Genomic DNA, 57671 nt, shown 5'->3' with positions numbered 1-57671 from the left:
ACTCTTTTAAGGAGTACTAACCTCGCATCATATACATGATCAGCTGTACCACCGCCAGCAACATACACAGAGGCAGTATCCAGCGGCTGAGAGAACTGACTTCCTCCTCTGCATGAGGCTTGCCAAAGCGCTCCAGCAACGGCACTGCAATCATCAGCGCCAGAAACAGACCACCCAATATCCATAATAACGTCATGGTTTCACCTCGTTGCCGGTCAACAGCCAACCCGCATTTAACATAGCTTTTACGTTTTCACCCCGCTCGCTACTGTTGCCTCACGAGGTCGTTGGCTACACTGCAGAAATATCAATATGGAACAAGGAAAGCAAGCCAATGAAACCCATGATAACCCTATCTGCCGTGCTTATCCTCAGCACCGCCCTGGCCGGTTGCAGTCAGGAGCAAGAGAACACCTCTTCCAGCGCCTCCAGCGGCACTGATGAAGCCAAATCCATGCTAGAGCAGACACGGGATAATGCTCAAAACATGGTGCAAGACGCCACAGACAAGGCCAAGGCCATGGCCGCAGATGCCAGAAGTCAGGCTGAAGCAGCAGCATCCAAAGCCGTTGACCAAGCCCAGGAGATGGCCGCAGACGCCGGGGACGCCGCTGAGGAATTGAGCGAGCGCGCCAAAAGCGAAATTGGCGATGCCGTGGAAGCCACGGAAAGCGAAGTGGAATCACAAATGGACAAGGCCAAGGATGCACTTGGCGATTTTGGCAAATAAAACACACCCTATGGCACGGCTTCAGTGAATTGACGTTGCCCGTGCCAATGCCATACCAATCGCTACCCCGGCCTGAGGCAGAGGCAGCAGCGCCACAAAGAATGGCCACTGGATGTCTCAAGCGTGGACGCCATAAGGCTATTGAGGGGCGCTGGTGTCGACTACCCGCCAGGGAGGAAAACGGCGATTCTCCCCCGCCCAATAGAGTTTGATCTTGTTGCCGTCTGGATCCTTAAGCACCGCTTCACGCCACAAATAACTCATATCCTTCGGCATCTGCTCAAACTCGACGCCCTTTGCAACCAATCGGTCAACCCAGTCATCAAGATGCTCTTCCTCGAAGTAAATGACCGTACCGCTGTTGAACGACGCTTCACTCAGAGACAGTGAAAAGGTAGCCGCGCCCCCGTCCGGGCATTCAAACCGCGCATAATGAGGGGTGTCGACGATCAACGTGAAACCGAGGTGCCGATAAAACTCGACGGCGCGCCGCATATCGGTAACCGGCAATGTGACTTGGTTGAGATTCATCCCAAACTCCTTGAACTGAAATGCACTTGCGCGCCTCAGAGTGCGTTCAGTACGTGCAGTTCACAACTGAGGCGTTTGTCTCCATTCAGACTGTTGGCAATAAAGCAGGTCTGTTCGGCCTTTTCAACCAATCGGCGAGCCTTTTCTGGCTGGGCAGTATCAGGGATGGTCAGAACCACCTCGGAGAGAATCTCGGTAAATCGGTTCAACCCATCCACCCTATCGAGAGTGCCACGGGTTCGGCATTCGATGTTGACCCAAGCCAGACTGGAGGTACGGGCGATGGCTTTAAAGGAGAGAATCAGACAGCTGGAGAGTGATGCCATCAGCAACTCCTCCGGCGACCACTGATTGCCCGGACCATCGAATTGGACCGGGGGCGCCAATTCTATCTTCGGCAGGTCACCGGTGCCGCCTATGGGGCCGCTCTCCGGTGTGGCGGAAAAAGAGACTTGATAGTGATGTGGCATGGGTTCCATAGCGCTTCTCCCCGGGGCGTTGTCTTACACTGGATAATACTTCCAGATTAAAACACCCCGGTACCCATGCCCTGCTGATTTGAATCAACAAAGTTGATTCGATTGTTTTAGATCGACTACCCCAAACGCTAGGTGAAGGTTGTTGATCAGACGCCGGTATCCGCCAGGTTACCCTTTTCTTCCAACCAGGTCTTGCGATCCGCCGCGCGCTTTTTACCCAGCAGCATATCCAGAATCTGGTTGGTGTCATCACCTGGCTCCACCTGCAGCTGCACCAGGCGGCGGGTGTCCGGATCCATAGTGGTTTCGCGCAACTGCATAGGATTCATTTCACCCAAACCCTTAAAGCGTTGCACACCCACCTTACCCTTTTTCTTCTCCGCTTTGATACGGTCAAGTACGCCTTCTTTTTCTGCCTCATCAAGCGCGTAAAAAACTTCTTTGCCGACATCAATTCGATAAAGCGGCGGCATGGCCACGTACACATGGCCGGCCATCACCATGGGACGGAAATGACGAACAAACAGTGCACAAATCAGCGTGGCAATATGCAGGCCATCCGAATCCGCATCCGCCAGAATACAGATTTTGTGATAACGCAGGTTTTCCAGATTATCACTTCCGGGGTCCACCCCCAGAGCAACCGAAATATCGTGAATTTCCTGAGAACTGAGCACCTCACCACTCTCCACTTCCCAGCTGTTGAGAATCTTACCGCGCAACGGCAGGATTGCCTGGAATTCACGATCGCGAGCCTGTTTGGCCGACCCGCCCGCAGAGTCCCCTTCCACCAGGAACAGTTCACCGCGCTCCGGTTCGCCCGACGAACAGTCGGCCAATTTACCCGGCAGTGCGGGCCCTTGGGTGACTTTTTTACGGGCGACTTTTTTGCTGGAGCGAACCCGCTTTTGGGCGTTGCTGATGCAGAACTCAGCCAGCTTGTCGCCCTCTTCCGTGTGCTGATTGAGCCACAAGCTGAAAGCGTCCTTGGCCACGCCCGAGACAAATGCTGCCGCTTCGCGGGAAGACAGGCGCTCTTTGGTTTGACCGGAGAATTGCGGATCGGCCAGTTTGGACGACAGCACATAACAACAGTTGGCCCAAATATCGTCCGGTGCCAGTTTGACGCCTCGGGGCAACAGATTGCGGAATTCGCAATACTCGCGCAAGGCCTCCAACAATCCGGTACGCAATCCGTTAACGTGAGTACCACCCTGCGCTGTGGGGATCAGGTTTACGTAACTTTCCTGGGTTAGCTCACCACCTTCCGGCAGCCATTGAACCGCCCAATCAGCCGCCTCGGTTTCACCGGCAAAGGATCCGATAAACGGGGTGGCAGGCAGACTTTCCCACCCATTGGTGGCCGCGCTAAGATAATCCTTAAGACCATCCTCGTAGTACCACTCGTCAGTTTCGCCGCTGAGCTCATCGCGAAATACAACCTTTAAACCGGGGCACAACACGGCCTTGGCTCGCAGCACATGCCGCAACCGGGAAACGGAAAACTTATGAGAGTCAAAGTACTGCGGGTCGGGCAGAAAACGAACGCTGGTACCGGTAGTGCGTTTGCCGCAGCTATCAATCACCTGCAGGTCACTGGCTTTGTCGCCGTCCCGAAAGCCGATGCGATGCACCTTGCCATCCCGGCGGATAGTTACCTCCAAGGCCTTGGACAGTGCATTCACCACAGACACGCCGACACCGTGCAAACCGCCTGAAAACTGGTAATTATCGTTAGAGAATTTTCCCCCTGCGTGCAGTGTGGACAGGATAACCTCTACGCCTGGCCGTCCCTGTTCGGGATGAATATCCACCGGCATACCCCGGCCGTCATCGCTACAGGTCAGTGACTGATCCTTGTGCAAGACCACCTCAATGTTTCTGGCGTGGCCCGCCAGGGCTTCATCGACACTGTTGTCGATCACTTCCTGAGCCAGGTGGTTGGGGCGGGTGGTCTCGGTATACATACCGGGACGCTTTTTGACCGGGTCCAGGCCCGTGAGTACTTCAATATCTTCTGCGGTATAGTTCGCCATACTGACTATCTTTTATACAACCTGGTAAAACGTGCTTATTATTGAACGAGGCGCCTGTTGTAACACAATAAACGCCCCGCGGGCACCCCATGAGCGGGGAATCAGGAGAAGAGAAACTCAATGATATCCGGCAGGTGCGATTGGTAGCCCTGAAATCCATGATCACCGCCTTCTTCAATGGTCTGGCGGCAGCCGGCAAAACGCTCTGCGGCATGGCGATAATCCAGCGTCTCATCTCCGGTTTGCGCTAGTAAGTAGTAGCGATCCAGGTGCTTGAGTTGCTGTGGATAAACCCGACGAAACTGCTCACCATGCTCCGCGGTCATAACGTAGACATCATCGTTGTGGTAGTTGCGTTGGGGCTCCCCGGCGACACGGTCAACCAGCGCGAACGGGCGCACCGAGGGATTGATCAACACAGCTCGGCAGTTGTCATAATTTTCCACCAGCCAGGTGGACCAGAATCCCCCCAATGAGCTGCCTATCAGCCCCACCTGCTCGCCATCAAGCTCTGCCATTATCTCTCTGAGCTGGCGCTCTGTCTCCAGGGGATAGGGGCTTAGGTAGGGGCACAGGTAACGGATTTCAGGGTGATGAGCGGGCAGCCACTGTTCTGTCAGCAGCGCCTTGTGCGACTGAGGGGAACTGAGAAAGCCGTGAATATATAGCAGAGTGGGCATGATTAACCTGTCAGCACGTAAAGGCCTGAAGTTTAATAACCCGAAGAAGCAAAGTCGATGCCGTAGGCTTTTTCCGCGATTCTCTCAACGCCGGTTTCAATCCGGCCATCCGGGTACAAATCAAACCAGCGATAGCCCGGCATAGTGTCGTCCAGGGCGAAGTCGACCATCCTGGGTTTGAACTGAATGCAGGTGGAAGGGGTCGCCCACAGTGGCACTTCGCCTCTGAGCCCCTCAAATGCCTGATGCACATGCCCCCAAACCAGGCCCTTTACCTGATCGTGGCGATCGATGATTTCCAACAGGGCCTCCGAGCTGCGAATCACATATTGATCAATCCAGGTACAACCCACTGGCACCGGCTGATGATGCACAAACACCAGTGCCGGTTTGGCGCAGCCTTGCAGACAGTCTTCCAGCCTTTGCAGTTCTTCGGGGGTAATATCGCCATGTTCGTGGCCGGGAACACTGGAATCGAGCAGGATCAGCTGCCAGTGTTCCAGTTCAATGTACTCCCGTTGAACGCGGTCAGAGGGAAAGCGGCGCATGACGGTATCGAGATCGTGGTTACCGGAGAGCCAGGCCAGGGGCAAAGGATAGTATTGTTGCATATAGCCCAGAAAGCGCTCGTAGGCATCTATATGGGCGTTACTGGTGATATCCCCGGTAGCAATCACATAGTCAGCCTTCTGCTCTCGCTGCTTGAGCCTCGACAGCACATCCAGCAGGCTCTCATCGGTATCCATACCCAATAACTGCTCCCCGGGGCGAGGGCCCAGGTGACAATCCGTTATCTGGATCAACCGCAATGGCTGAGAGGCTTTTTCTGAGTTAATGCTCTGCACTGTAAAAATCCGTCTTGCCGCCGTCACTACATCCGTTTGCGCCCTCTGGGCCAGATCCAACCGGGACCAGATCCTAATCAGGGCCAATTCCAAAACAGGGCTAAATATAGCCTGATTGCCTTTTAAAGTCCTGTAATACCAGCTTAACAGAACCCCCCTAACGACTTAAACCAGTCCGTTGGGGCCAATCGGCAGAAATCAGAACTCCGCCAATTCCCGCACCTGACCATTGGCGAGGCTATGAATCAGCCAGTCGCTCAGAAACTGATTGAACTGGGCCTTCTCGTCCTTCTGGTACATGTTGCGATTCGGATAATCATATCTGGGTTTGACCCGCTGGTGCTCGCGCCAGGCGATGACCTCGGCCATACGGGCATCATGGTAGAGCCTCACCTCTAACTTTGGCGAGCTGCCCCACTTTTCCAGTGCATCGCTCTGGCTCACTTCCAACATGGTGGTGTAACGGGCACGCTCCGTCACCTTCAAGCGTATATCCCAGGCCGAGCCACCAGATTGCACCTGATATTGCCAGTTATCCCGTTCATCCAGTTTTGGCATCAGTTTCAACAGCCGGGCGTAGTTGGCTTCGCAACAAGCCATCTGCTCCACCAGATTCACCTTATAGCGCCTCTGGTCTGCCGTTTTGCTGTGATTTCTGTCCGTATTCATTCTGATCTCGTGACACCAAAAAATCTGTTAACCGCGTCTCGGTTTGGCACTTTGCTCATTGAAATTTATCACCGAGGTGATACGGGCCAAAGCCCCTTCAAACCCGGGCTTCTGCAAAGTCTAGCCCATTGTCAGGCTGATTACGCCCTCGAAGCCGACTCACATCGTTTAAGCTGGGGCAGTTGTCGCCTGACACAACCGCGGGCGATTCATCTGCAGCCATTGCAGAGCAATCAATGTGGCCGCATTGTTGAAACGACCGCCATAAAGATGCTCAAACACCGCCGAAGCGGGCATCACCAACAGGCGAATATCCTCGCCCTCGTGATCCAGCCCACTGACAATACCGTCTTTGCCTTCTAGATCCACCAAAGCACAGTAAACGTGGAGTCGTTCATCGCATCCGCCAGGGCTGGCCAAATACTGGCATATGTACTCCAGCGACTGGGGTTGCAGGCCGGTCTCCTCCTGCATCTCGCGCCGCATCACATCGTCGCGCTCCTCGCCAGCCTCGATCATGCCGGCAACCACCTCCAAACACCAGGGCCCATTGGGGTCATCCAGCGCTCCCGGACGCGCCTGCTCCACCAGCCCTATCAGATCCCGCTGCGGATCATAGAGAACGGCTCCAACGGCCTCCCCCCGGTAAAGCACCTCGCGGCTCACCCTGCCACTCCAGCCGCCCTGGTAGCAACGGTGGCGGTAGTGGAGGCGTTCCATTCTAAAGAAACCCTGGTGCAGCTGTTCGCGCTCCAGCATTTCCAAATCGTCGCGGCCGAAAGCTGGCCTGAGAAAATCCTGAGTGTCGTGCATATCAGACTGTGTAAACTCTTTGTCGAATCTAGCGGGATGGCGGCATGCGCTGCAAAACCTGTCGCCACTGTGGGTTGTCCGGCTCCAGCTCTGCCAACCGCTGGGCATAATCCCGCGCCAGCGTCCATTGTCCCTGAGTCTGGGTGAGATTCAAGAGTGACAACAGCAGATTGCGGTGATTGGGCTGGTACTTCAAAGCCTGTTGCCACTGCACCAAAGCCTCCGTCGGTTGCTGCAAACGCTGCAGAATCAGCCCATAGAGATAACCGTAATGAGCGTTTTCAGGTTCCAGCTGTGCCGCCTTGCCAAGTGATTCGCGGGCGGCAGGATAATTTTGTTGTCGCACCTGAAGTAACCCCAGGGAATGGTGCAACGCTGCCACCTCCGGCAGCCGCTTCAGCCCTGCTACCAAGGTCTGCTCTGCCGCCGTTTCATCTTTTTGCTGTCGGTACCAGTCAGCCAGATTCAAGTAGGCACCGAGATGACTGTCATTGAAGGCCAGTGCCTGTTCATAGGCGGCTCTGGCCTTTTCGGGATGGCCCGTGGCCATTTGGTATAGACCGAGATTCATCTGTCCGTTGGGCGTATCCAGGTGCATCTGCAGCACCTGCCAATATTCCTGCAGCAGCAGCTGATGCTGCCTCTTGTCATTCTCGCTGAGTATGGCCGTGTCGATATCCAGAAGCTGACGCGCCAATTCCAGCCGCACTTGCTTGCTGGAGTCGCTTAATAGCGGTTTTAGTTCCTGCCAGCGCTGCTCTGGTGGCAGAGCAGCCAGTAGTCCAATGGCAGCCGTGCGCACCATCGCATCGCTATGGTTTAGTTGGGTTTGTGCCACCAGCAGACTGCGTTGATCCAGGTATCCACTCAGAGCATCAACCGCGGAAGCTTGCACCAGGGCCGGTATGCTATTGGACATCGCCAGTTTCATCAGTCGAGACTGCGCATCGGCGCTGCCACTGAGGGCCGGCACAAGATCGTCACTGAAGTGCCAGGCGCTGGTGCTTTTGTCTGATCCCTTGGTGTCTTTCAACCAGTGGCCAACCGCATCGGCCGCCCACTCAGCAGGCTTGTCATTATGACATTGAGTGCAGGCGTTGGGCGTGCCGTAGCGGACGCTGAGATCTGGCCTGGGTATTCGGAGGCTGTGATCGCGACGGGGATCCACCACCATGTAGGTGGTTTCCGGCATGTGGCAATTGGCACAGCTGGCGCCGTCCGAACCGACTGGGTGATGGTGATGATCCGGTGTGTCAAACCGCTGCGGGCTATGGCATTGGGCACAAACGCCATTGCCCGGCGCTCTCAATTCAAGGCTGTGGGGCTCGTGGCAGTTGCTGCACACCACCCCCTGCTGGTGCATCTTGCTCTGCAGAAATGAGCCTAGAACATAAACTTCATCGAGTATCTGACCATCGGCGTGATAGAGCGGCGCCTGTAACAGCTGCAAATTGTGTTTCTGATGGAATTCGCCGTCCTCATCCTGATCGGCCATCAGTGAGCGGCGGGCGTGGCAACTGCCGCATACCGACAGCTGGGGATGTTGCTGTTGCAATTGTTGCTGCAACTGCGTTGCCTGCGGGTTTATGGCCGTGGTCAGGCCCTGTTGATATAGCCAGTTACCCACGGGCTCCAAGGTGCGACTGAACCCCGTGCTGTTCTCCGCCAGTTGCCCGTTTTGAGCAAGCTTTAGATGTTCGCTGGCGGGACCGTGGCAGGCCTCGCAGCTTACATTAATCTCCGACCAACGAGTCTCGTAGCTGTTGGAGGCAGCATTGTAATTGCGCTCCAGATTGGTGGAGTGGCACTCAGCACAGCGACTGTTCCAGGTAAAGTAACTGCCGGTCCAATGCAGCGGATCATCGAAAGGTATCGCCTCATGCGGAAAAAGGTGAAACCAGCGCTGCCCGCCTTCAGCCTTGGGCCGCGAGTCCCAGCTGACACTCAGAGCCTGCAGCCGACCGTCACCAACCGGCAAAAGATATTGCTGCAAAGGATAAAAACCAAACGTGTAGGCGACTTCAAACGTTTGGGGCTCACCCTGAGCATTGTTGGTGGTCACCAGAAAACGATCCCCGTCCCGATGCAGACGGGTCATCTCACCGTAGTGCTCAAAGCTCACATCGTTAAAGTCCCCCAATACGGTGTTATCCGAGGCCGGCTGCATGGCCCAGTCGTGATGAGAGCCCTTCCACAGCTGGTATTCGCTATCGTGACAGCCTTTGCAGCTGCTATTACCGACGAAGGCAGGCGCGGCTGCAAACAGTTGACTTGACAGACACAGGCCTGCAAGCAACCACAAAAAGGCGGCGATTGGTTGAGAGGGCAATAACAACTTCACTGTTAACTGGGGTCCCGCAAAATGAGTGATAGGGTGGTATATGTCCACATCCGCCATTATGCCTCAAAGGCCAGGTTCGATGGTGGATTTACTCAAGTTCGCGACGCCCACACCAGGATCACTATAGAAACCGGCGTAATTGAAACCAGGGTAGTGGGTCAAGCGGGATTGAGCGGCTTCAGGTAGTCAGACCGTTTTTCGGACTTCGACTTTTGTTCGACTCCGGCCAATCGCAATCTGCGCGCATCCAGTTCTCTTGCCAACCGTACGGCGATTTGTTTCTGCAGCAAGCGACTGTCGTCAACAGCAGCGCACACTTCTGCCCAGTCTTGCAACCATTGTTGGGTCTGCACGTCTTCGGCCTCGCAACAGCGAACCCAGGCGTAGTAACGGGTTATGATCGCTTGAGGATTGCGCTTTCTCAGCGCGAGGCGCAGTATCCAATAATGGTAAGGTTCTGATGCCTTCCGCTTTAACCAAAGCCGTCGCCCCACCCGGGCAAGCTGCAATACCAGCCACAATAGGGCGCTCAGTGCCATCAGTACCAGCGCTCCCAAGAGCAGTATGGGTCTCAGCCAACCAAACTCTATGCCGGTGCCCACCGCTTCAGATGCGGCAAGAACTGCTGGCAGGACCTGGAGTTGAAGCGAGGGCACCTGAGCGGTCTCCCAATCCCGTTGCCGGCGATTCCACCACGTCAAGGTTAATTCAGGCAACTGTTGTACGCCCTCGCGCAGGAGCTGATATTGATAAACCTCCGTGCGCTTGCCGATAAGTTGACCGCGATCATTCTGATCGTCAATGCGAACCTCTACCAACGCTGATTGAACACCATCAGCCTGTGACATAGACAACGCAGGTATCAGCATCCCCGGCGTACCCTCAGCGGCAATGACCACACGGCGCTGCACCAAGTCACCAAGCCGCCAGGTTTCACCTTGCGCGCCCTGCAACTGCTGCGAAACAGAGACTTCGTCAGCCACAAAAGGCGGGGCCGGAGACGACTTGCCAACCAATGGTAATGGCAAAACCTGCAATAACATCGGCAACGAACGAAGCTTATGCATGGATGGCCCGTCTTCTCCCGCCACCCACACCTCAAGTTCAAGCCCGGGAATGACAAACTGACCGGAACGCTGTGGGTACAATAGATATTCCCGTCGCTGTACCGCATACATAACCCCGTTAACACGCTCGGAGAAATTGGTGGCAAAAGAAGAGCTCTGCAGACTGATTACATCGCGCAATTGCAGTCCGGGAAAACGCGGGGCACGGCTGAACCAGGTCTGCGTCAAGACATCCACCGCCAGAACCACCGGTTCCCCCACATGGGGTTGCCAGTGCTCACCGGTGGCATAGCCCTCTGCGTCAATCCATTGGGTTCGCACCCTCGGTTCTGCAGTGCTGGCCGCCAATGCCCACTCGCAACCGCAAATCAGAAAAATCGACATCCAAGTGATCCGTCGCCACATCATCGGGATGGCTCCGATTGAGTCTGATAATAGAACTTCAATCGCAGGAAGTCCGACGGGGTCGACTGCAGGCGACGCATCCACAGGGCCTGTATCTCCTGTGAAGACATATCGTGTCTTTCTTGCTGTTGGGTTTCCGTCGCCTGCTGCATACGCTCACTGTCTGCGCGATCGAAGACCACTTGATCGGCCTCCAGCTGCGCCACCGTGTCGCCGCTGAAATCGGTGACCGCCTCCGGTTCTTCCGCCAAGGCACGCACCAGCTCCAGGTTGTGCTGCGCCGCTGACCAATCCGGACGCTGCTGCAACGCCAACCAAAAATTATCGGCGGCCTGTCGATACCGTTTCTGATGAGCCAGTGCGTTGCCCTGATTAAACAACGCACGGGCACCACTCTGGCGACTCCAGAGGATTTCAGCCGGCTCGAATTGGCCATCGGCGTAAAGCGCCGCCGCCTTCCAGTTGCGATCGATAAAGCGCTGGGCAGCAAGTTTGTAGTCGCCCCGCTCAAAGTAATACTGCCCCTGTTGATCACGACTCATCCACAGATCCTGCCACAACGGCTGGTCTGAGTGGATCAACCAGGCACAGAACTGTAGTGCGTAAACCGCCGCTAACCCCAGAATAAAACCTTGGGAAAAAAAGCGTTTCTGAGCTACCACGGCAACACCATTCCGCGCCGAAACCATAACAACATCAACCCCATTAACGGCCACAGCAGGTAGTAGCCACAATCTCGCCACTGAGCTTGCTCCGTCTCATCCAGACGATTTTGCCAGCGGTGGCGAATACCATTAAGAAGTTGCTCCAGGTCGCCGTTGTCCAGGGTAATGCCGGTTGTAGCGACTTGAGTTGATGGGTTCAAGGTATCAACTCCCAATGGCGTCACCAGCAGCATCTGCACATCCAGCAGCTCAGGGACTGAAACCGAAGTCACCTGATCGCTGACGAGTAATACACTGCCGCCCCCGTCGCCAAGTAAATCCGCTGACAGCGTTAGAGCCAGGTCAGTGCGATTTCCCGGTTCGGGAAGAATCTCCGGATGCAGTGATCGCAAATACAAGTCAACCACATCGTGATCTTCCGTCAACGGCAGAACCGTATGGGCGCTGCCGCCATATACGACCAATGCAACGGGCGCACCGGGGCGCCGCCTAAGCAAGTCGGACAATTTGTGCTTGGCGTGAGCCAGGCGACTGGGCCGAAGATCCCGTTGCAACATCGACTCGCTCAAGTGCAGGGCAATCACCAGAGGGGCTTGATTTTCACTCAACGGCGACGGCTGGCGTTGCCAGCTGGGCCCGGCCAGCGCCAGGACCCAGATCAACATCATAACTGTCGCCAGCCGCCTGGGGGTCAGGCGCGCCTCTTCTGCGGGTCTTAACAGCAAAGCCTCCAAGAGCGTCGGATCGATGTGCTCGCGCCAGTCGGATTGCACGGCACGACGCTCCAGCGCACGCTTGATATACCAGGCCAGAGGCATGGCCAATAACCACCAGGGTCTCAGAAAATGAAAGGCCTGTAGCGCTTCCAGCAAATCGCCATGAAACTCAACCACTGGCAGACTCCTTTTTCGATCCACGCTTTGCAATGCCCGTTCCGCTCGACCACCACGCCATGGTGAATTGCAGTATCAACTGCAGGCACAACGCCAAGCCCAGTGGCCAGTGAAACAAAGAAAAACGCGGCCGGAAGTACTCAGCGTCAACCTTTTCGGGTTCCAATCGATCCAGATGTGCGTAAATCTTTTGCAGTTCGGCACCATCTTCCGCACGAAAGAAAACACCTCCCGTGGTCTGGCTGATTTCGGCCAGAGACTCCACATCAACCCGTTGATCGCCATCGGCCGTCAGCTTTCCGATGGCGATGGTATGAATCACGATACCGGCATCTGCGGCCACGCGCGCCGCATCGAGAGGCGGTACCCGACTACCTGAGTCATTGCCGTCGGTAAGCAGGATCAGAACTTTGCTGGCAGGCTTACGCCCTTGAAGAAGTCGTTTCTCCTCGGCAGCAGTGAAGTGGTTAACGGCAAGGCCCACGGCGTCCCCGAGCATGGTTTTCGGTCCCGCCATGCCGGTCTGTAATTCCCGCAGCAGCTGCAGATACAAATCATGATCGAGCGTAAAAGGCACTTGCAGATAGGGTGCCGAACCAAACACAATCAAACCAACACGATCATGGCGACGTTGTGCCACAAACGTTGAAACCACCTCCCGCACCCCGTCAAAGCGACTGAGAGGGGTACCAGTGTCAACAGCGAAATCCTCCGTCTCCATCGACGCCGAAAGATCGAGCGCCAGCATCAAATCGCGGGTCGGTTGTTGTTTGACAATGGGATCGCCCAGCCACACAGGATTGGCGAGGGCGGTGACCACGGCAATCCAGCTCACCGCGAGGGTCAGCCGTTGATAGATATTGCGACGCAGGATCAAGGCACCCCGCCCGGGGCGATTGCCAGACAATCTGACCAGCAAATGAAACAAAGGCACCCGCAGCGCAGCTCTCGGCGTGTGGTAGGCAGCGCTGAGCCATTTGACCAACAAGGGCGCTGGCAGCAACAGAAAAGCCCAGGGCAATTCGAACAGAATCACCGGTCCGCCTCATACATGGCATCGTGAGTCTCAATCCAATAGGCGATCCAATCAAACAATTGCTGCTTTTGATTTTCTCCGACTTCCCGCAATTGTTGTTCACTGCAGTAAGCGAGGTTCTGCAATATGTCGGGTATGGATCTGTCGGTACTGCGCTCTAGAAAATCCAACCACTCTCTGCCGGAGAGAGTAACCACCCGTCGGCGCGGGTAGACACAGAGGGCCACTTGCCGTACCAGCTCCGGAAGTTGCGCCAGGCATTGAGTTTGCCCGCTTTCAATTTGCTCACGGAGCTGACCAAGCCGCTCTATACCCGCGCGTCGATACGCGTTGGCTTTCCAATGCCGATACTGCAACCATGCCCAACGCAATCCACAGGCACCAATCAGTATCAACAGTGCCCACCACCCGACTCCCTGAGGCCAACTGCTGATGGGTTCCGGCAATATTATTTCGTGTATGTTGGTGAGCCAGTCATTACCAAAAGGCATTGATGACTCGGTATCGTCTTTTCGCCAATGACGCTCACTCACGGCACCGAACCCAGCATTCTTGTCAATTGTTTGACCACCGGCTCATGGGTGTGAATGGCCAATACCGGCACTTGACGCTGCTGCAGAAACCTGCGCGCACGCCACAGCCTTTTCTCGAACAACTCCGAAAACCTTTCGCGCAAACCGGCATCAGCGGTATCGATTTCCACTTGAAATTCGCCATCACTCACGGCCAGACGACCACTCACTGGCAACTGCTGCTCCAAACGATCATAGACAAACCCCAGCAGGACGCTGTTGTGACGAGTCAGCTGAGACAACAGATGGCCGGTGGTTTCATCGGCGCCGTCAAGGTCACTCAGCAAATAAACCACGCAACCGTGTCCAGCCAGGTTGAGCACCTGTTGCAGGGCGCGATTCAATTGGGCGGGATTCCCACGTTGTGTTTGCCCACGCAGGGCCTCGTTGCTTTGCTGCAACCGCTGCAGCAATTGCATCACTTGGGCATCAGATCTGCGGGGACGCAGTTCGGAAATGTAATCATCACCGAACACCAGAGATCCTACTCGATCGTCCTGAGCCAAAGTATGCCAGGCTAGAACCGATGCCAGCTCTGCAGCCACCACCGACTTCATGGCGCGGCTGGAGCCAAAAAACATCGACAATCGCTGATCTACCACCAGCAATACGGGGCGTTCGCGCTCTTCGGCGTAAACACGCACGTGAGGTTTGCCGGTACGCCGGGTGACTTTCCAATCGAGCAGACGAATATCATCACCCGTTCGATAGTGGCGTAACTCTTCGAAATTCAGCCCCCGCCCGCGAATGCGCGAGCGATGGCGCCCCACCAAAACACTATTGATGACACCGGCGGAACTAAGGGGAAGATGACGCGCCTGGTGTCGCAACTCGATCAGATGTCTGAGATCGACACTAACCCGTCCCATCTCATACCACCGCCACCTGGCGAAGAATTTCGGCAATGACCTGGCGACTGCTGACACCTTCGGCTTGACCGTGATAACTGACCAGCACGCGATGACCCAGTACATCCATCGCCACCGCTCGGACATTTTCCGGCGTCACTTGGCTCTGACCATTGATCCACGCGTGCGCGCGTGCGCAGCGGTCGAGGGCAATACTGGCACGAGGGCTGGCACCTACGCTGATCCATTGAGCCAGCTCCTCACCGTAACGATCCGGAGTCCGTGTCGCCATGACCAACGCCACCTGGTAGCGCTCCACGGCCTCACTGACGCCAACTTTTCTGACCAGTCCACGGGCATCAAATATCTGCTGTGGATCCAGTGTTGGCAAAGTGGCCTCGCCGGTTTCTTCTTCCTCTCGCACGAGCCTGACAATTTCCATCTCGGAGGCTTCGTCCGGGTAGTCCAGGCACACCTTCATCAGGAAGCGATCCATTTGCGCTTCCGGCAAGGGATAAGTACCTTCCTGCTCGATTGGATTCTGGGTCGCCAGAACCATAAACAGTTCCGGCATCGGGTAGGTTTTTCCGGCGACCGTGACCTGACGCTCTTCCATTGCTTCAAGCAGTGCCGACTGCACCTTCGCCGGAGCGCGGTTAATTTCATCGGCCAACACCAGATTGTTAAACAATGGGCCAGGCTGAAACACCAGCTGTTCGTGGCTGCCTTGCTGATGAAATACCTCTGTACCAGTAACATCAGAGGGCAACAGATCCGGGGTAAATTGAATGCGCCCGAGGCTGGCGCTCAAACCTCGTGCCAAAGCTTTGATGGAGCGGGTTTTGGCGGTACCGGGCATGCCTTCGAGCAGCACATTGCCGGACGCCAACAGCGCAATCAGCAGTTTTTCGATAAGATTATTTTGGCCAACAATTTGAGCCTGGATGGTTTCCTGGAGTTGCCTCAGAGCCGTCTGCGTTGAATCCATCAATACTCCAATTAGTTAGCGGCATCGCTCTCATCAACTGTAGGCATCAATCGCTCTGTGATCAATGCCCCAGTCGATGGGATTGCCTTTATTGTTGTGGTCGGTACTTCGTCATCTGCTCAACAATGCCATCCACGGTAAAGCTGTTGGGCGCCTGACGGGAGGGAAAACGCCGGAAGGTCTGAGCAAACTGCACGGCTTTGGCAGAGCCATAGAATACCCATGCGGAGTTGTTTTCCCACCAGGTATTGTAGGTGTTGGAATGCACATCGGCGCGTTCGTAAGGATCACGGCGCAGGTTAAACAGCTTGGGGATACGCAACCGAACGAAAGGCTCACGCCAGACCTGGAACTGGGTCGCCCGCTGTTCGGCATAGACAATTTTCCAATCTCCGGTGCGTACGCCTACCAGCTGACCATCGTCGCTGAAGTAAAAGAAGTCCTTGCGAGGCCCTTTGGTCTTCTTGCCGGTCAGGTAGGGCAGAAAGTTAAAGCCGTCCAGATGTACTTTGTATTCCTTGTCTCCAAACTTGCGCCCTTTTTTCAGCTGTCTGACGACTTTATCTTCACCCACGGCTGCCATTAAAGTCGGCACCCAATCCTGATGTGACATGATCTCATTGGAAACCTGACCACCTTTGATCTTTCCGGGCCAGCGCACTGCAGCCGGCACCCGATAACCGCCTTCCCAGTTGGTGTTCTTTTCGCTGCGGAATGGGGTAATGGCAGCATCCGGCCAGGTGTTGTAGTGAGGACCGTTGTCGGTGCTGTAAACCACGATGGTATTCTCGTCGATATCCAGATCTTCAAGCTGCTTGAGCATCTCGCCGACCAGTTCATCGTGAGCCACCATCACGTCGTTATAGAACCCCTGACCAGACTTACCCAGGTGCTTTTTGGCGGGATGCGTCCAGAAGTGCATGCCAGTGGTGTTCAACCAAACGAAGAAGGGCTTTTTGGCCTTGTGGGCTTTGTCGATAAAGTTTTTGGCAGCGGCTGTGAACTCCTCGTCTACTGTTTCCATGCGCTTGCGGGTCAGTGGGCCGGAATCTTCAATACGGCCGTCGGCGTAGCTGTGAATCACACCTCGGGGATTGGCCATCTTCTGAAACCAGGCATCTTTGGGGTAGTCAGGGCTTTCCGGCAACTCCTCAGCATTGAGGTGATAGAGGTTGCCAAAGAACTCATCGAAGCCGTGATTGGTGGGCAGGAACTCGTCCCGGTCCCCCAGATGGTTTTTGCCAAACTGGCCAGTGGCATAGCCCAGGGGTTTGAGCATTTCAGCCAAGGTGGGATCCTGCGGGCGAATGCCAGTGTCGGCGCCGGGGGTCCCCACCTTGGTCAAACCGGTACGCACCGGGTGCTGACCCGTAATAAACGCTGAGCGCCCTGCGGTACAGCTCTGTTCACCGTAGTAATCGGTAAACATAACGCCCTCGCGGGCAATGCGATCAATATTGGGAGTCTGGTATCCCATCAGACCGTGACTGTAGGCACTGATGTTACTCTGGCCAATATCATCGCCCCAAATCACCAGAATGTTGGGGCGGTCGGCCGCCTGCAGCAGGCCACTGAACAAAGCGGCCAACAGGCAAAGGGCCAATGTGAAAGGGTGCTTGCCAATGGGCATGAATCTCTCTCCCTTGGGTATCTTTTATGGCTGTTTTTTTCAGTGTAGTCGCTTGGTCATAACCAGGGGTTTTAAACACACCAGAGCACACTGAAAATGGAATCTAAGAGGATACTTAGGACAGAGATATAACTCCAATGACTATTTCTTGATAACAGATATTGCAAAAATGGAATATCATAGGCTCACCTGCACAGTAACGCGCGGCGTCAGCTCATAGCCATAGAGGACCGGTGAAAATGAGACGTAATCAACTATCACGAGTCGATTTCAAATTGCTGCTGGCATTGCAGGTGTTGATCGAGGAACGCAACGTTACTCGAGCAGCCGAGCGTTTACATGTAACCCAGCCGGCATTGAGCAAGACGCTACAAAAGCTCAAAGAGTTATTTAACGACCCCCTCTTTACCCGTGGTTCCCATGGACTGATCCCCACCCCCAAAACCGAAGAGTTGGCACTAAAGCTGCCACCGCTACTGGAACAGTTGCAGCTGTTGGTCGAGGAACAGGAGTTTGATCCCACCCGTTATCGCGGCCGGTTTCGCCTGGCACTGCCTCAGCTGATCGCCCAAACCATGGTACCGCATCTGGTTGAGCGCCTGTCGCAGCGGGCGCCGCAACTGGAGTTGGAGGTTACCGATCTGTCAGCAAATTATTTGGAAGAACTGGCTACCGGTCAGCGGGATTTTATTATCCAGCGTCAGCTCAATTTTGATCCGGATTACCTTTGCCATACCCTGGGATTTGGACAGGCACTATGCCTGATGCGGCATGACCATCCGCTCAGTCACAAATCCCGGATGAGCCTCGAAGATTACCTGAGCTACCCGCATGTTCGGGTCTACTTTCCCGGCATGAACGATAACAATGCCGGCCTGATTGACGAAGTGCTACAGCAACAACAGCTGACCAGAAGAGTGCTGCTGGCCACTACAGACCTGGGTTCTGCTCTGGAAACCCTGATCCAATCTGACTGCCTGATGGTTGGGGCTATGCATTACACCAATCTCAAACGTTTCTCTGGATTGCTGCACGCCATGCCCTTCCCCGAAGACCTCCCCTTTCCTGAAATCTCTTTCGCTTTAGTACAGCACCGCCGCAGCCTCAATAGTCGAGCACATCAATGGCTTAAAGACCAGATCCTGGATATGGCCTATGAGGACCCAACCACCCCCAAAGTTTGACATCTCACGCCATTTCTTTGACAAACCGTGCCGCCGCCTCGCATGATGTGAACAAAAAACGAGCGGCACAAGTGTGCCTGCACTCAAACTGAAGAGAGGTGACCATGACGCGGCCGCAGATTAGCAGCTCCTTTATTCAGGGATTCGATCAATTGCTCCAGGAAAAAGGAGTGAGTCCAGGCAGCTTTTATCGACAGGCGCAATTGCCCCCGTTCCGAGCCAACAGCCAGGAAAAGTTACTGCCGTTCCATCAGGAACTGCGACTGTTCGAAATGGCAGCCAAGTATTTCTCCCAGCCCGAAATCTGCCTGGATCTGGCGCGCCGGCAGGATGTATTTGCCATGGGCCCGGTGACCCGCTCTCTGCTGCGCGACTGTTCGGTAAAAGAAGCCCTGCAGCTGGTGCAGGAAAACCTGCATCTAAGTGTGGACAGTGTTTCCCTGCGATTGGATGTCAATGAAGATACCGCCATTTTAAGTATCCACAGCGCCGACCCCTCTTTGCAGAACAACCCCTTTATGCAGGATCATGGGCTGGCACTGTTGTGTATCATTATGCGTACCCTGTGTGGTATCAAGTGGAAACCGCGTTCCGTGTTTTTCCAGCATCCGGAACATTCGGACCTTAAGGCCTATCACGATTTCTTTGGTGCACCACTGGCATTCAATCACGCTTTAACAGGAATCGTGTTTAATGCTTCCTGGCTTAACGGGCTGGCCAAAGTGGATGAGATCCAGTTGATGTGGGCTGATCAACCCGCTCCTGTCAACGCTGAGCAGAATTTGCCCGCCCACACTCGCGGAGTTATTGCGGTACTGTTAAGCGAAGACGCCTGTAATATCGAGAATCTTGCAGATCAATTGCATATGAGCAAGCGGACTTTGCAACGGCGTTTGCAGGAAAATGAAACCAGCTTTAAAGATCTGGTCAACTGTGTTCGCAGCGAACAGGCATTAACCTATTTGCGCAATCGCCATTACTCTCTCGGCGATGTTGCCGCGATGTTGGGTTACTCTCAACTTTCAGCCTTTAGCCGCAGTTTTAAACGCTGGCACCAGCAATCGCCGCAAACCTGGCGCAAAGCTCATATGCATTAAACCCGTATTCAAAAAATCCCGCGCTAATGCACGGGATTTTTGTCCTCTGCTTTACCAACCGATCAGAAGCGCAAGCGTCCACGAATAGCGTAGTTGGCTTCACGTCCCCAAGCCACTTGCTGGCTACCGGCAAACAACGGCATGTCATTTGAATAGGTGATGTACTGCTCGTCAGTTATATTGCGTCCCACCAGCGATACATCCCAGTCATCATCCTGAGAGCCAATTGTCAGCGTCAGATTCCACAGCGTATAAGCAGCCTGCTCGGCCAGTACGTCGTTGTCCTGTGCACTATGATGATCGTCCATATAGTTGGCATCCAGAACGGTGCGCAGATACAGGTTATCGCCCAAGTCCAGCTCGTGCTCCAACGACAAACTGGCCGTTAACTCTGGCGTAAAGGCATTGGTCCCGCCCTTCAGATTTTGCTCACAGGTATCGGTCAGGCCATCACCATCCAGATCCACGGCAGTGGCATTGCCCACACTGGTACCCGCTGGCGGCTTAAGGAAGGTGGAGAAATTCAGTGCCGCTTTTTGAGTGTTGGTGCAACCGGCATTGGGGTATTCATCGAACTCGAAATCCAGGATGCCCACGCTACCCCGCAGCATCAGGCTTTCAGCCAACTGCCAGCGGCCATCGGCTTCAAAACCACGAACGCTGGCCGTTGCCGCGTTTTCCACTTTAAAACCAGTGGCACCGGTAAAGATGGACGCCTGCAGATCGTCATAGTCCATATCGAACAGCGCCATATTAATCTCAGCGGCCCCATCCAGCAGCGTCATCTTGGCACCGATTTCCATAGACTTCACTTTCTCCTGATCGAACTCCGCTTCTTCTGCACTGGCGGTCAGGGCAAAGTTATTAAAGCCTCCGGACTTCGTGCCTGTGGACACCGTGGCATAGGCCATAATATCGCTGGTGACGTCCCACTGCACATTAACGCTATAGGTCCAGTCTTCTTCATCGCGCTGCAGATTTTCAAAGGTATGCGGGGTAAATTCGCCCAACACCAGACCCAGAGGATTGGTTGAGGCGCAAGTTGCAGCATCAATCAGATTAAAGCTGTCCCACTCGGCGCAATGCACGCTTTGCATCGCCGTTTTTTCTTCTTCGCCATAGCGCAAACCGACTGTCAGACGCACAGTCTCAGAGATATCCCAGGTGCCCTGAGCAAAAGCCGCCCAGCTTTCAGTTTCCTGTTCCAACTGTGCAGCGCGGGTAAACTGCCCAATAGAGCCAACGTAAGCGACCCCGGTAGCGGGATCGATGGGTGCCAAAGGAAGCCCTGGCAAACCAATGGCGCCGCCGGTCAGCGCGATCAGGTTATTGTGGTCAGTCATCGCCGCAATACCGGCGGGGCCCGCAAATGACAAGGGATTGGTGGCGTCGACGTTAAAGTTGGATTTGGCGGTGGCGGTAAAGTCGCTGTCCTGATAGTAGAAGCCGGCGATATATTCGAAGCCATTGCCCAGCTCAGACACAAACCGAAGCTCAATACTGTGCTGCTCGTAGTCCTCGTATTCTTCGAAACCGATGCCGTCCATGACATTAAAGTCGGCATCCAGATCGCGGTTGAATTCGTAGGTTGAGTAACCATAAATGGCCGTGATCGTGCCCGTATCCAGGGTATAATCCGCCCGTATCCCAAACTCGTCTGAATCGCCGACGAACACTTGAGAGGCGCCATAGTCGATACCATCTGTGCTGTTGCCCATGGTGTTAACGTTGTTCTCCGGCGTAATGTCCGCGCCTAAAGAAGCAAACAGGGCCTCGTGACTGGGCGCCAGGATAAACTGCTCGTAGGCGTTACCGTGGTTATCCCAGTCCCCGTGTTCCAGCTTGGCCTTGATCAACAGGTTTTCGTTGACATCCCACTCGATGGACCCGCGCGCAGCCCACTCGTCGGTCTGGGGTTCGTTCTGATCGTAGTAGGTATTCTCGATCCAGCCTTCATCCATCTCACGGGTCAGGAATGCCAGGCGGCCGCGCACATTTTCGCTCAATGGACCGGAGACATAACCCTGCAGTTCAGTCTCTTCGTGCTCCAGTTCATAGAGTGCGGATAGCTGTGCTTCAAACTCTTCAGTGGGTGCGGCAGAGGTGATATTAAGGGCTCCGCCAATCGTGTTCTTACCAAATAACGTACTCTGGGGTCCGCGCAACACCTCTACCGTGCCCACATCCAGAAAACTGAAACGGGACTGCGTACCACGACCGCGGTAGACACCATCAACAAAAGTACCTACGGACTGCTCAACACTGGCCAGGATACCGGACTGAATACCACGAATAGAGATCACATCGCCAATAGCGTTGGAGGTAACGTTAAAGTTGGGCACATAGGCGGAAAAATCCTGGAAGCCGGGAATTCCCGCCTCGGCAATTTTCTCTCCGCTCATGGCGGATACTGAAATGGGAACATCCTGCAGACTTTCCGCCCGCTTCTGTGCGGTCACCACAACTTCTTCCAGGGTAAAGCCATCGGACAGGGCTGGGGTGGAAATGGCGGCAATTGCCAGCGCCATGGGAGCCAATCGGTAAGTAAAGCTCATGTGTCAGTCTCTCGCTTGGTTATAATTGTTCAGTTATGGCAACGACGATCGGGCCGGGTAGCCAGGTGCAGGTCGCCCCCTGAGCCGGTTGTTGATTCACCGGACAGGCTGCGAGTGTATCGAGACCTCTTAACGCTGCTTTACACTTCGCGCCAGTGCTCCGAGGTTTTCAGCCATGAGGGAGCGTATTTACCAGTACGCGCCAAAAGTCGGTTGACCAAATTGCCCATTTGTCAGACGGTTAACCCGTCGATGTTTGATGCAGGTAGAAAACGTGGCTCATCCACTCATCAGTTCAAGCTTTCTGGAAGGACTGAGTGATTTTGTCCTTGAGCGGGGTGGCGACCCTGAAGACTATGCCCGGCGGGTGGGCCTGAGCCGCGCGGCTCTGCACGCGGACAACCTGCTGGTGCCCTATCTGGAACACACTCACCTGCTGGAACTGGTCGCCCGGGAATACGACACCCCCTGGCTGGGCCTGGAGATGGCCAGGCGCCAGAGCGTTGCCGTCTTTGGCCCTCTCTTTGCTCTGATGACACGCAGTGAAACGGTTGAGGAGGGCTTTTACCTGCTGGCGCGGCACCTGAACATCTGCGTCCAGAATCTCGATATCCAGATTCACCTCAACGACGACCTGGCCGTGTTCTCCGCCATGGCGCGCAATAGCGCCATCGACAACAGCACCACCTTCCAGGACCACGCCATGGGTCTGGCCTGGCAGAACATGCAGATTCTGTACGGTGACAAATGTAACCTCAGGGCCGTTTACTTCCGCCATGAAGCCCCCGCCGATACCAGTGTATACACCCGCTTTTTTCGCTGCCCGGTAGCCTTTAACCACCCCAACCTGGAACTGGTGGCGGATGCCCGCTACGTACTCGCTCCCATTGCCGAGAGCGCCCGTCAGATCCCCCATTTGCTGCGCCAGCACCTGCAGGAAAAGCATCAGGGCAAATTGACTGAACAGGTCAAACAGATCATCAGCCACCATTTGATCATGGGGGATTGCAGTATTCACACCGTAGCCACGGCCATGGGTTTCAGCACTCGAACCCTGCAGAGACACCTGCAGGAGCAACAGGCGACTTTCCAACAGCTGGTGGAAGAAGTACGACGCCAACAGGCCCTGGAATACCTCAGCTCGCACTACTACCGGCTTACAGACATCGCCGCCCTGCTCGGTTATTCCGAACTGAGCGCCTTTACCCGCAGCTTCAAGCGCTGGTTTGGCATCTCCCCCCAGCGCTGGCGACAGGAGTGGGTTCCCTCCCGAGCCTCATAAGTAGAAGCAACGCCTCAACGTTAAATATGGAAGGGCTTAGGTTAACCGGGGCTTTGTTAAGTTAATCAAAGCATCCTAAATGATTAGTGGTTTAACACTAATTAACCCGCCATACCCGGCGTTTGGTCGACGCTCAGCCCCCAAACCGCTAAACTGCCGCAGGTTTGTATTTTGCCAAGCTCTGCGGGTTCCCGACTGAGTCTCCCCCGCAGAAGCCCCGTCTCTTGAACAGGATTGTTTATGTTATCGCGAAGCCTTCGTTTGGGCGTGAGCCTGGCCGGTGCCCTCAGCCTGACTGCCCTCCCCCTTCAGGCAGAAACCCTGCAGGAAATCTACGCCCTGGCCCTGGACAACGACCACCAATTGAAAGCCGACACCGCCGTCTACAACGCTGGTAAAGAAGCACTCACTATCGGCCGATCAGGCCTGCTGCCTCAGATCAGTGGCACTATCAGCTATTCCGACACCGACCAGACCCAAGTGGGCAAGCTCCAGTTCGACCAGCCAACCGCCACCTTCGACATCGAGAGCGAAAACGAAAGCTACTCCGTCAGCCTGACCCAGCCCCTGTTCAATATGGCTGCCTGGTTTGGCTACAAACAGGGCGAGGCCCTGAGTGAACAGGCCGAAGCCCAGTTCAGCGCCGACCAGCAAGCCGTGATCATTCGCGTCTCAGAGGCCTACTTTAATGTACTGCGCTCCATCGACAACATGGAGACCGCCAAAGCCGAAGAAAAAGCCCTCGGCCACCAACTGGAACAGACCCGCCAGCGCTTCGAAGTGGGCCTGACAGCCATTACCGACGTCCACGAAGCCCAGGCCGCTTACGACACCGCCACGGCCACCACCCTGGAAGCCCAGGGCAATCTGGGAATCGCTTTTGAAGCCCTGGAGGTACTGACCGGACGCAGCCATGATACCGTTGCCCCACTGCTGAGTACCTTTCCGGTCACCAACCCGGACCCCAACAGCCGCGGCAATTGGGTCGATTTTGCCCTGGAAAACAACTACACCCTAAAAGTGGCCAAACTCAATTCAGACGCCTCTCGCCAAAACGCTCGCGCCAAGGCATCCGGCCACCTGCCAACCCTGACCGCCAGCCTCAGCTACACCGACCGCGACGACACCAACACAAGTGTGGACTTTGGCCCGGGCGCCTCCGCCGACAATGACTCCCGCAGCAACGAAAGCTCCACCGTTGCACTGCAATTGAACGTGCCGATCTTCAGCGGCATGCGCGTCTCGGGTGAGCGCCGACAGGCCCACCAACAACACATGCAGGCCCAGGAAATTTACAACCAGACCCAGCGTGACATCATCCAGGCCACCCGCTCACTGCACCTCTCCGTAGTCACCAACGTCGCCCAGGTCAAAGCCCGCAAACAGGCCATCACTTCCAGCAAAAGTGCGCTGGAAGCCACCCAGGCCGGCTACGAAGTCGGCACCCGTAACCTGGTGGACGTACTGGTCGCCCAGCGCAATCTGTACCAATCCCAGCGCAACTACGACGACACCCGCTACGGCTACATCATCAACATGCTGCGTCTGAAAGAAGTGGCCGGCAACCTGACCCCAGAGGACGTGCTGCAGCTGAACCGCTGGCTCGAATCCGGGCAGCAGGTAAATCGGGCGAAGTACGAATAGGCTCGACGCACTGCGGTGTTAGCGGTGGTCGGGAATTGCGTTTTCGAAGCGTAAACAAGACCTTCACATTGAGGCAACAGACTCGACAAACTACAGAGTCTGAGGTGGCTGGGGTGCTGTTTTCAGAGCATTAAAAGCGAGCGCCGAAGGAGTCAATGAGACCGGCGCTTTTTGCCGGGCTCATTGGCGACTGAGGGTAGCCCGGAGGGCCGCCGATTCGCTCTGAAAACAGCACCCCAGCCGCCTTTTGAGGCACCGAACCGGACGCTCCGGCAACTCTACCTATGTTCCGGTTGTGGCAGCAGGTCTCGGAAGGATAGCTCAAGTCCCAGTTAAAGAGGATCGATCGAAACACCTGCGGGGTAATCAAGAACCCGATTCACCCGCGCGGCAACGTACTATCAATCAACCCCAACAACCGCTCCAAAGCCCCACGATTAGCCTCGGCAACGGCTTTACCGGCCTGCCCCATAGCCTCAGCCTTATCGGCATCACCCAACAATACCCCCACCTGAGCCGCCAACTGCTGCGGCGACTCCACTATCTCCAACGCTCCTGCCTCTTGCAGTAACCTCGATACCTCGGCGAAATTAAACAGCGAGGGGCCACACACAATGGGCTTACCCCAGGCCGCCGGCTCAATCAGATTATGCCCCCCGGTTTCCACCCAAGTCCCCCCCATAAACACCAGATCACTGGCTCCCAGCAAGGCCATCATCTCCCCCATAGTGTCACCCACCAACACACGGGTTTGCGGCAGAACAGCCTCGCCTTCGCTGTGCCTTTGCGTGGGAGCATAAGTCTCTGCAAGCTTTACCACCCGCTCAAAACGCTCAGGGTGACGAGGCACCAGCACCAACAGAAGTTCACTGTGGGTTTGCCAAAGCTGCTTCGCCGCCTGCAAGAGCAGCTCATCTTCCCCCTCATGGGTACTGGCCGCCAGCAGAATGGGACGAGGGTTATTGTTATCCCGCTGAAGGCTATTGTTATCCCGCTGAAGGCTATTGTTATCCCGCTGAAGGCTCCCCTGCCACCGTTTACGATAGGTGCTGGCCAGCTGCTCTGTCTCTCTGCTGATCGTCAGATCGAACTTGATACTGCCCGTTACCGTCAGTGCCGACGGGGGCAAACCCAGTTGCAAAAATCGATCACCATCGTCCTGATGCTGAGCCGCAACGCCACTCAGACCCGCCACCATCGGCGATGCCAGTGCTGAAAAACGCTGGTAACCGCGGGCCGACTTGGCAGAGAGCCTCGCGTTGGCCACCAACACAGGAATCCCCCGATGGCGGCAAGCCGCCACCGTATTGGGCCAGAGCTCCGTCTCCATGATAACGGCCAAGCAGGGACGCACCCGGAGCAGAAAACGAGCCAGGCAATCCGGAAGATCGTAGGGTGCATAAACATGGAACACCGACCCCCCCAGCGCCGCTTTCACCCGATCAGAACCCGTCGGCGTTGTAGTAGTAACCACCAACTCATACTCCGGGTAGCGCTGCTGCAAATGGCGAATCATGGGCAACGCCGCCAGCGTTTCCCCCACGGATACCGCGTGCACCCAAATAGCCGGCTTACCCGTGGGACGACAAGCGCCAAAACCAAAGCGCTCAGACCAGCGATGGGCGTATGCCGGAGCCGCTTTGGCCCGCCACAGCAGTCGCAAAATCACCAGAGGCAACAACAGATAAAAGCAGAGAGAATATAACCAGCGCATGGGTGATCGGAGGCTCAGACGAAATTCAGTAGGAGGCCAGTCATTAAGAGGCCTGGCGGCGCAAAGCGGCCAGCATACCCATACTGCGCATGGCAGAAAAGTTATTTGGACTAAAAACCCGTATAATTGGCCCCGATTTTTCTCGCTCGGTTTCCGTATGTCTGCCCAAGATCCCCATGTTCATCTCGACGTCGCCATCATCGGCGGCGGTATCGCTGGTCTCTGGTTGATCAATCGACTTCAGCAAGCCGGTTATCATTGCGGTTTGTTCGAGGCCAAAGCCCTGGGCAGCGATCAATCGGTGGCGTCCCAGGGGATGATTCACGGCGGCATCAAGTACACCCTGGGAGGTGCGTTAACCGGTGCCTCTGAGGCTATTGCCGACATGCCGGATCACTGGCGCCAATGCCTCAACGGTGAAGGTGATGTTGACCTGCGCGGTGCAGACACCCTCTGTGACCACTTTTATATGTGGTCCAGCGCCAGTGTTACCTCCAAACTCACCACCTTCTTTGCCAGCAAAGCCACTCGCGGACGGGTGGACAAGGTGGCAGCCAACGACAGACCGGCCTTATTCCGGCAGGGCAAATTTAAAGGCCAGCTCTATAGACTGGTGGACATGGTGCTCGACGTACCCAGCGTATTGCGCACCCTGGCAAACAATGTTGCCGGTCAAACCTGGTTACTGCCCCCGGAACGGGCCAATTGGATCAAAAACGAGAGTGGCGAGTGCGAACTGCGCGTTAAAACTGACAAGGGCCATGTACGGGTCACTGCCGGACAATTTATCTTTAGCGCCGGTCGCGGCAACCAAGCCCTGTTGCGGGCCCTGGACGAGAATACGCCAGCGATGCAGGAGCGCCCGCTGCAACAGGTAATGGTCAAGCTCAAGCAGCCTTCTGACGATATTCGCTTTTATGGCCACTGCCTCGGCACGGACAAAACGCCCCGCTTGACCATCTCCACACATCCGACTCAGGATGGACGCTGGGTCTGGTACTTGGGCGGCAGTCTTGCAGAGAAAGGGGCTCAACAGACAGAAGCTGAAGTGATTCGCGCCGCACAGGCAGAACTCACACACCTGATGCCTTGGATGGACTTATCCGAAGCCACTTGGGCCAGCCTGCCGGTCAACCGAGCCGAACCGCGCCAGAAAAATCTGCTGCGCCCCGACAAGGCCTTTATTGGCAAAGCCGGCAAATGTTCCAATGTCGCCGTGGCCTGGCCGACCAAACTCACTTTAGCCCCCAACCTTGCCAGTGAGTGCATGGAACTGCTCAATGCAGAGGGCATCAAAACTGCGTCACACAAACCGGATCTCAGCGCGCTGGATATTCTGGAGCAGGCGAAAGTCAGCCCCTGCCCGTGGGACCAAGCGGACTTTAAACCCTTTAACGAATTTGTTTCATGAAATTGCATAACTTCCGTCGCGCCATTGGCGAACTCCAAGTCAGCCCTATCGGGCTGGGCACAGTAAAACTCGGACGCAACCAGGGGGTTAAATACCCTTCCGGTTTTGAACTGCCCAGCGACGCCGATGCCGCCAACCTGATAGCCCAGGCCAGCGACCTGGGAATCAATCTGATTGATACCGCACCTGCCTACGGCATCAGCGAAGAACGCCTGGGAAAACTGCTAAAGGGCCAGCGCAGTAACTGGGTCATTTGTTCCAAGGTGGGCGAGGAATTCAATAACGGCGAATCCAGCTTTGACTTCTCTGCCAAACACACACGCTTTAGCATCGAGCGCAGCCTAAGGCGGCTCAATACCAACGTGATCGAACTGGTGTTGGTGCATTCCGATGGCAAGGATATGGATATCATCAACAACACTGATGTATTGGCAACCCTCGCCCAATTGAAACAAGAAGGGCTGATACAAGCCTACGGCATGTCTACCAAAACGGTGGAAGGGGGCCTTGCCGCCGCCAAACTCTCGGACTGCGTCATGGTCACTTACAACCTTAACCACCTTGAGGAAGAACCGGTTTTGGATTACTGCCGCGACCACGGCAAAGGAGCCTTGATAAAGAAGGCCCTGGCCAGCGGCCATATCACTGTTGGCAGTGATGGCGACCCAGTGCAGGAGAGCATGGATTTCCTGTTTGCCCATACCGGCGTCAGCAGTGCGATTATCGGCACCATTAACCCTGGGCACTTGCGGAGCAACTGCGAAAAAGCGATTAACGCGCTTACCTTTAACTAGATCCTATTTTTGCACCAACTCCGCAGCGATGATCCGAAACACATCGGGAGATATCACCAATCCAAGGTGCGTTGATCGAACCTCATGGTGACGCGTATCGGGATTGGTGCGATCAATCGCCGCTCGCCAATGCACAATGCCGTCCAGCTTCGAGTAAATGCAGGTGACAGGCACAGTTATCGGACGCAGATCCCTGGCTGCCAGTCTGGCTTCCATACTGTTCAGGTCGATACCCCGACGCCGGTAATAGTCTGCAAAACGGGTGTACTTGGCGCCGCCCAAAATCGGGCTCCCCAAGGTAATCACCTGCTGAACCAAAGCGGGATATTCCCTGGCCACTTCCCGCCCCAGAATGCCACCCAGGCTCCAGCCAATAATTGAAACGGGGCCATTGTCTGCCTCGCTCATGTCGGCCACCTGCCCGGCGATTCTTGGAATATTGGCGTGAACATCGCCCAAATTGCGACCCAGCTCCCAGCCCTTTACCCGGTGGCCGAGTTGCTCCAGAAACCGCCGCAAGAGCACAGTGGATAGATTACTGGCCCCGATACCCGGCAATACCAAAACCGAGTTGGGTTTGCCGCCCTGCGTGCGAACCAATTCGGGATAGGCCAATGCCAGGCGCGCCAGCTCCACACCACTCATGGTTTCCAGGGCGGTTTCCAGCATTGATGGCGGTCTTGGCAAACTCATTGCGGCAACAGTCCACGCAACAATGCTTGAATATCTTTTCTGCCCATATATTTTGGTCCGGCGTGAACAGACAAAGCCTCTTTGTACGCCGCTGAGGCTATCGAGGGGATATCCTGTTCTTTCAGGCTTTCAACGTTGTCGGGAATGCCAAGTTCAGTGTTAAGACGTTCAAGACGGTCTAGCGTGAGACCGGCAAGATCTGACCGGCCGAGTGAGGCTTCACCCAACCCGGTCTCGATTGCCAGTTGAGCCAGTTTGTCCTGCACGGCGTCTTGAGAAAACGCCACAATTCTTGGAAGTAATATGGCATTGGCAAAACCATGGGGCAGCCCGTAGCAGGCACCCAATTGATGGGAAATCGCATGTACATAACCCAGCATCGCTTTTCTAAATGCCTTGCCTGCAATTAACGAAGCTCTGGCCATGGCGGCGCGGGATTCGAGATTGCCGCCGTTTCTGTATACCTCTGGCAAATGCGTGAAAATCAACTCTATAGCTTCCAGCGCCAGAGCATCGGTTTGGGGAGAGGCCAACTGGCTCAAATAGGCTTCGATGGCATGAGTGAGGGCATCCATTCCGGTTTCCGCCGTTATCGATGGCGGCAGGGATTGACTCAGCGCAGGATCGAGGGCAACTCCCTTTGCAATCGTGCGACTGTCGATGATAAATCGTTTGGTATGGGTAACATCGTCCGATATCACGGCAACGCTGGTGACCTCTGACCCAGTCCCTGCAGTGGTCGGAACACAAAACAACGGCAGAGGTTTGTTACGGCCCTTGCGAATGCCGACCAGTTTTTCAACCGGCTTGTCATTGGTCGCGGCGACAACAATGGCTTTGGAAGCATCAATCGCCGACCCTCCTCCGAACGCAACCACGGCATCACACTGGTGCTGTTGTTGCGCTTGCAGGCCCTCTTTAACCACACTGACTGATGGGTCTGGTGTGATACCGGAATAGATGGCGAAGCCTACCTGATTTTGTGCCAGCGCTGCTATGAGGGTATCGAGCTGCTGCCTTTTGACAACGCCGGCTGTGGTGACAATCAGAACCTTATTGACCCCGTAATGGCCAATCTCCCTGGCGAGCGAATGGGTGGCATCCAGGCCTTCATGCAACCTGGATTCTCGCAGGGGCATTAACTTTAAGCCCATGGCTGTGGCTTTAAGCTCTGCACGATGCAGTTTAAATCTAAGGCGCTCGGCAAGCGTCGATTGTGATCCTCTCATGGACATCCTCTACACGCAGGTTTGTTCAGGGGGGCTGAGTGTAGGTTGGCGCCGCAGCTGTGAATGTTAAAAATGTTACGTTGTTGCTGTAATTAACCCAAAGACAATCAATTTGTCTTAAAAAGTCAATATCGTGTCTGAATATGTAGAGGGAAGATAAGCTGACAAGCCCGCAGGCTATCCTGCAGGCAATGTTATCGCTGTGTCCGGAGTGGCTTCAGCTGTCGTCCTGATCGAGGATTTTTTCCACAATCGCTGTTGTGGAGCAGTTATCAAAAAAGCTCAGCACCTTCACTTCACCACCGTAAGCTTTCACAATTTCCCAGCCCACAACCTGGTCTGCGGTGTAGTCACCCCCCTTCACCAAAACGTCCGGCTTGATGGATTGCAGCAGTCGTTGCGGTGTGTCGTCTTCAAAATCCAATACCCAGTCAACCGCTTCCAGGCCAGCGAGTACCGCCATGCGGCGATCCACCGGGTTGATGGGGCGGGTCGGACCTTTCAGACGACGAACGGAATCGTCGCTGTTAATCGCAACCACCAGGCGGTCGCCCAGGGCTCGTGCGTCTTCCAGATAACCGACATGCCCGGCGTGAATGATGTCAAAGCAGCCATTGGTGAAAACGATTTTTTCGCCGTGAGCGCGGGCATCGGCCAAAGCAATCAGTAATTGTTCTTCGCTCATTACGCCACGCTCTGAGCCCTGTTCGGTCTGGATGGCACGGCGCAGTTCCGGACCGGATATGGTCGCTGTACCCAGTTTACCCACGACGATACCAGCGGCCAGATTGGCCAATGCCACGGCTTGGGGCAGTTCAGTGCCGGCAGCAAGACTGGAGGCAAGCACAGAAATGACGGTATCACCGGCACCGGTAACATCGAACACCTCGCGAGCGCGAGCCGGCAGATGCAGCTCGGGCATATCCGGGCGCAGCAGCGTCATACCGTGTTCGCCTCGGGTCACCAGCAGCGCTTCAAGATCCAGCTTGCGCATCAACGCTGTACCGCGATTAACCAGTTCCAGCTCCGAAGAACAGCTGCCGACCACCGCTTCAAACTCATGCAGATTCGGGGTGAGCAAAGTGGCGCCGCGATAACGGGCAAAATCAGTACCCTTGGGATCAACCAAGACCGGAACCTTGGCGTCGCGGGCCGCATCGATCAATCCCAGGGTATCCTGCAGGCTGCCCTTGGCGTAATCGGAGAGAATCACCGCTCCCATATGAGGCAGAAGCTTTTTCGCCTTGGAGAGAAAGTCGGCGCTGTCTTCGAGTCCAAAGGATTCTTCAAAATCCATGCGAATCAATTGTTGATGGCGGCTGATTACCCGCAGTTTCGTGATGGTGGGCTTATCAGCGGAAACCTGAAAATCGGTATGAATACCCACCGATTGCAAACTCGTTCGCAGGGTTTCTGCCGCCTCGTCGGCACCGACCACACTGACCACAGAAGCCCCGGATCCCAGCGCGGCGATATTGAGCGCAACGTTGGCCGCGCCACCCGGGCGATCTTCCACCCCATTGACTTTAACCACCGGCACGGGCGCTTCCGGAGAGATACGTGAGGTACCACCACTCCAGTAGCGGTCGAGCATGACATCGCCAATCACCAAGACTTGGGAGCGATCAAACTGAGGCATGGAAAGCTGCATAATTTACTCCTGAAACTGCATGGCGTGGAGTTTGGCGTAGGCACCGCCCCGCTCCAACAACGCCTGGTGACTGCCCTGTTCAACCACTCGCCCGGCTTCCATCACCACAATCTTATCGGCATTTTCGATGGTGGACAGACGGTGGGCAATGACCAGGGTAGTACGCCCTTTCATGACTTCTTCCAGCGCGTTCTGGATGCTGCGCTCCGATTCCGTGTCGAGGGCCGATGTAGCTTCATCGAGAATCAGAATGGGGGCATCTTTGAGCAGGGCGCGGGCAATTGCCAGACGCTGGCGTTGTCCGCCCGAGAGACGGGTGCCATCTTCACCGATAACGGTATCAAAGCCATCCGGCATTTGTTCGATAAAAGCGGTGGCGTTGGCACTTTCGGCGACGGCGCGAATCTCGGCATCGGTTTTGTCGGCCAGATCACCATAGGCGATATTACGGGCCACGGTGTCATTAAACAGGGTGACATCCTGGTTCACCAGGGCAATCTGACGACGCAGACTGGCCAGCGTATAGGCCTGTACCGGCTGACCGTCCAGCAGAATGTCACCGCGACCGTGGTGGTAAAAGCGTGGTATCAGACTGGCGAGAGTGGTCTTGCCACTGCCCGAACGGCCGACCAGAGCCACGGTCTCACCGGGTTGAATGTCCAGATTGATGTCGTGGAGCACATTGCCATCGTCTTCATTGTAGGAGAAGCTGAGATCGCGGATCTGAATAGCACCCCGTGCACGAGCGACGTTCAACTCGCCTTCATCTTCTTCCGCCAATTCATCGAGCTGCTCAAAGATACTCTCTGCCGCCGCAATGCCCTTTTGAATTTTGGCATTAACCTCACTGAGTTGGCGTACCGGCTTGGGGATCAAACCCGCCGCGGTGATATAGGCCACAAATGCACCGGCGTTGTCAGTGTTCATAAAGGTCATCGCCAGATAGACCAGCGCCCCCATAGCGGCGGCGACGATCAGTTGCAGCACCGGCGTCGCAAACGAAGACGTGGTGACCAGCTTGAGATTCTGGCGGAAGTTGCCGCGGCTGGCGTCTTCAAAGCGCTGGCGCTCGTAATCTTCACCGCCAAAGCTGCGCATCACCCGGTAGCCGTTGATCATCTCGGAACTGGTTTGGGTCACATTACCCATGGTCACCTGAATACGGCTGGAGAGCTTGCGCAGGCGCTTGCCCACCACCGCCACCAAACCACCGATAAACGGAGCCACCACCAGAAACACCAGTGTCAGCTTCCAGTCCTTCCAGAACAGGTAGATCAGTAGTCCAATAACCGTGAAACCTTCACGAATCAAAACTTTCAGTGCATCGGTAGCGGCCTGGGTGACCTGAGTCACGTTAAAGGTGATGCGGGAGATCAGATGGCCGGAGTTGTTGCGGTCGAAATACTCGCCCGGCAGCACCGTCAGGCGGTTAAACAGTTCAGTGCGCAGCTGGTGCACAATGCCCAGGGACACTCGAGCAATAAAATAGTTACCAACAAAAAAGCCAATGCCACGCACCAGATAGATGCCCACAATCACCAGCGGAATAACCACCCTCTGGGAAGCATCTGAACTTTCGATAGCATTGATCAGATATTCCATCATCTGTGCCAGCGCCGGTTGGGTGGCGGCAAACAGGAGGAAACCGAGGATACTGAGGGAGAACATCAACCAGTGGGGCTTGAGGTAACCCAGCAGTCGCCAGTAGATCCGGGCTCCGTTGGAGGAGGCTCCCTCAGTGACAGGCGGGGTGGTACTCATAGGGGGTTCCGCAATGGTCTCGATGGTCGATTCAATGGGGCGCAGTGTACCATAGACCACCCCAGGCAAGCCGCCAATTATTGAGAGTGGATGACAAATGGGATTGGGGCGCGCACAAGCGCCCGGAAAGCGCTAGAATGCCCGAGTTTTCAGACAGGGCAAATACAGCAGCCATGAGACTCACAGCGGCCCGGGAATTTTTCGCCGACCCCACTCTCGATACGCCCTTGTGGCGCAGACCCACTGTTTTGGCAGCCCTGCTGTCCGCCCTGAGTGGTGTCTTGCTTATCGCCATGGGGGATGGTCTTAACAACGATGCCACCCTGTACCTGGTCAGTGCCGATGTCTTTCGCCTGCAGGGCTGGGAAGCCGCCGAGAACATCTACCACCGCCCCTTCTACCCGGCCTCAATCGGTATGCTTAGCGGGCTGCTGGGTATTTCCGCCACGGCCGGCGCCTACGTTATCAATCTGTTGCTGATGGCCCTGTTGGGTTACGCCTTTGTGGCACTGGTGCGGGAGCTGGGTGGCAAAGGCAATGCCCAATGGGTAGCGGCCTTTATCATTGTAAGCTACCCGGCATTGTGCGCGTACCGGGACTACATTATTCGCGACTTTGGCTACTGGGCCTTTTCCCTATTGGCTTTGGTGCAGCTGATACGCCTGCATCAGGGCATCAGGCTCTCCGGCTTGCTGTTGTGGTTGGCGCTGAGTCTGTTGGCAACCCTATTGCGCCCCGAAGCGGCCATTCCCATGCTGGTGACACCCATATCTCTGCTGTTCAACCGCTCGCTGAGCCTCAAGGATCGGGCACTGGCCTGTCTGAAAATATATTCACTGCTGGCCGCCTGCCTGCTGATGGCACTCTTGGGCGAACCGGTTGTGGAGGTCGATCCCGTCGGCACGTTGCTGCAAAACACATTGAAGGAGTACACCGGCTTTGTGCAACAGCTGGGGCACAACCTGGGGCTCATGAAAGCCAATTTGACAGAGCATGTTCTCAGCCACTACTCCCGAGAGTTTGCCAACCTGGGTGTTTTCCTGTTGCTGCTCGGCATCCTTGTGGCGAAAACTCTCAAAGCCTTCTCAGCTCCCATCATCCTGATTGGGTTGTTTGTGAGCCGTCGTCGTCTGCTGCATCTCCCACGCCATGCCGCCTATCGAACCACGTTATTGGTGGTGACAGTCGTGGTCGCCGTGTTTTTTGCCCAAACCCAGTTTCTCCAGACCCGCTACCTGATTCTGATTACCTTATTGCTGTTGGTACCCCTTTGCATTGGCCTGGGACAATTGCTGTCTTCCCCCCTCAACATGACCATCAGCCGCAACGGGCGACTGTTTCTGATCGGGATGGCGGTCATTCTGGTTTTCGACAGTCAACTGAGCTTCGGATACCGGGACCATCATATTCCACCTGCTATTGAGTGGCTCAAGAGCAATACTCCCGAAGGCAGCTGGATCTACGCCAACGAACAGCAGCTGGCGTATCTCAGTGGTGGTGACTTCTATATGCCCCATTTGCAGAAGGCCAAGGAGCATATGGCGGAGGAGTCCGTCGAGGTATTATCCGGCTATGACTTTTTGGCAGTGCAGATCAAAAAGCGGGATAAGAAACTGGCCAAGTACGTCGCCGCCCTGCCTCAAAACTTTAAACCCCTGCTGAAAATCAGCAACAGTCGCGGTGATCAGATTGTGATTATTCAGGTTCAGGGAGGCCGAGAGGTTCGTCAAGGCAAAGATTGGGATGACATTCGCGCGGCGGCGTTTGCCAATCCCAACCCTTGATCGGGCTAGCACTTAGTCAGGTTATGTCGCAAACCATTGGCATCCAGAAACGATGCCATCTCCTGATAATTGGCCGCATAACGGGGAATAAACTTGTCAAAGTAGTCCGCCGCCAGAAAACGTTCCACGGATTCAATCAGATCCGCTTTGGCAATCACCTCTTTGTCTTCGGCGTAAATACACGGCAATTCAAATGCTTCGCTGAATGACAGGCAGCGTGAACAATTGGCAAAGAACATGGTGGGATTGCCATGGGCCAGGTGGAACATGTTGCCGTGCAAGCGCCAGCCAATAGCGCCGTAAGCATTGTCCACCAGTGCCTGATAGGGCTTGATGTCGAACTCGTAAAGAGTATCCATCTTGCGCTGGAACAACGGCAGGCGCCGACGGGCGCAGTACAGATCCTTGATTTTCTGTGCAGCCAGCACAGGTTTCATGCCGCGTTTAATCAATTCGTCCACAATGATATTGATATTGCGGTCATGCCCCTTGCGAGCGGTAATCACCACTTCTTTGGCATTCTTTTTATTCAATGCCCACTCTGGCTTGAGGCTGCGATACAGTGTCGGACAACCGGTCATGCGCACATTCTCGATACCGGCCTTTTTGAGAGTATCGTAAGTGCGTGGATCGCGAGCACTGGAAAATTCACACTTGTTGTGAATTTCCTGCAACAACAGCACGGTTTCTTCGTCGAAGGCAAAGGTGTCCACTTCGTGACGATGCTGAGTGGTTCCTACCCCCAGGGGTACGAACGGAATCTTAATCTGACGTAGCTCTTCAACGGAGATCATCCAACGACCGAGTTTGGCGATGTGGCGGTACCACAGATTGGTCCCGACAATTACCGCCACGTCGCACTCATTGATGCGCTCGATGTCACCCGGGTTGAGTGGTTTGCGCGGGTCAATATCAATGCTGCGTTGAGGGTCAAAGTCCAGAATGCGCTTGACGCTATCCTCGATAAAATGATCACCGACGTTGTTAGTGGATACACGCGGATTAATAAATGCGATGGCCTGGCTCATGGCAGGGTTACCTGAATCAAGGGAATTAAGACTCAACCGCAGTTGAGGCGGTTTCTTTTACGACCAAAATATCTTCCATGATCAGATACTCCAGATCCGAACCGAAGAACATGTTCAGCGCATCGGTGGGCGAACACACCATGGCCTCACCGCGTCGGTTCAAGGAGGTATTGAGCACCACACCATTACCGGTGAGCTTTTCCATTTCTTCCATCAGTCGGTAATAGGGCTCGTTAACACCGGGCTGCAGCGCCTGGGCCCTGGCCGTGCCATCCTCATGAACGACCTCGGGCACCCGGGTTTTCCACTCGTCCTTCACTTCGAAAGTAAAGGTCATGTAGGGCGCGGGATGATCAACTTTGAACATCTCCGGCGCCACACGGCTGAGCATACTGGGACAAAAGGGACGCCAGCGCTCACGAAACTTGATCTGCTCGTTAATGCGGTCCGCGACACCGGACGCCGACGGACACCCCAGGATAGAGCGACCGCCCAGGGCACGGGGACCAAACTCCATACGCCCCTGGAACCAGGCAACCGGGTTACCATCAGCCAAGATTTTGGCAATTTCCGCCGGCACCTCGTCGATCTTGTTCCACTGGGGCTGGTGCGGATGCTTGGCGCAGGCCGCTACCACTTCTTCGCTGGTATAACTGGGGCCGAGGTAAACATGCTCCATTTTCTCCACCGAGACGCCACGCTGCTCCGAAGCGTAGGCAGCCGCGCCAATGGCAGTACCGGAATCCCCCGAGGCGGGCTGAACAAACAGCTCTTTCAGCTCTTCGCGGGCGATGATTTTCTGATTCAGCTTGACGTTTAAGGCCCCACCACCGGCAAAGGCCAGTTTGCCGGTTTCGCGAATAATGTCGCCCAGGTAGTAATCCATCATCTGCAGCGCCAGCTTTTCAAACAAGGCCTGCATGCTGGCAGCATAGTGAACGTACGGATCGTCGGCAATATCCCCGTCGCGCTTGGGACCGAGCCAGTCGATCAGCTTGTCGCTAAAATAATAACCTTTGCCCTTGTCCTTGTGACGGCGCAGCCCGATCACATTGGCATAGTCGGTGTTGATCACCAATTCGCCATCTTTGAATTCCGCCAGACGGGAAAAGTCATATTTGCTGGCATCACCGTAGGGCGCCATACCCATGACCTTGTATTCACCATCGAGCATTTCAAAACCGAGAAATTCGGTAATGGCACCATAGAGGCCGCCTAGGGAATCGGGATCGACAAATTCTTTGATCTTGTGGATTTTGCCGTTTTCACCATAACCAAAGAAAGTGGTGGCATATTCACCCTTGCCATCAATGCCCATGATTGCGGTTTTTTCTTTAAAACCGCTGCAGTGATAGGCACTGGAGGCATGGGCCAGATGATGTTCCACCGAATCCAACTGCACCTGCTTGGGGTTAATACCCAATTGTTCCAGTAACCAGGTAATCTTCTTTTTGTAACGGCGGTAGCGGCGGTTGCCGTTCACAATGGCATCAAGAGCACGATCCGGCGCGTACCAGTAGCGCTTGGCATAGCGCCAGCGGTGGGGTTCAAATAGGCTGATGGGAGCAAATGGAATCGCCACCACATTGATGTCGGCCGGTTGAATACCGGCCTGCTGGATACAGAATTTCGCGGCCTCGTAGGGCAGGCGGTTTTTGGCGTGTTTGTCACGAACAAAACGCTCTTCCTCGGCGGCGGCCACGAGCTTGCCATCGATGTAAAGCGCGGCAGAGGGATCGTGGTTCAGCGCCCCGGATAATCCTAAAACGATCAGTGACACGGGCTGATTCCTTCTAAAAAACTGTCAATTCTGTAGTGTCTGTTCTTGTTCCGTTAGAGCGGACTCGATGCAATCTCGCGGTAAAGAGTCAACCGCCCAGTTACGTAACAGTCGCGCTTCGTCCTTGGCATTGGCCTTTTGCCAGCTGCCGATGCTGCGGTGCCAACGCACCGCATCCAAATCAATCACCACCAATCCCTGCTCCCAGAGCAGATTGGTGGCTTTGAAATCACCGTGGCTGATGCGATATCGCTCCATCACCTGCAGCAAACCCTGTAAGGCATTGGCAATTTTGTGCAGCAAAGGCTCCTCTGCGGTCTCGCAGACCTTGAGCAGATCTTCCCCCACGCTGTGCTCCGTAATCAGGTAGCCGCGGCCTCGCAATGCGCCAAAGCGCTCTTCCACCATGGCAACCGGCCTCGGAGTGTTCACCCCCAAACCTCGCAGCCGGTGCCCCGCCTGCCAACTGTGCCAAGCGCGGGTTGGTCGCCAAAAACGCTTGAGCCTGTGCATCAACCCCTTAAGGTTGTAGCGCTTGATCACCAGCCTGCGCCCTTGCCATTCGATCTCACTGACGGTGGCGCTGCCGCCATCTTTAAGGATCCTGGAGCGCGCTATGACCCCGTCGAGGTCGTCCAGCAACGGTCGTAGCGACTCACTGTCTTCACGCCAGCAGGATTGAAAACGGCGCCAGCTTTCACGGGTTTCAAACAAGCTGCAGTCACGCACGCTCTTTTCGGCAAGGTCTTCGGCGCGGCGCGCCTGCCAGTCCCACGCGAGCGCGCACACTGTACCATAATCCAGCCCGGTGTCGGCCAATCGCTGATAGGCGGCATGCAAACCAGGCCACCAGGGTTCGGGCAGCTGCGACAGGAACACGCCCAGGTTGTAAGCCCGATCATGGTGGCCGTCCAAGGCTTTAATGTCGGCAGTATCGATGATCCAACACTGCTCATCGCTGAACAGAAAATTACCGGGGTGGATATCTTTCTGCTGTAACCCCGCATTGTGCATGCGTGCGATGGTGTGCGCGGTTTTGACGGCCCAGGGCAGACCTTCGTCCTCCAGCGACAGGGAATCCACCTGCAATCCGATCTGCTGCTCAAGGCTACAGCTATCGGGCAAGAAGCGGCTCACCACCCAGGCGGCTTTGCCATCAGTCAGCTGGCCGTGGTGAATCACTTCCGGTGATGGCAGCTTCGCCTGCAGCAGGCGTCGACTGCCCTGCACTTCTAGACCCGCTTTGGTGAGGGCACGCTTACCCAGATAAATTTTGGCCAGTACCGTCTGACCCCGCCAGGTTGCTCTGCCAACATAGCGTTTGCCAGGCAAGGTCCGCAGCCAGGTATCGATGATCAGCTCGTTGCCGTTAAGATTCAGTGCCAAGGGCAGCTCAGGGCGACGGCCAGCGCTCGCCAGCTTTTGAAAACTGATTTGATCTGCCATGCTCAGCGTCTACCGGTCAACGTACGATGCCCTTGCGCAGGGCCTTGGCATACAGCTTCTGAGCCTTCAGTTCCACCTGCTGCCATAGGCGCCGGTTTTGGTGCAGCTCTTCTCGCAGCGGACGATTGCTGTAACGGCGGATAAACCTCAATTTGTCACGCAGGCTCAGCGGCACATCAAAGGAGGAATAGTAGAGGCTGGCGAGATCCTTGAGCCGCCAGCGATAAGGCAAATGGCGATGAATCAAGGCGCGATGCAGATCGATCAGGGCGAGATCAGGCACTGTACCGGTAGCATCGGACTCGCAGTCCGCGCGATTGCGCAGCAGAAAATGGCAGATATAAAAATCGCGGTGATTGATACCCGCCTGGTGCATCTCGCGACTCATATCGCATACCCGCTCCAGCAATTTTCGCTTGAGAGACAGCAGGGGCGGACGTTGACGCCATTCCAGCGCCAGGTCTTCCAATGAAATCGAGGGCTCTATCGCATCGGTGACAATAAAAGACAGTCGCCTGGCCGGATTTTCCCCACGTTCACCAAATGCCGCCACCGACATAGTGCCCACGCCAATCGTCTGGAGGGCATCGACGGCGGCTTTTTCGTTGGCGGCCCCCAGTATCGGCAGACGCCCCTGGATAAGATTCTTGATAATTTCCTTCCAGCCAACACCCCGGTGCAACTTCAGGAAGTAACCCCGGCCACCCTCTTCGAAACGCAGGGTTCGTCGCCCCTCCAGCTCCCGATACACTTTTCCCTGCAGCGATTGCACGGCGTCAAACGGGTCCTGCCCTCGCCATAAGCGCTGGAATTCCTCGCGTAAATACAGGTTCACGACTGGCCTCCGGCAAACCGCAGAATATGCTCCGCCGCCACCTCCGGCATACTGAAGACGTCCTGCTCAGCCGCAAACTGACGCCCCCGTTGCCGCCACTGGGTACGCCCGGTTATCAGCTCGGGCAGAATCCGCGCCAGGGAATGATCAAACGCCGACTGCTCATAAGGCGATGCCAGCACCTCGCCCATATCGGCATCGCTGATGTAATGAGCGTAGCCGCAAACATCGGTCACCATAACCGGCAGACCGGCAACCACCGCTTCCACCAGCACGGTACCGGTGTTTTCATGGCGAGCCGGGTGGACCAGCAGATCCGCCCCTTGCATAAAGCGGGGAATATCATCGCGACCGGAAAAGATCTGGAAACGCTCAGCCACGCCAAGTTTGCGTGCCAGGCGCTGAATGGCAGCCGGTCTGTCCTGCCCCACTACAAATAAACGGGTTTTCTGACGCTGCTCTGCGGGGAGACTGGCGAGGGCACGAACACTGCGGTCGACGCCCTTGGTTTTGAACCCTGACCCCACCATCAATAGCAGGCATTCGTCGTCCGCAATGCCAAACTCTCGACGAAATTGCCGGCGAATGTGTTCACTGTCGTCCGACGCAATGCGGTCGCGGGCAATACCCGGTGGCAATAGGTGCAAACGTTTGTCTTCGGTCTGATAAAAACGCTGAAAGATGGGTACCTGGAGACGCGAAATCATCAACACCTCGGTAGGCTCACCGCGGCCAAAAACGGCAGCTTCGTACTCCGAGAAATGGCGGTAGCGGCCTCCGAGGCGATAGATTCGCCCGTAGAGTTCCGTAACCCTGGCCTCATAACAACCATCGGCAGCGTAGTAGACATCCAGCCCCGGCATTTTGTTGAAGCCCACCAGGCAATCCACCGGGTTGTTGCGACGATGCTGCTGCACCCAATCGTAAAAATGACGGTTCTTGCTTTGGCTGCTCCAGCCCTTGCGAGGAACGGTCACTCTCTCAATCCAGTCGGGGCAGTCACCCTGCCAGGAAAAACAGTAAACCCGTATTCGGGCACCACGCTTGTGACAGGCCTGTGCGATGCGCAGTAAATCCCGCTGCAAACCACCGAATGGAAAATATTTGTAGAGGCAGAAACCCAGACTGGCGCTCATTAGCTTAAACCACCGGAGTGGTTGTGGCAGGCAACAGGGGCTGCAATGCCCCCAGAACCACCTGCGGCGTCAACGCTGAGAATACCGCCGGATCCGCCTCAGCCAATACCGGCTCGCAATCGGATGCACACAGGTGAATCTGGTTGGCCCCGTAAGCGCCGACCAACGCCGGGCTGGTGGGACCATATAAGGATACGGTGGGCACGTCCATCGCTGCGCTGAGGTGACCAAGTCCCGTATCCACCGCCACTACCGCAGAGGCCTGGCCCAGCACAGCCGCAACACCATTGAGATTCAGTTTGGGCAGCACTTCAGCCCCTTCGATGCCGTCGACAATACGATGGGCCCGATTTTTTTCCGTCTCGTTGCCCCAGGGCAGACGCACGCGAATATTGCGTTGCGTCAATTCCAGGGCCAACTGGCGCCAGTAGACCTCGGGGTAGTGCTTGTCATGCCAGGTGGTTCCGTGCAGAAACACCACGTTGGGTGCTTCGGGGGTGCCACCACAAAACCGCTTTCGATCGAGGCCATAACTGCCTTTTCCGGCAGGCAGCTCGTAGTCGAGGGCTTTGGCAAACAACTGCCGAATTCTCTCCACCGCATGGCACTCCCGCGGCACATTATAGCGATGCTGATAAGCCCAGGAAGCCAGTGATTCCCTTGCTGACTCGCGATCGTAGCCCGCTGCCGGCGCTTTCGTCAGCCAGGTCACCCACGCACTTTTGATCAATCCCTGGGCATCAATCACCAGATCGTAATGGTGCTTTCGCAACAGCGTTCGAAACTGCTTCCACTCATTCGAACGCAAGGTCGCGAGAATGTGCTTTCGCCAACGTCGAATGGCCACCGGGATCACCATATCCACGGCTGGGTGCCAGCTGGGCACCTCGGCAAAACTGTCTTCCACCACCCAATCGAACTGCACCTGGGGCAGCGCGCGTTTGGCATCAGTCAGTGCCGGCAGGGTGTGGATCACATCGCCCATGGACGTGGTTTTTACAATCAGGACTCTCACGCGGGCATCACCTTGTTCAGGGCGTCGGCAACCAGGTCAGGGCTGATATCAATCATCGACTGGTGGTAGCCCTGATCAGCGTCGCCCTTGCGGATTTTCAAATAGCCTTCGATCAGACGAATCACCTCTGCCTTGTCACTCAGCGGCGGCGTAAAGTCCGGGCTGGTGGGACCATAGAGCGCCACCAACGGGGTGGATACCGCAGCGGCCACGTGCATCAACCCGGAGTCGTTGGTAATCACCGCATCACAGGCGGCGAGCAAGTCGATTGCCTGGGGCAGGCTGGTTTTGCCCGCCAGCGCATGAAACCTTTTACGCTGGTCCCCCGTCAGGCGCGCGGCGATTTCCCGCACCACCTCCGCGTCTTTGGCCGAACCGAAACAGGCGATCTGGTAGCCATCGTCAATCAGGCGAGCGGCGAGCTCAGCGTAATGATAGTCCGGCCAGCGCTTGGCGGGGCCGAACTCCGCCCCCGGGCACAGACCGATCAATTTTTCCGCAGGCAGTGAGAACTGCTGTAAGGCTTTTACTTGTGCTTCCCGATCAACCGTCAACTTGGGCGGTAAGATTTCCGGCAGCTGCTCGGCGCTGGGCACACCTTCGCCGGCGAGCGCCACATAGCGCTGGACCATCAACGGAAAAGCTTCTTTATTGAGCTTGCGCGGATCATTGAGCAGCCAGTAGCGCATTTCCCCCAACCAGCCGGTGCGCAGGGGAATATTGGCAAACCAGGGAATCAGAGCAGATTTGAGAGAGTTGGGGCAAACGATTGCCTGATCGTAACCGCGCTGTTCCAGCATGGCCGCCAAGCGGCGGCGCACTCCCAATTGCAAGCTGCCATGCCCTACCGGCATGGCGATCGAGTTGCTGACTTCGGGCATACGCTCAAGCAGCGCCCGGCACCAGTCCGGCGCCAACACATCGATTTCGCACTCAGGGTATTGGGCTTTAAGCTGGCGATAGAGCGCGTGGCTCATCAACATATCGCCAACCCAGGACGGGCCGACGATAAGTATGCGCTGGGGCTGGAACATAGGAATGTTAAAGTCCTGCGGTGCTTAGCCTGCCACTGGAGTCAGCCAGCCTGCATGAGCTTCACTCTGGCCCTTGACCACATCAAAGTAGGTGCTCTGCAGCTTGGTGGTGATTTCACCGCGGCGGCCCTCGCCGATGATGCGACCATCCAGACTGTTGATGGGCAGAACCTCAGCGGCGGTACCGGTAAAGAAAGCCTCGTCCGCAACGTAAACCTCGTCACGGGTGATACGCTTTTCGCGAACCTCGTAGCCAAACTCGTCGGCCAGCTGGAAGATGGTGCCACGGGTAATGCCGTCCAGGCAGGAGGTCAACTCGGGGGTATAGATGATGCCGTCACGAACGATAAAGATGTTTTCGCCGGAACCTTCGGCCACATAACCTTCGTTGTCCAGCAACAGGGCTTCTTCGCAGCCGCTGTCCAGGGCCTCTTTCAACGCCAGCATGGAATTGATGTAGTGGCCATTGGCCTTGGCCTTACACATGGAGATATTCACATGGTGACGGGTGTAGCTGGAGGTGCGCACCTTGATACCGATCTCCTTGGCTTCCGGAGACATATAAGAAGGCCAATCCCAGGCGGCAACAATCACATGGGTCTTGAGCTGATCGGCACGCAGCCCCATACCCTCGGAGCCCAGGAACGCCATGGGGCGCAGGTAAGCTTCGTCGAGGTTATTCTCGCGAACCACCTGGCACTGAGCGTCGTTGAGCTGGTCTTTGCTGAACGGCATGTCCATACCCATGATATGGGCTGAACGATAGAGCCGGTCGGTGTGCTCCTGCAGGCGGAAGATGCTGGTACCGCGTGGGGTGTTATAGGCACGGACGCCTTCAAATACGCCCATGCCGTAGTGCAGTGTGTGGGTCAGAACGTGAACCTTGGCGTCACGCCAGGGCACCATTTCGCCGTCGAACCAAATTACGCCGTCGCGATCGGCAAATGACATAGGAAACTCCCAAAAACTAAACTAAGTGGTTTCTGTGCTCAGGCCGACCTGATTGGCGTACTGCCTTGGCATACTACGCGTTCATCATGGCCTCCCAGAGAGACTGTACTGACACTCGTTCGTCAGCGTGGGTATCACCACTGACGGTGCCGGGGAGGCTTTGCAGCGCCAGCCGGTGTCCTGTGGATCGAAACGCCTTGTAAGCTTCGATCAGTTGCGCGACCTCTTCTGCTGTCATTAACCCTTCAGCCTGCAGGCTTTCCAGGATGCGAATGTTGTCGCTCCAGCGAGTTAGCGCGGGGGCTTTATGGGCCCAGGCTAAAACGGCGTATTGAACCATAAATTCAATATCAACGATACCGCCAGAATCCTGTTTGAGATGGAATATTTGGGCTTTTTGCTCCTCGTTGCCCTGGGTGCCCAAATGGCTGCGCATTTTCTCGCGCATTTCCACCACATCGCGACGCAATTCGCCCTGCTCCCGGGGCAGGCACAGGATCTGGTGGCGCAACTCGTCAAATTCGGCGGCCAGGCGTTCGCCACCAGCCACTACCCGCGCCCGGGTGAGAGCCTGGTGTTCCCAGGTCCAGGCCTCATTGCGCTGGTAGCTCTCGAAGGCCGCCAGGGTACTGACCAGCAGACCGGAGTTGCCGGACGGACGCAGGCGCATATCCACCTCATACAGCTGACCGGAGACGGTCGTGGTATTGAGGATGTGGATCATCTTTTGGCCCAGGCGGGTAAAGTACGTCTGGTTATCCAGAGGTTTGTCGCCATCACTGTAGACCTTGGAATTGGCATCGTTGACGAAGACCAGATCCAGATCGGAACCGTGGCCCAATTCGATGCCTCCCAGCTTACCGTAACCAACCACTATGAATTCGGGCTCCGGAGCTCCCTCCACCCGACCCGGGTTGCCATGGCGGGCCTTCATTTGCTGCCAGGCCAAGGTTAATACATGCTCAAGAATCACTTCGGCCAGCCAGGTGAGATAATCGCTGACCTTCATCAATGGCAGCACATCAGTCACTTCGCTGGCGGCTACCCGCAGACCATGGGCCATACGGAAATAGCGCAGGGTTTCCATCTGCCCTTCCAGATCGTCCCAACCGACCCGCAATACTTGCTGACGCAACTCGTCTCGCAAGGTGGCTTTATCCGGCGGGTTGTAGAGACTGCGCTGGTCCAACAGCTCATCCAACAGGGCCGGATGCTTGGCCAGCTGGTCGGCAATCCAACTGCTGGCCCCACACAGTCTGACCAGTTGCTTGAGAGCATTGGGATTCTCGGTAAGCAGCAGCAGGTAGGCGGTTCGGCGCGCAACCTTTTCCACCAGCACCAGCACCCGCTCCAGGGTTTTGGCACACTCGCCGCGTTCGCAAATCTGCGCCAACAGGCGCGGCATCAATGCATCCAGCCGACTGCGTCCCTCCGCCTGCATACTCTGCAGGGCACGGCTGCTGAGCAGACCCAGCAAGGCCTTGGTAATGGCCTCGGGCTCAGCAAACCCCCGCTGCATCAACAGTTCCTGCAGATGCTCGGGCTCCATGGCCGCACTGTCAGGCGTGCAGCCCGCTGGCCACAGGCTCTGCCACTGCTGCCAGTCTTCTTCGTCACCCTGCTGCTCATTGGAGTCAGCAATGACCGCCTGGAAGTTGTCATTCACCAGCGCCCGATGCTGATCCAGCTGGCGCTCAAACTCCGCCAGCTCCCCATAGCCCATGACCCAGGCCAGACGCTGGCGATCAATCTCATCCACGGGTAGGGACTGGGTTTGTTTATCCTGATAGCCCTGAATGGCGTGCTCCGTATTGCGCAGGAAGATATAAGCCTGGGCCAGTTGCAAACCGGCACCCTGTGGCAGGTATCCTTCGCCCTCCAGAAAGGGCAACAATTTAAGTACCCGGCGTTCGTGCAGGCGACCGTCGCGCCCGCCACGAATCATCTGGAACACCTGGACGATAAATTCCACTTCGCGAATGCCGCCGGCGCCCAGCTTCACGTCCGCGCTCATACCCTTGCGCTGTACCTCGCGATTGATCAGTGTCTTCATGTCGCGCATGGATTCAATGGCACTGAAGTCCAGATACTTGCGGTAGGTAAATGGCCGCAGCATTTCCATGAGCTGCTCACCGGCCGCCTGCCCGCCAGCCATCACATCTCCCGAGACCACCCGCGCCTTGATCATGGCGTAACGCTCCCAGTCCCGCCCCTGGGTCTGGTAGTACTCCTCCATGGAATCGAAGTTGAGCACCAGGGCACCGCTTTGACCGTAAGGTCGCAGCCGCATATCGACGCGGAAGACAAAACCATCAACCGTCGAGTTATCCAGGCTGTTGATCACTTTTTGACCCAGCTTGATAAAATACTCCTGGTTGGAAATGGATTTTTGTCCACCTTCCGTGTCACCCGTTTCCGGATAGGCGAAGATCAGGTCGATATCGGAAGAGACGTTGAGCTCGTAGCCGCCCAATTTGCCCATACCCAACACCACCAGAGGCTGTGGCTGACCGCTACGTTTGCCGGTGGGCATGCCAAAGCGCTTTTGCAATTGAGCATGATGAAACTGGATCGCCGCCTGGATGGTCACCTCCGCCAGCGCCGTCATATCAGCGCAGGTTTCCTCCAGGCCAGCCATTCGACAGAAGTCCCGCCACAGAATGCGCATCATCATGTCCCGGCGAAACTGGCGTAGCTGCCGATCCAGGTCTTTTTCCGAGAGCTCGCCGTGCAGCCGCTGTTGCAGCTGCTGCGCCATCTCCGCCTGGGTCATAGCGTGTTGATAATCACTTCTCAAAAGCCAACCAAGAAAATCCGCCGGCTGATTCACCGCCACCTGGGCAAGATAATCACTACCTACCCACATTCGGGCCAATTGCACACCCGACTCCGGGTTTTGCTGCAACCACTGGCTGAATTGACTTTGTTCGTCATCGTTGGTTCGGCCCACCCACTGATCAATCTGATGTTGCAGCTGGGTGTGGAATTGAGGCGGGATCTGGTCAAAAGACAGCATATTGACTCCGTTATTGTTGTTCCCTAAAGCGTTGTTGCCTGTAGCGTAGCTAGCCGGAAGTATCCACCGGTGGGGCTACACGCAGTACTTCCTCTATGGTGGTCACTCCCTGAGCCACTTTTTGAGCCCCGGACAACCGCAGGGTGCGCATGCCCTCGCGCATCGCCAGTTTACGCAGTTCTATCAGGTCGCAATTGTCGTCGATCAATTGTTGCAGGGATTCCGTCAGAACCATAATTTCGTAGATACCCTGACGACCCAGATAGCCGGTATTGCGGCACTCCAGGCAACCGTTGGGTGCAAACACCTTTTTCGGGTGAGCCACCTTCCAGGGCGCCACCAGAGATTGCCATACCTCAGGCTCCACATGGCTTTCCTTTTTACAGTGGGGGCAAAGCGTACGCACCAGGCGTTGGGCCATAATGCCCAACACAGTGGAGCGAATCAGGTAGGACGGCACCCCCAAATCCAGCAGGCGGGTAACCCCTGTGGCGGAATCATTCGTGTGCAGCGTGGATATCACCAAATGCCCGGTCAACGCTGCCTGAACGGCCATTTGCGCCGTCTCCAGATCACGAATCTCACCCACCATAATAATGTCGGGGTCCTGTCGCATAAGCGTGCGCACACCGGCGGCAAAGTCCAGATCAATATTGTGTTGCACCTGGGTCTGGTTAAAAGCCTCTTCCACCATCTCGATGGGATCTTCGATGGTACTGACATTCACCTCGCTGGTGGCGAGCTGCTTCAGCGATGAATAAAGGGTGGTGGTTTTACCCGATCCCGTGGGGCCCGTCACCAGCACAATGCCGTGGGGCCTATCCATCATCGTCTTCCAGCGCTCGTAGTCATCTCCCGTCAGGCCCAGCTCCGTGAAACTGCGCAACAGCACATCCGGATCAAAAATCCGGGTGACCATTTTTTCGCCAAAGGCCGTGGGTAACGTTGATAAACGCAGCTCGACCTCACCGCCATTGGGTCGCTTGGTCTTGATGCGACCATCCTGCGGCTTACGCTTTTCCGCGACATTCATACGGCCCAGAATCTTAAGCCGGCTGGTTACCGCCGTCGTGATCGCGGCGGGCAACTCATACACCTGATGCAAGACCCCATCGATACGAAAACGCACCCGCCCCACCTCGCGCCGGGGCTCAATGTGAATATCGCTGGCGCGCTGATCAAACGCGTACTGCAGCAGCCAGTCCACAATATTGACAATATGCTGGTCGTTGGCCTCCGGATCCTTGAGCGAACCCAGCTCCAGCAGCTGCTCAAAATTCGTCACCTTGGAGGCACCGGCCATGCCGGAAGCGCCACTGATGGACTTGGACAGCGTATAGAATTCAACCATGTAGCGCTGCACATCGCTGGGCATGACAAATACCCGCGTCACCTTGCGGCGGGCAACATGCTCCAACTGAGGCTCCCAGTCCGTCACGTAGGGTTGCATGCAGGCGACCACCATCTCATCGGCGCTGAGATCGATACAGAGAATGCCATGACGTTTGGCAAAGGCGTAAGACATGACCTCGGTGACTTCACCGGCTTTGATCTTAAGAGGGTCAATGTGCTTTAAAGGGAGCTCGGCCCGATTCGCCAGCCATTGAGACAACACCAGTTCATCGAGCACCGTGCCGGGATTAGCGCGGTCATCCAGTTGTTGTGTGGCGATATAACTCAGGGGATGCATGGCCGTCTGCTCACGCGATCGGGACTGACCGGCGATAAAATTAGCGTCAGTCGCTCCAATACGTCCATCTTCCACCAGATCATCCAGCAGATTGCGCAGATCCACCATGCGGCCGGCATTGGCGGCAGCTCCCGATTCCTTCATGGGTCACCCTGTGTTTCTTTGGCCATTCCATTTTACCTAACCAGTGGATAGGTACCTGTCTGGGATTGTAGCTAGATTCGCCGGGAGGGCATAGGGAGAGCATCAAGATCCACCTGGCCAAAAATTCATCTAAGCTTAATAAAACAGACATATTTCTGTAACTTTTGAGTGAGTTCTGCGCCACCTGACTTTATACTCCGCGACAATATTTCGAGGAGTCTCACATGGCCATTTCCAACCCCTTTGGCAACCTGTTCGGCAAGTCACCTATCAAACCGATTCAGGAGCATATGGCGGTCGCCCACCAGACCGCAGAGCAACTTCCGGGCTTCTTTCAAGCGGCCAATAAAGGCGACTGGACTGCAGCGGCCGAGATCCAGCAACGCATCAGTGAACTCGAAAACCACGCAGACGAATTAAAGAAAGAAATCCGCCTTCATCTGCCCAAGAGCCTCTTCCTGCCGGTACCTCGATCCGACCTGTTGGAACTGCTGAGCATGCAGGACAAAATCGCCAACCGCGCCAAAGACATCGCCGGCATCATGCTGGGCCGCGAAATGGCCATTCCCAAAGCCATCGAAACAGACATGACGGCCTTTGTGGATGCGACCCTCGCCACCACCGCCCAGGCTCTCAAAGCCATCAACGAACTGGACGAATTGCTGGAAACCGGCTTTAGTGGCCGCGAACTGCAACTGGTGGAAAAGCTCATCGAAGAGCTGGATCGACTCGAGCACCAGACCGACCAACTGCAAATCAACATCCGCGCCGAACTCTTCAAGGTGGAAAAGGAACTGCCACCCGTCGACGTTATGTTCATCTACCGAGTCATCGAGTGGGTGGGCGACGTTGCCGACCGGGCCCAAAAAGTAGGATCACGCCTGCAAATGCTGCTGGCCCGCTAAACCCTAACCCTTCCTTTTCATTGACTCATACCCGCTACGCAGAGGGGAAAAACCAACCATGTCTATACTTGCTGAACACGGCCAGACGCTGCTGATTCTGGCCTGCCTCTTCGGAGTCTTTATGGCCTGGGGTGTGGGCGCCAACGACGTTGCCAACGCCATGGGCACCTCCGTCGGCTCCCGCGCACTGACCATCAAACAGGCGATCCTCATCGCCATGATCTTCGAATTCCTGGGTGCCTATCTGGCCGGAGGAGAGGTAACCTCCACCATCCGCAAAGGCATCATTGACCCGGCCACCATGGCTGACACCCCCGAACTGCTTGTGTTCGGCATGATGTCCGCCCTGCTGGCCGCCGGCACCTGGCTGTTGGTCGCCAGTATCCTCGGCTGGCCCGTCTCCACCACCCACTCCATTGTGGGTGCCATTGTCGGCTTTGCCGCCGTGGGCATCTCCTTCGACGCCGTGGCCTGGGGCAAAGTCGGTAAAATCGTCGCCAGCTGGGTCGTTTCCCCGGTACTGGCCGGCACCATCAGCTTCTTTTTGTTCAAGAGTGTCCAGAAACTCATTCTCAACACCGACAACCCCTTCGCCAACGCCAAGCGCTACATCCCCATCTACATGTTCGCCGTGGGCTTCCTTATGGCCATGGTCACTCTGCTGAAAGGCCTCAAACACGTCTTTAAAGACATGGGCGTCAAACTCAGCTTTATCGAAAATGCCGGTCTCGCCGCCATCTTCGGCCTGCTGGTCATGTTTATCGGAATATGGATGCTGCGTAAAATCAAAGACGTCGGCAACGAAGACAACCGCTTCGCCAGCGTGGAGCGGGTTTTCGCCGTACTCATGATCTTCACCGCCTGTGCCATGGCCTTCGCCCACGGCTCCAACGATGTCGCCAACGCCGTCGGCCCTCTCGCCGCCGTCTACGGCGTGGTCAGCACCGGTGCGGTTGCCGCCAAGACCACCATGCCCAGCTGGATCCTCCTGCTCGGTGGTATCGGTATTGTGATCGGCCTGGCCACCTACGGCTGGAAGGTGATCGCCACCATCGGCAAAAAAATCACCGAACTTACCCCCAGCCGGGGCTTTGCCGCCGAGCTGGGCGCTGCCGCCACCGTGGTACTTGCCTCCGGTACCGGCCTGCCCATCTCCACCACCCACACCCTCGTAGGCGCCGTACTGGGTGTTGGCCTGGCGCGAGGTATCGGTGCACTCAACCTGCGGGTGATTGGTACCATCTTTACCAGCTGGATTATTACCCTGCCGGCCGGTGCCGGGCTGGCCATTTTGTTTTTCTATCTATTTAAAGGCATCTTCAGTTAACGACTGCCTGCTACGTCAAGGCGGATTACGTCGCTTCGCGACTATTCCGCCCTACGAATATGGCACGGCTACCTGAGCCAAGCGCCATTCAGATAAGACCCCACTTTAAGTGTCCTCTATTCAAAACTCTCAACAACGCGTACTACAGAACCAAGGGTGGCTGGGGGCCGCCCGATTGAGGCACTCAACCCGCAGCCTGCTTTCGTCCTAAAACCAAGCACCGAACCAAAATAAAGGCTCGAATCTTGCTCAACTACCCACCAGACAAAAGCAGCAATCAAAGAACCGCGCTCCAAGCAACCTAAGGCGCGCCAACTTGGTGCGCCCCACAAAAGGCAAGCACCAGCCTGGTGCAACCCAGTCTGGAGCCAATATCGGACAATCCATGCGCGCCACACAATCCATCTTCCGGGTCCGCCGCCAATACAACAAATGGGTCGGCAACGAAACCCTCGAAGACTACGCCCTGCGCTTTACCGCCACCCGAGCCAGACGCTGGCCCCTGGGCCGCATCGGCATGACCGCCCTCGGTGCCACCGCCTTTATGGCGCTCGAAGCCCTGAGCGCCGCCGCCACCCTCCAATACGGCTTTATCAACACCCTCTGGGCCATGCTCGCCGTTGCCGCCGTCATCTTTATCACCGGCTTCCCCATCAGCTACTACTCCGCCAAACACGGCCTCGACATCGATCTGCTGACCCGAGGAGGCGGCTTCGGCTATCTCGGCTCCACCATCACCTCACTTATCTACGCATCATTCACCTTTATCTTCTTCGCCATCGAAGCCGCCATCTTTGCCTCCGCTCTCAAAGCCCTGTTCCAAATCCCACTCTGGGCCGGCTACATCATCAGCGCACTGATCGTCGTCCCTATCGTTACCCATGGCATCGCCGCCATCAGCCGCTTCCAGGTCGGCAGCCAACCCTTCTGGCTACTGCTGCAATGCTGTGCACTCATCGCCGTCGTCTACTACGAATTCGACCGCATCGACCACTGGCATCAATTCGTCCCCCGCGAGCACGCCGGTGTCCAGGGCTTTAATCTCGCCCTGTTCGGCGCCTCCGCCTCCATCTTCTTCGCCATGGTTGCCCAGATCGGCGAGCAGGTGGACTACCTGAGATTCTTCCCCCAGAAAACCGAAAAAAATAAAAAGCGCTGGTGGTTCTGGCTGATTATGGCGGGGCCCGGCTGGATTTGGGTCGGCCTTATCAAAATGCTGCTGGGCTCCTTTCTCGCCTACCTGGCGTTTACCAAAGCCATGCCCTACGAGAAAGCCATCGATCCGGTGTACATGTATCAGATGGCGTTTGACTATATCTTTAGTGGCATTGCCAACATGCCCTCCCTGTCACTGATACTGGCCGGTGTGATGGTTATCATCTCCCAGATGAAAATCAACGTGACCAACGCCTACGCAGGCTCCATCGCCTGGTCCAACTTCTTCTCGCGCCTTACCCACAGCCACCCCGGCCGCGTCGTATGGCTGGTCTTTAACGTCACCATTGCATTGGTATTGATGGAACTGGGCGTGTACCGGGTTCTGGAAGCCATCCTCGGGATCTTTGCCATCGTTGCCATCAGTTGGCTCGCCTCCCTCTCCGCCGACCTGCTGATCAACAAACCCCTGGGATTAAGCCCACCCATGGTGGAATTCAAGCGCGCCTATCTTTACGATATCAACCCGGTTGGCGTCGGCTCTATGGTACTGGCCTCGATACTCGGTTTTGTTTGCTACCTGGGTTACCTGGGCGAAAGCGCCAGTCAACTGGCCCACTTTATCAGCCTGCTTGCCTGCTTTATCTGCGTCCCCCTGATCGCCTGGCTGACCCGTGGCCGCTTCTACCTCGCCCGCCCACGAGGAGACATCAAGGTCTACGAAGCGGTCGATATTCCCAGCCACTCCGGCCAGAGCACCAAAGGACTACGTTGCTGCATTTGCGAGAGCGAGTTCGAACTCGACGACATGAGCCACTGCCCGGCTTATCAGGGCCCCATCTGCTCCCTCTGCTGCTCGCTGGATGCCCGTTGCCTGGATAATTGCAAACCTGATGCCCGCCTCAAAACCCAGCTAAACAACTGGCTGGACCGTATTGCACCGGCACTTGTCGTTAAGGCCGTCCATTCACGCATCGTGCGCTTTGCAACCACCCTTACCTGCGTGAGCTTGCTTAATGGCGGCTTCCTGGCACTGATATACTTTCACCTCAAACCCGAATCTGCCGCAGAAACCCAACTGCTCAGCACCACCATCTGGATGCTGTTCTTTTCCCTCTCCATAATCTCCGGAGTTATCTCTTGGTTATTCCTGTTAGCCCATGAAAGTCGCGTGGTGGCGCAACAGGAATCCAATCGCCAAACACAGTTGCTTATCGATGAAATTGAAGCTCACCAGGAAACCGACCGGGCACTGCAGCTAGCCAAAGAACAAGCCGAAAACGCCAACAGTGCAAAGACCCGTTACTTGTCCGGCATCAGCCATGAACTGCGCACACCCTTGCAATCCATTCTCGGCTACGCACAACTGCTGTCCAACCAAAAAGATATTCCCGATCAACACCAACGCGCCCTTGGTATTATCAGCAACAGCGGTGAACACCTTGCCGATCTGATTGAAGGGCTGCTCGACATCTCCAAAATCGAAGCCGGCCGACTGGACATCTACCGCAATCGCGTGCGACTGCCCGAGCTGCTTGATCAACTGGTCAAAATGTTCGAGCAACAAGCCCGCAACAAGGGCATCGAGTTCAATTTTCAACTGCACCACCGTTTGCCAAAACTCGTCATCGCCGATGAAAAACGACTGCGCCAAATACTGATTAACCTGCTCTCAAACGCCATCAAATACACCGACAAAGGCCGAGTGGACTTTCACGTCTACTATCGAAACCAAGTGGCGGAATTCTCTGTGGTGGACACAGGTATCGGCATTGCACAGAACGATATTGAACGAATCTTTACACCCTTTGAGCGAGTCAGAAACAGCAACTCTCCCCATACCCCCGGCACCGGACTTGGCTTGACCATCGTGCGGCTGCTGACTGAAATCATGGGAGGCAACCTCGATATAAAAAGCACGCCAGGCGCCGGCAGCTGCTTTTCCGTGTCATTGATGTTGTCCTGGGTTGACGACAGTCAGGAACCTTCATTGCTGCCCAAAGTAACAACGGGTTACCTTGGATTGAGACGCACGCTGATGATCGTCGACGATGAGCCGCTGCACCGCGGATTGATGTCAGACATTCTGATGCCGCTGGGATTTAATGTGATAGAAGCTCAAAGCGCAGAAAACTGCCTGCAGACTCTGGAAGAAGTCACCCCGGACCTGTTTATACTGGACGTCAATATGCCCGGCATGAACGGCCACGAGCTGGCACGAACACTCCGGGAGCAAGGTATCAAAGCGCCGATACTGATGCTTTCTGCTGAGGCCAACGAACAACACCCGAATGCTCTGGAACGTACACCACACGACGACTATATGGTAAAACCCATCCGCAACCCGGTACTGTTGGAGAAAATCGGCAAGCTCTTGCACCTGGATTGGCAATACCAAAGTGGCGATGCGCAAGTGATCTCAGCACCCTGTGGTGGCGCTGCAGCCCAAGAGACGGAAGTTGACATAGTGCCGGCCCTGCCGGAGCACCCGCTCTTGCAAACACTCCTGACCCGTGTACAAATCGGGCACCGCAAGGGTGTACTCGATTTGCTCGACGATATCAGAGCCCGGCAACTGCTGGACGACAGTACTTTTAATCATCTGCACAAACTTGCCATGGGCCTGCAGTTTGAACAGATGGAACTGCTCCTGGAGGGCAACCCCGCATGACTTCGGACAGCCAAACCAACCAAGACATCGTGCTGGTGGTGGATGACTCCCACGATGCATTGAGTTTGATCAGTGATGCCCTGGAGGCAGCCGGCATTGACGTACTTGTAGCACTCGAAGGCAAGCAAGCGCTGACCATCGCCAAGCGCCTGCGCCCCGATATGATCCTGCTCGACGCCGTGATGCCGAAAATGGATGGCTTTGAAACCTGCCGCCAACTCAAGGCCGACCCTGAGCTGGCCAATATCCCCGTCATCTTTATGACCGGTCTGACCGACACCTCAGACATTGTGCGGGGTCTTGAAGTGGGCGGTGTGGATTACCTGACCAAACCGATCAATCCCAATGAACTCCTGGCTCGAATGAAAGTGCATCTGAACAATGCCCGCCTGACGCAAAGCGCACAGACCGCATTGGACTCTACCGGGCAGGTACTATTGACCGTAAACAGCCGCGGTGAATTGCTTTGGGCAACGCCACAGGCTTACGAACTGTTCCAGCTGGCGCAGGCAGATGTCGAATGGCGCAGCCAGACACTGGCCCCCGCACTGCGAATATGGTTACAGCACAAACCGGAAGCACAACACAAGTTGGAACTGAGCCAGCTGCAACACCCTTTATCCGTTGTGTTTGTTGAGGCCCGTAACGATGATCAGTTTTTGCTGAAGCTGGTGGATGGTGTTTGCATTTCTGACGAACAGCGTCTGCAGGAACGCTTTAGCTTGACCGGTCGCGAAGCTGAGGTCCTGAACTGGATCGCCTGCGGTAAAACCAATAAGGAAATTGGGGAAATATTGAGCATAAGTCCAAGAACTGTCAACAAACATCTGGAACAAGTTTTTCAAAAGGTGGGGGTTGAAAACCGCACCGCTGCAGCCAGCGTGGCAATACGGTTGATAAGTGAGCCGGTTTGAGTTACCAGATTTGATGGATCTTCAAAAGAATTTTGAGTTGTTTGGGTTTAGGCTTTGGCAGCAAAGTGCCATAACCGGAAGTTCATAATCCTGGTTCAGGGCACCATGGGCGTTCGATAATGTCCGCAACGGCCGCACGAGGTAGGGTGGATTAGAAGCGCTTTGCGCTTCGTAATCCACCGATCCGCCGAAGGTTTAAATTGGCGGCGGCCGTGTACAAATCACCTGTTGCAGGCATATTCAAGGGTGTTAAAAACCGGGCCGCAGCCAACGAACAGCTCCAGCGGAACCGTCGGATTACGCTCCGCGAAGCGGAGCTAATCCGACCTACGCGGGAAGAAAATCCTGCCGTTTCGAACTTCCGGTTATGGCACTTTGCTGCCTGTCTACGCCTTACTTTTCTAGCGTATGCAAATTCAGATTCAAAGGCCAGGTTTGGCAATACATATAGTTTGAGTGTTAAACAATTCAGATCTTTCCGAGCAGGTAATAGCCGCGAATCCTTCGGAGAAACCGACTTAATAGAGAGACAGCAAGCCCTGAAAGGGCTTATGTCAACTTTTCTCCACAGAAAGGGCAGAAGTTAACCAATATCAT

General features: G+C 55.7%; 46 protein-coding genes (1 of these 46 running past the window's edge). 12 read left to right on the top strand and 34 right to left on the bottom strand.

Going from position 1 to position 57671, the window contains the following annotated elements; all coding sequences use genetic code 11:
• Positions 1 to 16 precede the first annotated feature (16 nt).
• Complete coding sequence (locus HBA55_RS24985; protein ID WP_166997036.1) at positions 17 to 196, bottom strand: hypothetical protein; 180 nt, start codon at positions 194 to 196, stop codon at positions 17 to 19.
• Between the two features lie 138 nt (positions 197 to 334).
• Between HBA55_RS24985 and HBA55_RS24980 the strand changes: the two genes are divergently transcribed.
• Entirely contained in the window at positions 335 to 730 is a 396-nt protein-coding gene (locus HBA55_RS24980; protein WP_166997034.1) for a hypothetical protein, read from the top strand.
• A 138-nt stretch (positions 731 to 868) separates the two neighbouring features.
• Here the strand turns inward: HBA55_RS24980 and HBA55_RS24975 are convergent, their stop codons facing one another.
• From HBA55_RS24975 to HBA55_RS24900, 16 genes are all read right to left on the bottom strand, one after another.
• A complete protein-coding gene (locus HBA55_RS24975; protein ID WP_166997032.1) occupies positions 869 to 1261 on the bottom strand; it encodes a VOC family protein in 393 nt (130 codons plus the stop codon).
• Between the two features lie 35 nt (positions 1262 to 1296).
• On the bottom strand, positions 1297 to 1740 hold the full coding sequence (locus tag HBA55_RS24970; protein ID WP_166997030.1) for an OsmC family protein: 444 nt from the start codon (positions 1738 to 1740) through the stop codon (positions 1297 to 1299).
• 146 nt (positions 1741 to 1886) lie between these two features.
• Positions 1887 to 3776 (bottom strand): DNA topoisomerase IV subunit B, encoded by a 1890-nt coding sequence (parE, locus tag HBA55_RS24965; RefSeq protein WP_166997028.1) that lies wholly within the window; start codon positions 3774 to 3776, stop codon positions 1887 to 1889.
• Positions 3777 to 3877: 101 nt separating this feature from the next.
• A complete protein-coding gene (locus HBA55_RS24960) occupies positions 3878 to 4456 on the bottom strand; it encodes a YqiA/YcfP family alpha/beta fold hydrolase (protein ID WP_166997026.1) in 579 nt (192 codons plus the stop codon).
• Between the two features lie 32 nt (positions 4457 to 4488).
• Positions 4489 to 5301: a 3',5'-cyclic-AMP phosphodiesterase gene (cpdA, locus tag HBA55_RS24955; protein WP_338109455.1), complete on the bottom strand. Its 813-nt coding sequence runs from the start codon at positions 5299 to 5301 to the stop codon at positions 4489 to 4491.
• Positions 5302 to 5499: 198 nt separating this feature from the next.
• A complete protein-coding gene (locus tag HBA55_RS24950) occupies positions 5500 to 5970 on the bottom strand; it encodes a DUF1249 domain-containing protein (protein WP_240946274.1) in 471 nt (156 codons plus the stop codon).
• 168 nt (positions 5971 to 6138) lie between these two features.
• Positions 6139 to 6783: an NUDIX domain-containing protein gene (locus HBA55_RS24945; protein WP_166997024.1), complete on the bottom strand. Its 645-nt coding sequence runs from the start codon at positions 6781 to 6783 to the stop codon at positions 6139 to 6141.
• A 28-nt stretch (positions 6784 to 6811) separates the two neighbouring features.
• The gene (locus HBA55_RS24940) at positions 6812 to 9112 is read right to left on the bottom strand and encodes a tetratricopeptide repeat protein (protein ID WP_166997022.1); all 2301 of its coding nucleotides are present in this window, start codon (positions 9110 to 9112) and stop codon (positions 6812 to 6814) included.
• 170 nt (positions 9113 to 9282) lie between these two features.
• Positions 9283 to 10575 (bottom strand): BatD family protein, encoded by a 1293-nt coding sequence (locus tag HBA55_RS24935; protein WP_166997020.1) that lies wholly within the window; start codon positions 10573 to 10575, stop codon positions 9283 to 9285.
• Between the two features lie 20 nt (positions 10576 to 10595).
• A complete protein-coding gene (locus HBA55_RS24930; protein WP_166997018.1) occupies positions 10596 to 11258 on the bottom strand; it encodes a tetratricopeptide repeat protein in 663 nt (220 codons plus the stop codon).
• Positions 11252 to 12154, bottom strand: a complete 903-nt coding sequence (locus HBA55_RS37565) for a VWA domain-containing protein (RefSeq protein WP_166997016.1) — start codon at positions 12152 to 12154, stop codon at positions 11252 to 11254. Before HBA55_RS37565 ends, HBA55_RS24930 begins: the two co-directional genes overlap by 7 nt.
• Entirely contained in the window at positions 12147 to 13190 is a 1044-nt protein-coding gene (locus HBA55_RS24920; RefSeq protein ID WP_166997014.1) for a VWA domain-containing protein, read from the bottom strand. The genes HBA55_RS37565 and HBA55_RS24920 overlap by 8 nt, the downstream gene beginning before the upstream one ends.
• Complete coding sequence (locus tag HBA55_RS24915; RefSeq protein ID WP_166997012.1) at positions 13187 to 13723, bottom strand: DUF4381 family protein; 537 nt, start codon at positions 13721 to 13723, stop codon at positions 13187 to 13189. Before HBA55_RS24915 ends, HBA55_RS24920 begins: the two co-directional genes overlap by 4 nt.
• A complete protein-coding gene (locus HBA55_RS24910; RefSeq protein ID WP_166997010.1) occupies positions 13720 to 14631 on the bottom strand; it encodes a DUF58 domain-containing protein in 912 nt (303 codons plus the stop codon). The genes HBA55_RS24915 and HBA55_RS24910 overlap by 4 nt, the downstream gene beginning before the upstream one ends.
• A 1-nt stretch (position 14632) precedes the next feature.
• The gene (locus HBA55_RS24905; RefSeq protein WP_166997008.1) at positions 14633 to 15598 is read right to left on the bottom strand and encodes an AAA family ATPase; all 966 of its coding nucleotides are present in this window, start codon (positions 15596 to 15598) and stop codon (positions 14633 to 14635) included.
• Positions 15599 to 15686: 88 nt separating this feature from the next.
• Positions 15687 to 17228: an arylsulfatase gene (locus HBA55_RS24900; protein ID WP_166997006.1), complete on the bottom strand. Its 1542-nt coding sequence runs from the start codon at positions 17226 to 17228 to the stop codon at positions 15687 to 15689.
• 239 nt (positions 17229 to 17467) lie between these two features.
• Here HBA55_RS24900 and HBA55_RS24895 point away from each other — a divergent pair, with 239 nt between their 5' ends.
• Both HBA55_RS24895 and HBA55_RS24890 read left to right on the top strand, forming a co-directional pair.
• Positions 17468 to 18412, top strand: coding sequence for a LysR family transcriptional regulator (locus HBA55_RS24895; protein ID WP_166997004.1), 945 nt, complete (start codon positions 17468 to 17470; stop codon positions 18410 to 18412).
• 104 nt (positions 18413 to 18516) lie between these two features.
• The gene (locus HBA55_RS24890; protein WP_166997002.1) at positions 18517 to 19509 is read left to right on the top strand and encodes an AraC family transcriptional regulator; all 993 of its coding nucleotides are present in this window, start codon (positions 18517 to 18519) and stop codon (positions 19507 to 19509) included.
• Positions 19510 to 19571: 62 nt separating this feature from the next.
• Here HBA55_RS24890 and HBA55_RS24885 read toward each other — a convergent pair whose 3' ends face one another.
• The gene (locus tag HBA55_RS24885; RefSeq protein WP_166997000.1) at positions 19572 to 22064 is read right to left on the bottom strand and encodes a TonB-dependent receptor; all 2493 of its coding nucleotides are present in this window, start codon (positions 22062 to 22064) and stop codon (positions 19572 to 19574) included.
• Positions 22065 to 22338: 274 nt separating this feature from the next.
• On the opposite strand from HBA55_RS24885, the gene HBA55_RS24880 reads away from it, so the two are divergent.
• The gene (locus HBA55_RS24880; RefSeq protein WP_166996998.1) at positions 22339 to 23346 is read left to right on the top strand and encodes an AraC family transcriptional regulator ligand-binding domain-containing protein; all 1008 of its coding nucleotides are present in this window, start codon (positions 22339 to 22341) and stop codon (positions 23344 to 23346) included.
• Positions 23347 to 23586: 240 nt separating this feature from the next.
• Entirely contained in the window at positions 23587 to 24990 is a 1404-nt protein-coding gene (locus HBA55_RS24875) for a TolC family outer membrane protein (protein ID WP_166996996.1), read from the top strand.
• Positions 24991 to 25369: 379 nt separating this feature from the next.
• Here the strand turns inward: HBA55_RS24875 and HBA55_RS24870 are convergent, their stop codons facing one another.
• Entirely contained in the window at positions 25370 to 26704 is a 1335-nt protein-coding gene (locus tag HBA55_RS24870) for a 3-deoxy-D-manno-octulosonic acid transferase (protein ID WP_166996994.1), read from the bottom strand.
• A 157-nt stretch (positions 26705 to 26861) separates the two neighbouring features.
• Between HBA55_RS24870 and HBA55_RS24865 the strand changes: the two genes are divergently transcribed.
• Positions 26862 to 28115 carry an NAD(P)/FAD-dependent oxidoreductase gene (locus tag HBA55_RS24865; protein WP_166996992.1) on the top strand — a complete coding sequence of 418 codons (1254 nt, stop codon included), beginning with the start codon at positions 26862 to 26864 and terminating at the stop codon, positions 28113 to 28115.
• On the top strand, positions 28112 to 28909 hold the full coding sequence (locus HBA55_RS24860) for an aldo/keto reductase (RefSeq protein WP_166996990.1): 798 nt from the start codon (positions 28112 to 28114) through the stop codon (positions 28907 to 28909). Before HBA55_RS24865 ends, HBA55_RS24860 begins: the two co-directional genes overlap by 4 nt.
• A 3-nt stretch (positions 28910 to 28912) precedes the next feature.
• Here HBA55_RS24860 and HBA55_RS24855 read toward each other — a convergent pair whose 3' ends face one another.
• The 4 genes from HBA55_RS24855 to msbA form a co-directional block, all read right to left on the bottom strand.
• Positions 28913 to 29602, bottom strand: a complete 690-nt coding sequence (locus tag HBA55_RS24855; protein ID WP_166996988.1) for an alpha/beta fold hydrolase — start codon at positions 29600 to 29602, stop codon at positions 28913 to 28915.
• Complete coding sequence (locus HBA55_RS24850; protein WP_166996986.1) at positions 29599 to 30831, bottom strand: iron-containing alcohol dehydrogenase; 1233 nt, start codon at positions 30829 to 30831, stop codon at positions 29599 to 29601. Before HBA55_RS24850 ends, HBA55_RS24855 begins: the two co-directional genes overlap by 4 nt.
• Positions 30832 to 31048: 217 nt before the next feature.
• On the bottom strand, positions 31049 to 32482 hold the full coding sequence (gene hldE, locus HBA55_RS24845) for a bifunctional D-glycero-beta-D-manno-heptose-7-phosphate kinase/D-glycero-beta-D-manno-heptose 1-phosphate adenylyltransferase HldE (protein WP_166996984.1): 1434 nt from the start codon (positions 32480 to 32482) through the stop codon (positions 31049 to 31051).
• 3 nt (positions 32483 to 32485) lie between these two features.
• Positions 32486 to 34243, bottom strand: coding sequence for a lipid A export permease/ATP-binding protein MsbA (msbA, locus tag HBA55_RS24840; RefSeq protein ID WP_166996982.1), 1758 nt, complete (start codon positions 34241 to 34243; stop codon positions 32486 to 32488).
• A 137-nt stretch (positions 34244 to 34380) separates the two neighbouring features.
• On the opposite strand from msbA, the gene HBA55_RS24835 reads away from it, so the two are divergent.
• Positions 34381 to 36027, top strand: coding sequence for a hypothetical protein (locus HBA55_RS24835; RefSeq protein WP_166996981.1), 1647 nt, complete (start codon positions 34381 to 34383; stop codon positions 36025 to 36027).
• Between the two features lie 5 nt (positions 36028 to 36032).
• On the opposite strand, the gene HBA55_RS24830 is transcribed toward HBA55_RS24835, so the two are convergent.
• The 10 genes from HBA55_RS24830 to tfpB form a co-directional block, all read right to left on the bottom strand.
• Positions 36033 to 37055 carry a polysaccharide pyruvyl transferase family protein gene (locus HBA55_RS24830; protein ID WP_166996980.1) on the bottom strand — a complete coding sequence of 341 codons (1023 nt, stop codon included), beginning with the start codon at positions 37053 to 37055 and terminating at the stop codon, positions 36033 to 36035.
• Between the two features lie 25 nt (positions 37056 to 37080).
• Complete coding sequence (locus HBA55_RS24825; protein WP_166996979.1) at positions 37081 to 38835, bottom strand: carbamoyltransferase C-terminal domain-containing protein; 1755 nt, start codon at positions 38833 to 38835, stop codon at positions 37081 to 37083.
• Between the two features lie 24 nt (positions 38836 to 38859).
• On the bottom strand, positions 38860 to 40281 hold the full coding sequence (locus HBA55_RS24820) for a lipopolysaccharide kinase InaA family protein (protein ID WP_166996978.1): 1422 nt from the start codon (positions 40279 to 40281) through the stop codon (positions 38860 to 38862).
• Positions 40282 to 40297: 16 nt separating this feature from the next.
• A complete protein-coding gene (rfaP, locus tag HBA55_RS24815) occupies positions 40298 to 41116 on the bottom strand; it encodes a lipopolysaccharide core heptose(I) kinase RfaP (protein ID WP_166996975.1) in 819 nt (272 codons plus the stop codon).
• On the bottom strand, positions 41113 to 42252 hold the full coding sequence (locus HBA55_RS24810) for a glycosyltransferase family 4 protein (RefSeq protein WP_166996973.1): 1140 nt from the start codon (positions 42250 to 42252) through the stop codon (positions 41113 to 41115). Before HBA55_RS24810 ends, rfaP begins: the two co-directional genes overlap by 4 nt.
• Before the next feature lie 4 nt (positions 42253 to 42256).
• Positions 42257 to 43267: a lipopolysaccharide heptosyltransferase I gene (waaC, locus tag HBA55_RS24805; protein WP_166996971.1), complete on the bottom strand. Its 1011-nt coding sequence runs from the start codon at positions 43265 to 43267 to the stop codon at positions 42257 to 42259.
• Positions 43264 to 44301, bottom strand: a complete 1038-nt coding sequence (gene waaF / locus HBA55_RS24800) for a lipopolysaccharide heptosyltransferase II (protein ID WP_166996969.1) — start codon at positions 44299 to 44301, stop codon at positions 43264 to 43266. Before waaF ends, waaC begins: the two co-directional genes overlap by 4 nt.
• A gap of 24 nt (positions 44302 to 44325) precedes the next feature.
• Positions 44326 to 45252, bottom strand: coding sequence for a branched-chain amino acid transaminase (locus HBA55_RS24795; RefSeq protein ID WP_166996956.1), 927 nt, complete (start codon positions 45250 to 45252; stop codon positions 44326 to 44328).
• A 73-nt stretch (positions 45253 to 45325) separates the two neighbouring features.
• Positions 45326 to 48268 carry a bifunctional [glutamate--ammonia ligase]-adenylyl-L-tyrosine phosphorylase/[glutamate--ammonia-ligase] adenylyltransferase gene (glnE, locus tag HBA55_RS24790; RefSeq protein WP_166996954.1) on the bottom strand — a complete coding sequence of 981 codons (2943 nt, stop codon included), beginning with the start codon at positions 48266 to 48268 and terminating at the stop codon, positions 45326 to 45328.
• A 49-nt stretch (positions 48269 to 48317) separates the two neighbouring features.
• The gene (gene tfpB / locus HBA55_RS24785) at positions 48318 to 50102 is read right to left on the bottom strand and encodes a type IV pilus assembly ATPase TfpB (protein ID WP_166996952.1); all 1785 of its coding nucleotides are present in this window, start codon (positions 50100 to 50102) and stop codon (positions 48318 to 48320) included.
• A 224-nt stretch (positions 50103 to 50326) separates the two neighbouring features.
• Here tfpB and HBA55_RS24780 point away from each other — a divergent pair, with 224 nt between their 5' ends.
• The 4 genes from HBA55_RS24780 to HBA55_RS24765 all read left to right on the top strand — a co-directional run bounded on the left by HBA55_RS24780 (position 50327) and on the right by HBA55_RS24765 (position 57074).
• Positions 50327 to 51007, top strand: coding sequence for a TIGR00153 family protein (locus tag HBA55_RS24780; protein ID WP_166996950.1), 681 nt, complete (start codon positions 50327 to 50329; stop codon positions 51005 to 51007).
• A gap of 58 nt (positions 51008 to 51065) precedes the next feature.
• Positions 51066 to 52334: an inorganic phosphate transporter gene (locus HBA55_RS24775; protein WP_166996948.1), complete on the top strand. Its 1269-nt coding sequence runs from the start codon at positions 51066 to 51068 to the stop codon at positions 52332 to 52334.
• 385 nt (positions 52335 to 52719) lie between these two features.
• Entirely contained in the window at positions 52720 to 56160 is a 3441-nt protein-coding gene (locus HBA55_RS24770) for an ATP-binding protein (protein ID WP_166996946.1), read from the top strand.
• Positions 56157 to 57074, top strand: a complete 918-nt coding sequence (locus HBA55_RS24765) for a response regulator transcription factor (RefSeq protein WP_166996943.1) — start codon at positions 56157 to 56159, stop codon at positions 57072 to 57074. Before HBA55_RS24770 ends, HBA55_RS24765 begins: the two co-directional genes overlap by 4 nt.
• A gap of 549 nt (positions 57075 to 57623) precedes the next feature.
• On the opposite strand, the gene HBA55_RS24760 is transcribed toward HBA55_RS24765, so the two are convergent.
• Positions 57624 to 57671, bottom strand: the 3' portion of a protein-coding gene (locus HBA55_RS24760) for a hypothetical protein (RefSeq protein WP_166996941.1). It continues 219 nt past the right edge of the window; 48 of the gene's 267 nt are visible here — the last part of the coding sequence; its start codon lies beyond the right edge, outside the window; the stop codon is at positions 57624 to 57626.

Source organism: Pseudomaricurvus alkylphenolicus, from assembly GCF_011683955.1.
Lineage (GTDB): Bacteria > Pseudomonadota > Gammaproteobacteria > Pseudomonadales > Cellvibrionaceae > Pseudomaricurvus > Pseudomaricurvus alkylphenolicus.
Note: the sequence above shows the minus strand (reverse complement) of the source record. Positions and strands in the feature narration are given on the sequence as shown.

Bases quoted from the DNA above. Each gene is read 5' to 3' on its own strand.
- HBA55_RS24895 (WP_166997004.1), top strand. From the start codon at position 17,468: ATGAGACGTAATCAACTATCACGAGTCGATTTCAAATTGCTGCTGGCA.
- waaF (WP_166996969.1), bottom strand. From the start codon at position 44,301: ATGTTCCAGCCCCAGCGCATACTTATCGTCGGCCCGTCCTGGGTTGGC.
- HBA55_RS24900 (WP_166997006.1), bottom strand. From the start codon at position 17,228: ATGCCCATTGGCAAGCACCCTTTCACATTGGCCCTTTGCCTGTTGGCC.
- HBA55_RS24765 (WP_166996943.1), top strand. From the start codon at position 56,157: ATGACTTCGGACAGCCAAACCAACCAAGACATCGTGCTGGTGGTGGAT.
- HBA55_RS24780 (WP_166996950.1), top strand. From the start codon at position 50,327: ATGGCCATTTCCAACCCCTTTGGCAACCTGTTCGGCAAGTCACCTATC.
- HBA55_RS24980 (WP_166997034.1), top strand. From the start codon at position 335: ATGAAACCCATGATAACCCTATCTGCCGTGCTTATCCTCAGCACCGCC.
- HBA55_RS24795 (WP_166996956.1), bottom strand. From the start codon at position 45,252: ATGTCATTTGCCGATCGCGACGGCGTAATTTGGTTCGACGGCGAAATG.
- msbA (WP_166996982.1), bottom strand. From the start codon at position 34,243: ATGAGTACCACCCCGCCTGTCACTGAGGGAGCCTCCTCCAACGGAGCC.
- HBA55_RS24770 (WP_166996946.1), top strand. From the start codon at position 52,720: ATGCGCGCCACACAATCCATCTTCCGGGTCCGCCGCCAATACAACAAA.
- HBA55_RS24835 (WP_166996981.1), top strand. From the start codon at position 34,381: ATGCCCGAGTTTTCAGACAGGGCAAATACAGCAGCCATGAGACTCACA.
- HBA55_RS24910 (WP_166997010.1), bottom strand. From the start codon at position 14,631: ATGGGACGGGTTAGTGTCGATCTCAGACATCTGATCGAGTTGCGACAC.
- HBA55_RS24970 (WP_166997030.1), bottom strand. From the start codon at position 1,740: ATGGAACCCATGCCACATCACTATCAAGTCTCTTTTTCCGCCACACCG.
- HBA55_RS24830 (WP_166996980.1), bottom strand. From the start codon at position 37,055: ATGAGCCAGGCCATCGCATTTATTAATCCGCGTGTATCCACTAACAAC.
- HBA55_RS24870 (WP_166996994.1), bottom strand. From the start codon at position 26,704: ATGCGCTGGTTATATTCTCTCTGCTTTTATCTGTTGTTGCCTCTGGTG.
- HBA55_RS24865 (WP_166996992.1), top strand. From the start codon at position 26,862: ATGTCTGCCCAAGATCCCCATGTTCATCTCGACGTCGCCATCATCGGC.
- HBA55_RS24810 (WP_166996973.1), bottom strand. From the start codon at position 42,252: ATGAGCGCCAGTCTGGGTTTCTGCCTCTACAAATATTTTCCATTCGGT.
- HBA55_RS24960 (WP_166997026.1), bottom strand. From the start codon at position 4,456: ATGCCCACTCTGCTATATATTCACGGCTTTCTCAGTTCCCCTCAGTCG.
- HBA55_RS24875 (WP_166996996.1), top strand. From the start codon at position 23,587: ATGTTATCGCGAAGCCTTCGTTTGGGCGTGAGCCTGGCCGGTGCCCTC.
- HBA55_RS24850 (WP_166996986.1), bottom strand. From the start codon at position 30,831: ATGAGAGGATCACAATCGACGCTTGCCGAGCGCCTTAGATTTAAACTG.
- parE (WP_166997028.1), bottom strand. From the start codon at position 3,776: ATGGCGAACTATACCGCAGAAGATATTGAAGTACTCACGGGCCTGGAC.
- HBA55_RS24935 (WP_166997020.1), bottom strand. From the start codon at position 10,575: ATGTCGATTTTTCTGATTTGCGGTTGCGAGTGGGCATTGGCGGCCAGC.
- glnE (WP_166996954.1), bottom strand. From the start codon at position 48,268: ATGCTGTCTTTTGACCAGATCCCGCCTCAATTCCACACCCAGCTGCAA.
- HBA55_RS24775 (WP_166996948.1), top strand. From the start codon at position 51,066: ATGTCTATACTTGCTGAACACGGCCAGACGCTGCTGATTCTGGCCTGC.
- hldE (WP_166996984.1), bottom strand. From the start codon at position 32,482: ATGCAGCTTTCCATGCCTCAGTTTGATCGCTCCCAAGTCTTGGTGATT.
- HBA55_RS24890 (WP_166997002.1), top strand. From the start codon at position 18,517: ATGACGCGGCCGCAGATTAGCAGCTCCTTTATTCAGGGATTCGATCAA.
- HBA55_RS24950 (WP_240946274.1), bottom strand. From the start codon at position 5,970: ATGAATACGGACAGAAATCACAGCAAAACGGCAGACCAGAGGCGCTAT.
- HBA55_RS24985 (WP_166997036.1), bottom strand. From the start codon at position 196: ATGACGTTATTATGGATATTGGGTGGTCTGTTTCTGGCGCTGATGATT.
- HBA55_RS24975 (WP_166997032.1), bottom strand. From the start codon at position 1,261: ATGAATCTCAACCAAGTCACATTGCCGGTTACCGATATGCGGCGCGCC.
- HBA55_RS24855 (WP_166996988.1), bottom strand. From the start codon at position 29,602: ATGAGTTTGCCAAGACCGCCATCAATGCTGGAAACCGCCCTGGAAACC.
- HBA55_RS24820 (WP_166996978.1), bottom strand. From the start codon at position 40,281: ATGGCAGATCAAATCAGTTTTCAAAAGCTGGCGAGCGCTGGCCGTCGC.
- HBA55_RS24885 (WP_166997000.1), bottom strand. From the start codon at position 22,064: ATGAGCTTTACTTACCGATTGGCTCCCATGGCGCTGGCAATTGCCGCC.
- HBA55_RS24905 (WP_166997008.1), bottom strand. From the start codon at position 15,598: ATGGATTCAACGCAGACGGCTCTGAGGCAACTCCAGGAAACCATCCAG.
- HBA55_RS24945 (WP_166997024.1), bottom strand. From the start codon at position 6,783: ATGCACGACACTCAGGATTTTCTCAGGCCAGCTTTCGGCCGCGACGAT.
- HBA55_RS24860 (WP_166996990.1), top strand. From the start codon at position 28,112: ATGAAATTGCATAACTTCCGTCGCGCCATTGGCGAACTCCAAGTCAGC.
- tfpB (WP_166996952.1), bottom strand. From the start codon at position 50,102: ATGAAGGAATCGGGAGCTGCCGCCAATGCCGGCCGCATGGTGGATCTG.